The organism is Clostridium sp. ZBS2, assembly GCF_023845855.1.
GTDB classification, from domain to species: Bacteria; Bacillota; Clostridia; order Clostridiales; family Clostridiaceae; genus Clostridium; species Clostridium aquiflavi.
Map to the genome: position 1 here is coordinate 110,362 of NZ_JAMQIF010000008.1, position 57,249 is coordinate 167,610.

Below are 57,249 nucleotides of genomic sequence, written 5' to 3' on the forward strand. Positions count from 1 at the left end.
TGATAAAAAAGTAACTAAAACAGAGGGACAAATTACAATTAATGAAAATGAGAAGACTATTGAAAGTGGACTTCAAAGTAATGAGAATGGTGAAAATTATTCAAATTCACCCAATGAACCAAGCAATGAAAATTCACATAGTGAAAATCAACAACAAAAAAAGCTTAATAAAAAAAATAAAAAACCATTAATAGCAATAACATGCATCATAGCAACTGTGGTACTAATTATTGCAATAGCAAGTTTTTCTATAGTCAATAATCCTAAAGTGAAGGTGGTAAAAGCACTTAAAGCTACTAATGATGAATTAAATTCTAGAAAAACATTTTCTGAACAAGTAACAGGAGAAAAAGATTTCTTAAATGTATATGATAAGGGATTAAATCAAGAAATGGAAATGAATATGGTATCAAGCAATATAGAGGAATTACAAGAGGCTTATGGTACAGGATTTAAATTAACGTCCGCTATAGATAATGATAATAAAAAAGCTTTAATAAGTTTATCAGCAAAATATCAAGGTCAAGACACAGGAAGCTTTAATGTTTATACAGATAATCAAAAACTTATGGTTAAATTACCATCAATATATAGTAAATGGTTTATGTTTGATTGTGAAAATATTCAAAATCAATATAATAATTCTATTTTTGGACAACAAGGAAGAATGCCTAATGATGAAATAACATTAAAAATGTTTGAAGATGATGAAATACCAACATATAATGAACTTAAAGAGGTTTTAGTTAAAGGCTATTTAAAATCTCATGAAAATGATTTATCACAAATAGCTGATAGTATTATAGTTAAAAAGTTAGATAAGTCTAAAGAGATTATGATTAATGGAGTAAATCAAAAATGTAAGGGATATGATGTGTCCATTTCTAAAAATGAAATAGATAAGTTTTTATTAAGTATTTATGATTATTTTGAAAATGATACAGAGGCAAGAAATATATTAAATAGATATTTTAAAAACTTTAATAGTATATCTACTGTGAAAAATTCAGATGAAATGCTTGATTCATTTAAGAGTTTAGAAAAGTTTATATCTTATTTAAAAAATGATTTTTCAGTAAATGATATCTCTATGAAAGTTTATGTTGATAAAAAAGGTAGAGCTGTTAAGACTGATTTTGATACAGGTATAAATATGAAAGATGATACTTTAAAAATCAATTCATCAATTGAATATAAAGGAAAAGATAATATTGGTGATGACATTGATATATCTATGCTTTTTGATAATAATGGTGTACAAGCTAATGCAGATATGAATTTAAAAACAATAAATGAAGAATCTAGCACTCAAAATGTATTTTCAGGTAAAATTACTAGTCATGGAGAAACACTAGGTATTGATTTAAATACTAAATATGATACTGAGAGTAAAAAATTAAATGGAGAATTTAAGTTTGGTGCTAATGGGGAAGAGATGACTTTTGCTTATAATGGTAAATATGATTTTAATAAAGAAAATAAGTATTTAAAATTTGATTTTGATAAAATTAATTTTAATAAAAATATAGCAAATACTAATGAGTACATTACTCTTGATTTTTCATATGGAAGAATGCCTTTAAATAAACCTATTGAAGAACCAAATGAGGAAAAGGTAGAAATATTTAAAATAGATCAAAACAAATTAGTAGAAATTTTTCTTGAAATAGAACAAAATACTGATAAATTAAAACAAACTTTAAATTTATAATTATATTAGTGTACTAGCGTTAGAAGAAAGAAGTATATAAAAAAATATATTAGATCAAAAGAAAAATGGATTTGTGTAATGCAAATCCATTTTTCTTTTTTGTTTATTCCCATAAACCACTTTTATTTACATAATATCCATTTACTTTAGTATCTACTGCCATTGAACCATTTGATTTTAGGTAGTACCAATTACCGCTAACATCTTTAAACCAGCCTGTTTTCATTGAACCATCTGTATTTAAATAATACCAATCTCCATCAGTATCTTTAAACCAGCCAGTATTCATATATCCACTATTTGATAGGTGATACCATTTATTATTATCTTGTACCCAACCTTTTTGCATTATACCTTGATTATCCATATGATACCATTTACTATCTAATGTTTTAATCCAGCCTGTTGCGACTTGTCCATTTTCAACATATAGCAAATTATCATTTATTTTATTCCAATTATTATTTTTCAAAGATTGAATTTCCATATTTGATAATATGTATTGAGTTTGATTGTTAGCTTGTATTTCAACTGAATCATCTTGAATAGTATTTATAAATATTAATTTGTTTGTTACATTATCTAAATTATAAATATACTTTTCTTTACTGTTTAATTTACTAGCATCTATTTTAATTGAATTAATGTTAGCATTTTCTGCATTATTTGTACAAGAAATATAGATATATTCCTTGTTATCTGATTTTAAGTTAGCTATAGTTCCTTTTAAATCACCACTATTAATTTCATAAATTTCGTCTAAAGAGATTTCTTTATCAACAGTATTAATTTCAGTCAATATTTTAGCTACATTTTTTACTGTACTTACTATATTTAAATTTGATGAATCACTAATATTAATTTTATTGGTATTAATATTCTTATTTTCATTTGTTATAGCTATTTTGCTTTCAGATGATCTTGAACCTGAACTATTTTTTTCACTAGAACCGTTACCTCTTGAACTACCACTTGAACCGCCAGTTGATGAAGAATCATGGTTTATTTTATTAGGTTTTATTATATCTGGAACTTTTTCTTGTAAATTATCTATTGCTGTTTGCAAATAAAGTAATGCATTATCTACATCAATTTGAGTTATATCATCTCTATCTAATATATTTTTAGCTTCATTTAATGAATCTGAGAATGTATCCCAAGTATTATTTGTATAATTACCTTTAAGCTTATCTTTATTAGCATTATATAGTTTTTGCAGATTAAATTTATTAAGTTTTATAATCTCTTGATGTTTCTCTTTTAAATTATCTATTGCTGTTTGTAAACGAGCTACTGCATTATCTACATCAACTTGAGTTATATTATCTCTATCTAATATATTTTTAGCTTCATCTAATGAATTTAAGAATACAGCCCAAGTTCCATCTGTATAATTTCCATTCAATTTATCTTTGTTATCATTATATAGTGTTTGTAAATTAAACTTATTAAGTTTTATAACATCTTGAACTTTTTCTTCTGAATTATCTGTATCAACATCTTCAGTACTACTTAATTCGTATTCTTTGGTTGAATATTTAAGATTAGTATCATTTTTGCTTTGTCCAAATTTAATATTTAGTTTATTATCTTTTATGTAAAATTGTACAGAATATGATCCGCTTGTAAAGTTAAACTCAGACCTTAAATTTTTAAAAGTTTCTATTTGTTTATCATCTATATTAATTTTTTTAATTTCAAGTTCAGATAAATAATATATATCTTTATTGTGAGCAGTTAAATTTACCATATTAGCACTTGGGGTTATATTTCTACTAAATAAAATTTTATTACTACCATTTAAATTGCATTTCCATAAGTCAGCCCCATCTAAATAGTATAATTTATCTTTAATTCTTACCGCGTTTTTTTCACTAACGCTATTTCCACTTACTATTCTAAATAAATTGTCAAAGGTTGTATCAATACAATTTCCAGGTATTGTAGATGTCCATGTATGTATCTTACTCATTACACTATCTGAACAATTAAAATTTTTATACATAATTTTATTAGTTTCTGGAGTAGGGTCATCCCATGTTAAATCTGTTTGATAGTAATTTCCATCTATATTTACATAGTTCCATGCATGATCAGCATTTGTGACTATTCCAGCTTCAATACCATATTCATTTAATAAAAGCATATTAGCTTTTGAATATCCATCACAAACAGCTACTTGATTAACAAGTGCACCATATGATGTATGTGAAATATTTGGAATTGTATCTTTATCATAATTATCTTTATCATAAGTGCAGTTTTGTGTAATATAGTCGTGAGCAGCGTATTCTATTTCTAAGTTTGTTGAGCAGTTATCTAAATATTTTTGTTTAATAGCAGCTATTTTGCTATTTAGTTTTTCTCTCATTTTATCTATAACATCATTACTATATTCATAAGTCACTTGTATATCACAGGAATTTAATTCTCCAGAAGATTTAATTGTACACTTACCGAAATTTACAGAAGTTGGACTAGAATAGAAAATTTGTGGATTTTCATACATCACATCAAAGTATAAGTCGAGAATTTTATTTTGATTATTTTTTATATCATCTATATTAACAAGATCTTTTATATAAATATCAGTCTCATAATTTTCAATTCCACTTTTAATTCGTTCTTTAATTTCTTCCTTATTGCTTTCAAAAAGACTAAAATTAGAATATCTTTTTACACGTCTACTATTTTTAGGTACTTTAGATTTTAAATATTCATCTAAAGTTCGTTCACTATTTTCAATTGTTATAACTTCCTCTTCATTTTCTTCAACTATTTCATCTACTTTAGTATTTTCCACTGGAGTAATAAAAGCTGCTGCACCAGTAGTGACTTTACTTTGGTTCAAGTCTAAAGTATCTTTCTCTAATTCACTATTATAATTTTCTGTATTAATTGCATCATTAGTTTTTTCATCCTTAGCATAAGCACATGTATTAGTAATGCTTGTAGTAATTGCTATTGCTATTAAGCTTGAAATAATTTGATTTCTTTTTTTCATTTAATGTATTTCCCCTTCGTATTTGAATTGTTTCTATAATAATGTATTTTTGTTTTTTATATTTTTCTGTATATATATTTATCGAAAAATCAAAGGAACTCTTTACAAACAAAACCATATAATGTATTATAAATACATAAAGTCAAATTGATAATATCTAAAAGATATTATCAAAGAAAATAATCTCTTAAAAAATTAAGTTAAATAGTTTAGAGGTGAAAAAGTATGAATAAAGAAAAACTAGATATAGATGAGAAAATATTTTTGAAAAACTATGATGTTAATGAGTTTGAAAGACCTAGTGTCACAAACGATGTAATAATATTTACCACTGATGATGTGTTAGAAGAAAATTCACGCAAAGTTCCAAGAAAGGGTATGGAAGTGCTTTTAGTAAAAAGAGATGATCATCCGTCTAAAGGGAAATGGGCAATTCCAGGAGGTTTTGTAAAAATGGATGAAAGCTTAGAAGAAGGGGCTATAAGAAGACTGAGAGAAGAAACTGGAATAGATAATGTTTATATAGAACAATTATATACTTTTGGAGAAGTAGAGAGAGATCCAAGAACTAGGGTTATAAGTGTTGGAAATATAGCCTTAATAGCAAAAGAAAATATTAATTTTAATAAAACAAAAGATACTATGGAAACAAAATGGTTTTGGATAAAAAAAGATTTAATCGAATCTACTAAAGATGAAAAATATATAATAAATAAATATATTTTAGAACTTAAAGCTGAAGATTGTGAAAAAACAAAAATTTCTTATGAAATCACTGAAAAAATAGAAAAAGGTATATTAAGAAGAAAAGTTTTAACTTATAAGCTAATGAATACTTCAAATGAAGAATTAGCTTTTGATCATTACAAAATATTAGATTATGCTATTGATAGAATAAGAAATAAAATAGAATATACACCAATTGCATTAAATTTATTACCAAGATTATTTACAGTGAAAGAACTACAATTTGTATACGAAGCAATCATGGGAAGAGAAATCTTAAATTTTAGAAGAAAAATGGATGACATGATTATAGAAACTGATGAAAAAATAGAAGGTAAGCCTTTTAGACCAGCTAAGGTATTTAAGTTTAATGAAAATTTTGAACATAAATTTTAAATTATAATATAAATATTCACATAGAGAGGTGGATTTGGAAATGCTATATTTAAATGGAAAAAAGGTTGAGATGAGAAAATTCCCCAATGGAGAATCATTAATTAGTAGTGAAAACTTAATTATAAATGAAAAAGTTAATGAGATAAAATTAAAATTTGAAAGTGATGAAGATATAACTAAATTAATATTTATTAAAGGTCATTTAGACGAATTCAATTTAAGATGTAATTTAGTTATGGGATATATGCCATATAGCAGAATGGACAGAACTGAAGGTATGACAGTGTTTACATTAAAACATGTTTGTAAATTGATAAATTCATTAGATTTTGAGAATGTATATATTTATGAACCACATTCAGACGTAAGTGTTGCATTACTTGATAGGGTAAGAGTAATTAATATGTCTAAAGAATTAACAGAAAAAGTTTTAAATGAAGTTAAAGAAAATGAAGATGAGCCTATTTATTTAGTTTATCCAGATGCAGGAGCAGCTAAAAGGTATAGTAAGCAAATTGAATTTGGCAGAGTATTAACTGCAAATAAGGAAAGAGATTTTAAAAGTGGATATATTAAAAAGCTTGATATAAATGGAACTTTAGATAATAACAAGTTTAAAGCAATTATTGTAGATGATTTATGTTCAAAAGGAGGAACATTTACACTTACAGCAGGTAAACTTAGAGAAATGGGAGCTACAGAAATATATTTAGTTGTAACTCATTGTGAAGATACTATATTTAAGGGAGATATTTTAAAAACGGATTTAATTAAAAAGGTTTATACAACAAATAGTATTTTAAATAGAGAGCATGAAAAAATAGATGTAACTAAATTAATATAAAAGAATATAATTCCTAAGAATTTAAGAATTTAAGAATTTAAGAATTTAAGAATTTAAGAATTTAAGAATTTAAGAATTTAAGAAAATATGAGGTGTAATTAAAATGAGGAAGTGTGAAATTATGAGTCCGTTACTATTAACTGATTTTTATAAAACAATACACCATATGTGTTATGCAGAAGGATTGACAAAACTTGTGAGCTATTGGACGCCTAGAATGTCTAGAAAAGAAAATATGGATAAGGTTGTTATGTTTGGATTGCAATCTTTTTTGAAAAAATATATGATTGACTATTTTAATGAAAATTTTTTTAGTGTTTCTAAGGTGCAAATAGTAAATGAATATAAGAGAGTTATTTCAAAAACAATGGGGGAAATGGCAGCAGATACTACTCATATTGAAAAGCTTCATGATTTAGGATATTTGCCTATTCAAATTAAAGCTGTTTCAGAGGGGATAAGAGTTAACATAAAGACTCCAATGATTGAAATAACTAATACTCATGATGAGTTTGCATGGCTTGTAAATTATTTAGAGACATTTATGAGTTGTAATATATGGCAACCAATGACAAGCGCAACCATTGCTTATAGATATAGAGAAATTGTAGAAGAATATTTTAACTTAACAGTAGTGAATGGTGATGTAACTAAAGCTTGTGGAGATTTTAGTATGAGAGGTTTTAGTTCAATAGAAAGTGCACAAGTTAGTAGTGCTGGACACTTACTTTCTTTTACTGGAACAGCTACTATTTCTTCAATTCTTTATTTAGAAGATTATTATAATTGTAATATGGAAAATGAAATTATAGGTATTGGTACTCCATCAACAGAGCATAGTGTAATGTGTAGTTATGGTAGTGATGAACTTAAAGCTTATAAAAGATTAATTAATGAGGTATTTCCAAGTGGAATTTTAAGTATAGTTTCAGATACTTATGATTATTGGAATCTAATAACCAATATTCTTCCAATATTGAAAACTGATATTTTAAATAGGGATGGAAAAATTGTTATAAGAGGTGATAGTGGGGATCCTGTTAAGATAATTTGTGGAGATAAGGATGCTCCAAAAGACAGTCCAGAATATAAGGGAACTGTTGAACTTTTATATGAGATATTTGGTGGACAAGTAAATAAAAAAGGATATAAAGTTTTAAATTCTCATATAGGAACAATTTATGGAGATAGCATTACAGTAGAGCGATGCAAAGAAATATGTAAGCAGTTGATGAATAAAGGTTTTGCAGTAAATAATTGCACTTTTGGAATAGGGTCATACACTTATCAATACAACACTCGTGATACATTTGGATTTGCATTAAAAGCAACTCATGCAATTATAAATGGTAAGGAAAAATTTATATTTAAAGATCCTAAAACGGATAATGGAAACTTTAAAAAGTCACAAAAAGGTATGTGTTATGTTTATAAAAAAAATGATGATATTCTTTATAAAGATGAATTAACAATACAAGAACAGGAAAGCTACAAAGATAATTTACTACAAGTTGTATTTAAAGACGGAAATTTAATTAAAGAGTATTCATTAAAAGAAATAAGAGAAAGATTACATGGGAAATTTTAAGTATATATTAAAGAAAGAAGAGTGAAAATTGTGAGTAATTATGATATGAATAAGTTAATGGCTCCATTGTGGATTAAGTATCCTAATATACCAAATGGAAGTATTGGTTGGAGAATGGGGAATGGTGAATCATATAGTGAAAAATTTTATAGATGGTTTTCGAAGCTAAGTGAAGAAAAGAAAAATAAATACAATGAGTTGTTTGAAAAGCCTAAAATGTGGGAAATTTCTACTTCGTTTAAAAATATTAAATTTTGGACCAAGAACGGAAATCCAGAATATTCAAGGAAGCAATTAATAGAAGATTTTAGTAAAAGAAATAAAATTAAATATACTTTCTTTTGGGGACATCAACCTTCTAAGAATGGTGAGATTTCAACATCATGTTTTAGTCAATGGTATGAAAGTGATTTTAATATAGGACATATTAAATATTTTTGTATGGAGCAATATATGATGTCATATAAAGCAAAGCTTTTTAATGATAAGGAAATAGAAGAAAAAATAATGAATAGTAAGCACCCTAAAGAGATTAAAGCATTAGGAAGAAAAATCAAAAATTTTGATGAAGATACTTGGAATAAGTATAAATATTCAATAATTTTAAATGGAAATTATACTAAATTTACTCAAAATGAAGAGCTAAGGAAATTCTTATTAAACACAAAAGATAGAATTTTAGTAGAGGCAAGTCCTTATGATAACATATGGGGAATTGGCATGAGTAAAGATAATCCCAATGTTGAAGATCCTACAGCGTGGAAAGGTGAAAATCTTTTAGGGTTTGCTTTAACTGAAGTTAGGAATGAAATAAGTAGAGTATATAAAAATTATGATAAAATAGATTTTGATTTATAGTTTATACAATTTAAAATAGTAGATAACTTATTTTACATAAAGCTATCTACTATTTTTTAGTTAGAATTTTAAATGTTTTTAGAAGTTATTTATTTTGCTTAGTTTTTAGATTTTTATCTAAATTTTGTTTTAAGTTGTCTTTGATATTTTCTTGTTCTTTATCATCACTCACAACTTGTTTTTCTTTGTTGATTTTATCATCATTAGAGTTAAGTTTTTTAGTAGCTATTTGAGTTTTATATTGTATCCTTTTAGCAGCATTATTAATTTTATTGATTTCTTTAGATACACTATGCTCTAAAGATGATATGCTTTTAGTGATTTGAGCTAGACGTTTGTCGTTGTAATTATTTGGATTGGTATATCCATTTAAGTCGGTAACATGTTTAATATATCCCTTTTCAACTAACTGCCTATTTTTACTATCTTTAAGCATATGAATATTATCATTAGAATGACTGAACTTTATAAGTTCATTTAAACTTGCAGAGATTATTATATCATCTCTCACTTCATCTTCATTAGCTTTTAGCTCTTCTTCTTTAGCTTTTTTCTTTAACATCTCTTCTTGCTCTTTTTGAACTTCTTTTTCTTTTTCGTTCATGTTTAATTGTTGAATTTGAGCTTCTATATCTTGAAGGTTTTCATTTATTTCTTCAAGCTTATATTTCTTTTCTTTAGGATCCATAGGTGTTTCAATTAAAGATTGTTTTCTTTCTTTTAAATACTGTTTTTGCTTTTGAAGGTTTTTAATTAAGTCATTTTTATTGTTATCTTGTTTTTGTATACTAAGATTTGATGTTTTTTTATCATCATTATTTTTTTTCAAATCTTTGTTATAGTTATCATTAATTTCACCTATTCTTTTAAAACTATTAGATCTAACTATATTTATATTATTTGAATTTATATTTAAACTCATAATGGAAAATAATCCTCCTTTCATAAAATAATTCATACAATTCAATTATCGGATAATTTTTCAAAAGTTTTACATTATAAGAATATAAAGATAAAAATATCCTTAAAAAGAAATTTTTATAATAATTTACACATAATAATAATTATAAACAATGTGGGAGATTGGTAAAAATGAATTCAAGAATATGTTCCGGATATTATTCAGGAGATTCGCCTAATTTTTTAGTAGAATATAGGGGTGATTTTAAAGGCCAAATAGATAAAGTACCATATGCTTGTGGGGATGCATTAACTAATACTATAGGTGTTATATCAACACCATATGAATATTTAGATCAAATATTAATTGATGTCCCTTCAATTAAATTTATTGATTTTAGAAGTATGTCTGTATTGCAAGATATTTCACCAAGCTCAATTGATCAAATATTAACAATAAAGAAAAATCCATATTTAAATTTAACAGGAAAAGGTGTATTAATAGGCATTGTAGATACAGGAATTGATTATTTAAATAATGAATTTATTAGGGAAGATGAAACATCGAGAATAGTTGAAATATGGGATCAAAGTATAGAAAATGTTAAAGCTGAATCTGTGTATCTTGGTAACATTTATTCTAATGAAGAAATAAATAAAGCAATAAATGCCTATAAAAATAAAGAGGATCCATATGCTATTGTTCCATCAAAAGATGATATAGGTCATGGAACAGAAATGGCTGGGATAATTGGAGCTAGGGGGTATAATGGTAACTTTCAGGGAGTTGCAAATGATAGTGAATTTGTAGTTGTAAAACTCCTTGAATCTTTAAATTATCAAAAAAGCTTAAAAGAAAATAATGTTAAATATACACCGGTATATAATTCGGCTGAAATATTAGCAGGCATAGAATATTTAAAGAATTTTTCAATAAAAATAAATAAGCCAATGGTTATATATTTAGGGGTTGGTACAACCGAAGGAAGTCATGATGGTAATAATTTAATTTCAAGATATTTAACTTCTATAGCTAGCATAAGAGGGATAGCGTTAGTTGCAGGAGTTGGAAATGAAGGGGCAGCAGGAGGGCATGCATCAGGCCTTATTAAAAATGTAGGTGAAACAGATAGTATGGAATTAAATATACCTAGGCAAATGAAAAATTTTTCTTTTAATATATGGGTAAAAAGACCTAATAAAATGTCACTAAATGTAATTTCACCTACAGGAGAAGAGAGCAGTTTTATTCAAGCCAAAAGAAATAAAAGAGAAGAAATTAATTTTGTTTTTTCAAAAGCTAAATTAAAGCTTAACTACTATATGCCTGAACATTTTTCAGGGCATGAAGTTATTGAATTGATTTTTAATAATATAAATCCTGGTATATGGAAATTTATTTTAAGAGGAGACTATATAAGTGATGGTGTATATAATGCATGGCTTCAGCCTGAAGCAACATTACCAGAAAATACAAAGTTTTTAGAACCCGATCCATTTAGTACATTAACAATTCCAGCAACTGCTAGAAAAGTGGTTACAGTTGCATACCATGGATTAGTTAATGAGTCATTAGTTGCAACGTCAGGAAAAGGATTCAATACTAATAATTTAATTAATCCAGATATTGCTACAGTAGGAATAAATATTTTAACAACAAAAGCTCTAGGAGAAACTACTGTTGTATCGGGTAGTTCAGCTGCAACAGCTGTAATTGCAGGAGGATGTGCACTTTTATTGCAATGGGGAATAGTTGATGAAAATGATACTACTATGTATTCCACTAAAATCAGGAGTTATTTAATATATGGTGCTTATAGAAAACCAGAATATATATATCCAAATAGAGAAATTGGATATGGAAGTTTTGATATATTGGGGACATTTAATGTTATAAGTAGAAAATATATAAAAACTAGGGAGAATATGAATTTTAGAAATGACAACTTTATTAAATACCAAGTTGATAAACTATTCATAAGGATTCCAAAGGAGATGATACGAAATGCTAAGATATGAATCTAATATGCCTAGAAATCTTTTTAACAATACAGATTATAATCACTACATTGTACAATATCAAGGTAAAATCAATGATGAAGCATTGCAAAAGGAAGGATATTACATAGCAACAGTTAATGATAAATATGCTATAATTTCGACTCCAAAAGAAAAGAAAATTAATGTAAATGATCCTTTATTTTCTAATATTGTATATGTTAAAGGGACAGAAACTTATACACTTCAAGAAATTACACCTATAGAAGCTTCACAAGTAAGGAGTTTACAGATAGATTTACCTCTTCAATTAACTGGCAAAGAAGTAGTTGTTGGAATTATTGATACTGGAATTGATTATTTAAGCAGTGAGTTTATGACTTTACAAGGTGATACTAGAATAGAATGTATATGGGATCAAACAATAACATCAGATAAAGATGATGAAATTGAATTTATACCATATGGAGCCTTATATATAAAAGATAAGATAAATGAAGCGATAAATGCTTATAGGCAAGGGAAATCACCATATGACATTGTACCTAGCATTGATGAAGTTGGACATGGAACTAGTATGAGTGGAATAATTGGTGCCACAGGTAAAAATCCTGAACTTAAAGGAGTTGCACCTGATTGCAAATTTGTAGTTGTAAAATTAATAGAAGACTATTCAAATAAAGCTCAATTTAATGCACAAGTTCCTATTTTTAATATTACTGCAATATTTTCTGCTTTAGAATTCTTATATGAATATGCTTTAAGAAAAACTGAACCCATGGTTATATATCTTCCACTTGGAAGTAACTCTGGAAATCATAGAGGAAATGGTATTTTACAGGAATATATAGAATCAATTTCTAATAGTAGAGGCATAGTTGTAGTAACAGGTGCAGGAAATGAAAGATCTAGGGCGGGGCATGCTTCAGGTGTGATTGCTAAAGAAGGTGAAACAAGAACCATAGAATTAAATGTATCGCCAGATCAAAAATATTTGTGGGCAGAAATTTGGATTGACCCACCTAATATAATGACAGTAGATATAGTATCACCTTCAGGAGAAAATACTGGAATAGTACCTGCTATAATTAACCTTACTGAAGAGTACAATTTTGTTTTTGAAAAGACATCAATAAAAATTGAATTTTATATTCCAGAAGAAAATACAGGAGACGAGTTGATTCGTATACAATTTTATAATTTACAACCCGGAATATGGCAAATAAAATTAATAGCTAATTTAGTATTAGATGGAACCTATAACATATGGATACCTCAATATGGATTATCAATAGGGGACACTTCATTAAGCCCATCGGACCCTTTTGGTACATTTACTAATCCAGGTGGATCAACAGCTATAATCACAGTAGCTGCATATAATCAAAACAATAATAATATAGTAAATTATTCAGGAATGTCATTTTTAGATGATTATATTGATAGGGTTGATATTGCGGCAGGTGGAGTAAATGCGGTAACTGTAGCTCCTAATAATTCAATTACAACAGTAAATGGAACTAGTGTTTCCGCTGCTGTTGTTGCTGGAACTTGTGCTATATTATTTCAATGGGGAATTGTTGAAGGAAATGATCCTTATATGTATTCTCAAACAATAAAAACTTATTTAACAAGAGGAACTAAAAAAAGACCTGGAGATTCATATCCTAATCCTCAGTGGGGATACGGAATATTAGATGTACTTGGAATTTTTTCTAATATGACTTAATTGATGTATAAAATAATAACTTAATATTAAGGTGGGTTTCAAATTTAATTATTTGGAACTTCTTTTTTTATAATAGTTAAATGATATAATTTATATTAAGAATGGATAAAATTATATGTATATGATTATTAGAAATTTATAATGTATTAAATAAAACATTAATATAACAAATGGAGGACTTATGATGGACGAGCTATTAGATATATATAATAAGAATGGTAAAAAAATTGGAGTAGTAAAAAGAAGAGGTGAAACTTTGCAAAAGGATGAATTTAATTTTGCAATTGAATTATGGGTAGTAAATAGTAAAAATGAAATATTAATTCAAAAAAGAGCATCTTGTAGAAAAGTATTACCGAATATTTGGGGAATGACAACTGGATACATAAAAAGTGGAGAAGATACAAAGAGTGGATGTATTAGGGAAGCAAAAGAAGAAATTGATTTAAAGATGTCAAATGAAGATTTAATACTAATTTCTAATTTAACACATGGAAATACTATATGGGATGTGTTTGCAGTAAAACAAGATTATGATATATCAAGAGCAGTTTTACAAAAAGAAGAGGTTAGCGAGATTAAATGGGTATCTATTAATAAATTTAAAGAAATGATAAACACTGGTAAAGCCTTTAAATATCCAGAAATATATGATATTTTAAACAAAATACAAGAAATGCTAATGGTATAAAATAAAAATAGAATATTAAGCAATAAAAAGGTGTGTATAATAAATAAAAATTACTATATATACCTTTTTATTTTATAAATGTACTAGTTTGATTTTTTAAATATGGGTTCCCTTTTATATATACGAACAAATAATAAAACTGAAATTATAGCAGATATTATCTCTGCAATAGGGAATGAAATCCATACTCCCATAAGTCCCATTGATTTTGATAATATATATGAAATAGGCAATATAATTATAAGTTGACGCATTAATGATATAACTGAGCTATAAAGTCCATTTCCAATAGATTGAAATAATGTAGGAAATATAAAATTAAATGATGCTGCAATATAACTAATGCTTATTACACGTAATGCAACAGTTCCAAGAGAAAGCATTTCCTCAGATGCATTAAATAACATAAGTAATTTATCAGGAAATACAGCAAATAGTATATTACCAAGCATCATAATAATTATAGACACAATTAAGCTTGATTTTAAAGTAATAATTAAACGTTGTCTGTTATTAGCTCCATAATTATATCCCATTATAGGCATTGCACCTTGAGTTAACCCTTTTATCGGCATAAATACAAAGGTTTGTAATTTAAAATAAATACCGAATAATGATACTGCCAAATTAGAAAAGTTAACTAGTATAGCATTTAATCCCATAACTAAAATAGAATCTAATGATAACATTAATATTGAAGGAAATCCTACTGTATATATTTCCTTAACAAGAGGGAAACTAAATTTAAAATTGTTAGTCTTGACTTTAACGTGATGTTTTTTTAATACCAAAATGATAACAGCTAAGGACATAGCACTAATTTGTGAAATTACAGTAGCTATAGCAGCTCCTTTAATTCCTAATGCAGGAAATCCAAATAATCCAAATATCATAATTGGATCAAGTATTATATTCATAGCAGCACCAAATATTTGTAGCATCATTGGATAAAGCATTTCTCCAGTAGATTGTAATACTTTTTCTATTGCGATATGTATTAATGAACCAAAAGAAAAAATAATAACTATATATGAATAACTGCAGCCTAAGTTAAATATATTTTCTGAATTTGTAAATAAATTAAAAAAAGGTTTTATTGCAAGAATACTTAAAAGAATAAATCCTATCCAACTTATGAATGCAAGAATTAATCCATGAGTTACTGCATTATTTGCATCATCAAAACTTTCTTCCCCTAATTTACGAGATATATAAGAATTTATACCCACACCTGTACCAACAGCAACTGCTATAATAAAATTTTGGAGTGGAAAAGCAAGAGAAACAGCAGTTAATGCATCTTCGCTTATTCTAGCAACAAACATACTATCAACAATATTATAGAGAGCTTGTACAAACATTGAAATCATAGGTGGAAAAGACATTGACATCAATAGCGGAAATACAGGTTTTATTCCCATTTTATTTTTAGTTATTGTTTCCATTGTTTTCAGTCCTTTCTTAAATAAAAAACCCCACTTAATACTGTTTTGGTACCAAGAAACAGTAAAAAGTGGGGTATATAATTCAATATACTAGACCTATGAATTATATCATATTAAGTAAGTTCTTTCAAGTAAGAGCTTACTTGACTCAAACATATATTATGAAAAATGTATTCTAAACTTAACTATTTACATTTATTTGTATTTACATAATACATTTTTAATTAATTAAAACTTATAAATTTAGTAGTTCTATAAAGAAAATTTTAATTCTTAAATAAGTGTAATTTAAATAGCTAATTTGCATTATAATTCTATTAATAAAAGTGAATAATAAAAGTATAGTATTTGTTAAAAGAATGAAAAGATTTATAAAGTCTTTTTTATTTATTTATAATGAATTAATAAAAGATAGTATACTTTATATTAAGTTATATATCTTAGGAGGAATTTTATGAGTTTGTACATTGAAGAAGCACATTATGTGTTATTTAATAAAATTTTATGGTTTGAAAGTTTAGAAGAAGATATAATTAATTTAGCTGAAAATGAGGGCTTAAATATTGAACTTTTAATTAAAGAAATAAATGAAGAATATGGACCAAAACTTCCTAATCTTCCTTTAGAAGAAATGGTTGATATAAATGATGTCAGTAGATGGTTACAAGAAAAGATTACTTCAGCAGAAGAAAGAACTGCTGCATGGATTACAAGAATTATAAATAATAATAGTAACGCAAAAGATAAACTTGAAATTCTTTATAAAAATCAAGGAAAAAAAGCTGCTGAAGAACTATTAGAAAAACATGTAGATTTAAAAACAGCTCCACAGATATTTAAGGGTATATATAAGTATATACTAGATGGAATACCTAGTGATAAAGTAAATGAAATTATTTCATCAAATGAAAATAATATTGAATGGAAAATAAAAATTTGTGTTCATGAGACTATCTGGAATAAAGAGCATGGAGATGTTAATTATTTTTACCATTTAAGAAGTAAGTGGATAGAAGAATTTGTACATAGTGCAAATAAAGAATTTAAATATATAAAAAATAAAGATGGAATACAGTTAATTGTTAAAAAAGATATGTATGAGTAGTTATTAAATAATGTTGATAATTTAATAATATTTTATGACATAATTACGCATTAAGTTAAAACCTATTAATTAAAAAAACTCTTAATAGATATGAACATAATATTAAGAGTTTTTTAAGAAATAACTAATATCTTTATAAGTTATAGTTTATTATAATAAAAGTGTACTATATAAAGTAATACACTTAATACAAGGAGGTAAGTATATGAGAAAATCTAAAATAGTAGTAGCTTTAGGTGGATTTGTAGTTATGACAGCACTACTTTGCATAGGATCTAGTGATAAGATATACAGAAAGCAAGTACATTTTAATACCACAGATGAAATATTAAATCAATTAGAAAACAATAAAACTATAGTATTTAATGAAAAAAGTGACTGGGTGGCTAGCAAGCAATTTAGTGAGTGTCTTTCATTAAGAAAAAGAATTGCAGGATCAGCAATAGATTATGAAACTATTCGTAACATAGAAAAACAAGAATTAGATGAAGAAGAGATTAACTCAATAAAGAAGGAGTATATTGATGCTGCATCAAGATTATCTAATTATAAAATACAAGATAATATTAATGTTGTTAGGATTAAAGCGGATACACAGTACCCAAGGGCAAATTCCTTAAATAAACAGATGATAGATATGATATTAGTAGATGAAGGTGAAGGGAAAGTAATAGATTATATAAGTATTTGGGATATAGATGATAATGGAGAAATAATTAAGGAGAATCATAATGATAAAGGTTGATCCAAGGAGCAGTACTCCTATATATGAACAAGTTGAACTTAGAATTAAGGAATTAATTTTAAAGGGCGCTTTAAATGAAGGTGAAAAATTACCATCAGTTAGAGAATTATCATCGATATTAACTATAAATCCTAATACTATAAGTAAAGCTTACAGGGAATTAGAGAGAGAGGGTATTATAGAAACATTGAGGGGAAAGGGAACATTTATAACTAATAATATAAAATCAACTACTGACTCAAAAAAATTAGAGAAAATTAGAGAAGAATTAAAGAATTTAATTTTAGAGGCAAGTTATGTTTCAATAGACAAAGAGAAATTTTTAAATATAGTACAAGTAATATTTGATGAATTAGGAGGAAAAGATCGTGATTCAGGTAAGTAATTTATCTTTTAAGATAGATGATAAAGAAATTTTAAAAGATATTAATTTAAATATAAATGAAGGAAAAATATTTGGGATAATTGGTCCTAATGGAGTAGGTAAATCTACTTTGCTTAGATGTTTAAGTGGAATTTATAAGACAAGTGAAGGAGAAGTTAAATACAATGATGAAAATGTGTATAATAATCCAAAGGTTAAAGAAAATATTGGATTTGTAGCAGATGAAAATACCTTCTTTTATAATTTTAAAGTTAAGGAAGTTTTGAGATACTATAATTATGCATATAAAAATTTTGATATTGATAGATTTAATGAATTAAATGAAATATTTAAACTGCCATTAAATAAATTTGTGTTTCAATTTTCAAAGGGAATGAAAATGAGATTATCTTTGGCATTAGCATTTTCAATTAAAGCAAAATATTTGATTTTAGATGAACCAACATCTGGACTTGATCCAATAGTGAAAAATAAGCTTTTAAAGATATTTATAGATGAAGTTGCTAATAATAATGCTACTATTATAATAAGTTCTCATCACCTTGGAGAACTAGAAAGAATATGTGATGAAGTGGCTATATTGGATGAAGGAAAAGTTTCTTATAAAAATTCTATTGAAAATATGAAAAATAAAATAAAGAAAATACAAGTAGCATTTGATAAGCCAACATATGAAGAGGATTTAGAATTAAAAGGAGTATTTAAGATATCTAAAGTTGGACGAGTATTTACAATTATAACAGAACAATATGATGAAGAATTTATAAAAGCTTTAAATAAGTTTAATCCATTGTTTATGGAAGAAATAGATTTAAGCTTAGAAGATATCTTTATTTACAAAGTAGATAAGGAGGAGAACAATGAAAAGATATTTAAATAAGGCTTTAATTTATCAATGGTTTAATTCTGCTAAATTTGCAATAATTGCAGGCATTCTATTTTGGGGGGTATATGCTAATTCTTTAATTGGTAGTGTGTATAGAAGTGTAATGTATGGTGTTGAGAAATTGGATTCTAATAGTTTTAAAACGGCAGGATTAGAGCAATATTTTGTATTAGGATTAATATTTTTAGTAATATATGTTTTGACTTTTGGAAATAACAAAAGAAATACTGAGATATTTTTATCAAGTGGTCCATATACTAAGAAACAAATAAAATTTAATGAATTGTTTTGTTATATGATTACATTAGTATTTTTTATTCTGATATATTTATATATAGCAGCTACATTCTATATTAGGAATATGGATAGCTTTGTAATAATTAATGGATATTCAACTATAATTATGGTTGAAATTATAAGAATTGTATTATTTGGAATACTAGGAATAATAATAATGCTTACTATAGAAGCTATGTTTTCTAATAATATGGTTGGCATAATGTTTATGATTATAATACCATTTTCATTTGTATTTTCAATTATTAGAAAATTTGATAATTATTATTGTATGTGGATAAATAGAGTGAGTTTTAGAGAACGTACCATTGAAGAGTTAAATAGATTTAATTCATCTGGACTTTTTGATGGATATATATGTGCTAATGAAATTAGAATGAGAAATTTATTTATAGCATCATGCATACTTATAATGATCATAGTAGTTTCCTTGGTTATATTAAACTATATTCAAAGAAAAAATTCTTTAGAAACTAATGTGGGTTTTTTTGGATCTGCATGGAGCAAAAATTTGGTGATAGTATATATAGCAATTTCATCTGGTATAATTTTAAGCGATTTAATACTAGGAAATTATAAAGAACAATTTATTAGCTCATACTATTTAGTTGAAAAAATATCTATTAATGATTATTTAATAGGCTTTGGAGTAGATTTTGGCTTATCAGCTATAGTAGGAATTATAATATATATGATAATTAAAAAAATATCAAAAAAGTTAGCATAAAATTTATTAGAGAAGAGTCATATCAAAATTATTTGGTATGACTCTTTCTTTAATGTCTAGGAAAGTATAGGATTTCTAGGAATAACATCTAGTAACTAGTATGAAAAATTATTTTTAAACAATAGAACACAAAATTTAAAGTTTGAATAATATATACTAAACGAAAGAATAGGAGTTGGTAAACATGTCAAAGAAATCTTGTGATTGTTGTAAATGCGAATGCTGTTGCAAACCATGTTGTAAACCATGCTGTAACCCATGCTGTAACCCATGTTGCAATCCATGCTGTAACCCATGTTGCAATCCATGCTGCAATAATGGCGGCGGAGGCGGATTCGGCGGAGGCTTCGGTGGATTCGGATGGATCTGGATAATATTAATTCTATTTGGATTTGGCGGATTTGGCGGAGGCGGATTTGGCGGAGGCTGTGGAGGCTTTGGCGGAGGATGCTGGTAATTTCCGATTTTTAGACAAATAGAATAACAGTGACGCAGATTGCAAAGTCACTTTATTATGTGAATAGAGGCAATATAGCCTCTATTTGCATGTAATCTATTAAAATAATAAACCAGTTTCTTATGCTAATTTCTATTCTTCTTGAGAGGAAAGTATTAAGAAACTTAGGTTTATTATTTATAATTATAATTTTAATATCAATTAATATAAAAATTATGGTATATTTATTAATGCAATATAAAAAATTAATTTATATGTATTTAAGATAATTTCACTTAGTATAGATTTATTAAAAACTAAGTGTTACTTAAATAAATGTTTATTTTATGGAGTTGATTAGTATTATGGAAGAAAGATTACAAAAATATATGGCAAGTTGTGGCGTAGCTTCAAGAAGAAAATGCGAAGAGATAATATTAAATGGAGAAGTTAAAGTTAATGGAGTAGTTGTAACAGAACTTGGAACTAGAGTAAATTCTGTAGAAGATAGAGTTGAATACAAAGGTAGCTTAATAACTAAGGAAGAAAATAAAGTTTACATAATTCTTAATAAACCTGAAGGATATATAACTTCTGCAAAGGATGAAAAGGGACGTAAAACAGTTTTAGACTTAGTTAAAGTGAGTGAAAGAATATATCCTATTGGAAGATTAGATTATGATAGTTCAGGGCTTATTTTATTAACAAATGATGGAGACATATATAATAAAATAATTCACCCAAGAGAAGAACTAAATAAGAAATACATAGCAGTAGTTAAAGGTGAAGTGTCAAAAAAGGACATAGATACTTTTAATAAAGGAATCGATATTGGAGGCTATGTAACAGCACCAGCGAGTCTAGAGGTTTTAAGTTATGAAAATGGAAAATCTACAGTTGAAGTATGTATTCATGAAGGGAAAAATAGACAAATAAGAAAAATGTGTACAGCTATAAATCATGAAGTATTATCACTAAACAGAGTGTCAATAGGAGAAATACAATTAAAATATCTAAAAAAAGGTGCGTGGAGAGAATTAACTATTGAGGAGTTAAATTATATAAGAAACTTATAAAATCATGTTGTTTTAATAAATTTGCTGATATAAATGAATGATTTTCAGTAATAACTTGCAAATTAAGAGTTTTTATTCTTAATATTTCAATATTCCTTGAATATATGATTGTAAGATGATAGAATTTAAATGAATATTATTCAATATTGTGAACGATAGGGTGATAAAAAAACATGAATGATATAAATAATGATAATAATGAAAATACTAAAGATTTAATGAGACTCATTCAAATTAAATTTTCAAGATTAAGCAAAGGTCAAAAATTAATTGCAGAATACATATTAAAGAACTATGATAAAGCTGCATTTATGACGGCAGCAAGGCTTGGAACTTCAGTTGGGGTATCAGAATCAACTGTTGTAAGATTTGCAAATGAATTAGGATTCTCAGGATATCCTAAGTTACAAAAAGCATTACAAGAACTTATAAAAAACAAACTTACAACTGTTCAAAGAATAGAACTTCAAAATGACTACTATAGTGATGGAGATGCATTAAAGGGTGTACTTAAAGCTGATATGGAAAATATCAGAGCAACATTAGAGAAGATAAACCAAAATGTTTTTGAAAATGTTGTACAAAGTATATTTGAAGCAAAAAGGATATATATCATAGGTCTTAGAAGTTCAACTGCACTGGCAGAATTTTTAGGTTTTTATTTAAATGTAATTCTTCAAAATGTAAGAATTGTAAGCTATGGAATTTCAGATATTTTTGAACAAATGATAAATATAGGCGAAGATGACTTAGTTATTGGAATAGGATTTCCAAGATATGCTGCTAAAACTATAGACGTATTAGCTTTTGCACAAGACAGAAAAGCAAAAGTAGTAGCATTAACAGATAGTTTATTATCACCTTTAGCTTCTAAAGCAGATTATGCTTTAATTGCTCAAAGTAATATGGCATCATTTGTTGATTCATTAGTAGCTCCTTTATCTGTAATAAATGCATTGGTTATTGCAGTTGGAATGAGAGAAAAAGATCGTATTTCAACTACGTTTGGTAGTTTAGAACAAATATGGAAAGATTACAATGTGTATTCTTATAATAATAGAAATGTAGCTGATGATTAATAATTATTTGAAAAGCCTTAAGGAAATTATTAAACTTATTTCCTTAAGGTTTTTGTTTTATAAATTTTGATATTTTGAGACTTAATGGTAGTATATAATAATAAAAATACAATATCTTGTTGTATGGTACACGAGATATTTGAGAAAGGATTTTAAATATGAATTTTAACATTAATATTCCAGATGATGTTAGATTTATTCTTGAAACTCTAAAGAAAAATGGTCATGAAGCTTATATAGTTGGTGGATGTGTACGAGATAGTATACTTAATAATATTCCTAAAGACTGGGATATAACAACTAAAGCAAGACCCGAAGAAGTTATAAAATTGTTTGATAAAGTTATATTAACAGGGGTTAAACATGGCACAGTAACTGTACTTATAAATTCAGAAGGTTATGAAGTGACTACATATAGAATGGATGGAGAATATGAAGATAGTAGACATCCTAAAAAAGTAAATTTTGTATCAAATTTAAAAGAAGATTTAGCAAGAAGAGATTTCACAATTAATGCTATGGCATATAATAAAGTAGATGGATTAATAGATTATTTTGAAGGAGTAGGTGATTTAAAGAAAAAAGTTATAAAAACAGTAGGTAATTCAGAAAAAAGATTTTCTGAAGACGCGTTAAGAATGTTAAGAGCTATAAGATTTTCATCACAATTAAATTTTAGTATTTCAAATGAGACATTAAATTCAATAAAAAACTTAAGAGATAGTATAAAAAACATATCCAAAGAAAGAATTAGAGAAGAATTTAATAAGATACTTTTGAGTAATACAAAAGGTATTGATGTTTTAAGAGAAACGGGCCTAATTGAGTATATTGTTCCAGAAATAATTAAGTTTTATGACTTCAAAATTGATAATATATATTATAATGATAATTTATATGCTCATACAATTATGGCTACTGAAGCAATAGAAAAAAAACTATATTTAAAATTAACTATGTTATTTCATAATTTAATTAAAATAAACAATGAAGATATGGAGTATACTATTTTACAAGTTAAAAAGTTTTTAAAAGAATTTAAATATGATAATTATACAGTAAATAAAGTTACAACTTTGATAAGGTATATGAATAATTCTTTAAATACAAAATTAGAAATAAAACAAATATTAAATTTAATTAACTTAGATTTGTTTGAAGATTTGTTAAAAGTAAAAGAAGCTGAAATATTATCTCAAAATCCATCATATAAGGAAGAAAGGTTATCAAAGCTGTTATATATTAGAGAAAATCTTAAAGATGTAATTTTTAATAATGAATGTTTTAACTTAAAGAATTTAAATATAAATGGTGAGGATTTGATAAGTTTAGGTCTTGAAAAAGGAAAGAACATTGGTGAAATGTTAAATGAATTATTAGAATTAGTAATTATAAATCCAGACTTAAATAGTAAAGAAATCCTTATAGATATTGTAAAAGAAAAAATAAATTTATAAGGAAGATGTGAGGTTATTATGGAAAAAGCAATAAATTATATGGAAATATGGGTAAAAGAATGTATGGAAAAGTTATTAATTGAAAATGATATGTGCAAATGTGATAAATGCAAAAAAGATATTTTTGCACTTGCCCTTAATAATTTAAAACCATATTATGTATCAACAAATAAAGGTGAAATAATGGCTAAAATAAGTGGGATGTATCAGCAATTTGAGACTGATATAGTAATAGAGGTTTCTAAAGCAATAGAAACCGTAAAAAAATATCCTAAACATACAGATGAAACATTTTAGAGTGATATATAACTAATTAAAAATCCTATAAACTGACTTAAAATTATTTAGATATAATTTTAAGTCAGTTTTTTCTTTCGAAATTCTTAAGAATTTCAATGAGGGTTTTGTAATATTTTACTTTTATTATAAAGATAAGGCATATTTAAAAGCCTAAAGGGATTAGATTTTCTATCAACTAATAAAATATGGTAAAATTAACATGAATTTTAAATCATTAAGGAGGATCAAATGAAAAATTACAATATTTTAGTTGTTGATGATGATAAGGCAATAACTGAAGCAATAGAGGTATATTTAGTTAACGAAGGGTATAAAATTTTCAAAGCTTATGATGGTATACAAGCATTAGAAGTTATAGATCAGCAAGATATACATCTTGTTATATTAGATATAATGATGCCGAATATGAATGGGACTAGAACTACTATTAAGATAAGAGAAGAAAAACAGATTCCGATAATAATGCTTTCAGCTAAATCTGAAGATACTGATAAGATATTAGGTTTAAACTTAGGGGCAGATGATTATATAACTAAGCCATTTAATCCACTAGAACTTATAGCAAGAGTTAACTCTCAAATAAGAAGGTATACTAAGTTTTCTCCTTTAAAAGAAAATAACAATGTGATTACAGTAGGAGGGATAGAACTAAACAAGGAGAGTAAAGAAGTATTTGTAGATGGTGAAAATGTACGATTAACTCCATTAGAATTTAAGATTTTGACTCTTCTTATGGATAATCCAAATAGGGTTTTTTCCATTGAAGAAATTTATGAAAGAGTTTGGAATGAACCGGTCTTTAACAATGTGGATACAGTTACCGTTCATATAAGAAGGATAAGAGAAAAGATAGAAATAAATCCTAAAGAACCAAGATATTTAAAGGTGGTGTGGGGAATTGGATACAAAATTGAAAAATAACAAAAAAATCAGACATACTAATTTATTGATTTTACTCTTATGTATTATGATTTTACCTATTTTTATGAGCTCATCCAATAAATTTATTAGAGCTCAAAATAATACGAAGGTTGAACAATTTTTAGTAGATGTTATGAATGATGTATGTTTCTCAGCAAGGGACATGAATTATTATGTTAATGAATCAGATGGAAGTCTAAAAGAAGAAGCTATACAAAATCAAATAAAATACTTAGAGAATGTTGATAGAGGTAGTTTGAATGATGTTACAAATGAAATTAAAAATTTTATGAGTGATAATGAAGAAAACAATAATTTACCTGAAAGTGATGAGGAAAAGCTTAAATTTCTAGAACACAATGAATATTATAATGAAATGGTAGATAGACGCAATAAATTAGAGGAAAAGCTTAAACAAGGTGATGAAGCATATAGAGAAGAGGGTATAAAAAGTATACAAGATTACTTAGAAGACAAATATCAATATCTTGCAGAGTATAGAAATGTAGAATATTATATAGAAAAGAATGAAGAAGAAGAACCTATAACAAATATTAAAGGTAAATCAAAAAATGATATTATAAATGAAACTCAAAGCAATTATAAGTATTATATTATGTTTTTAAATATTAATTATAAAGTTCCAGAAGAAATTAATGTTTCAAACAGTTTAAAAGAATCCATTAATGGAACACATAATTATTATGGAATACAGAATCTTTATAATAATAAACAAGTTATTGTTAGGATATCGAACCCATTAAAAAGTGGTGATGAAATAGCCAATGCAATTAATGAAAAAAATAAAGAAAATTTTAAGGGATATGCTTTTCTAATTTTAACTTTATTAGATGTTTTTATAATAATTCTTTTAATAAGGAAGTATAAACAAAAATTATGTTTGATATTAAAGAATAATTTTATAATAAGACTTTACAAGAATTTATTTATTGAAATAAGGTGTTTAGTTTTTGCATTACTTATAATATGTTTAAGATTTTTATATGATGCAGTATATTGGAACAATATGGTATACTGGGGTAATTTATATACCTTTATTATAGTAGAGATTATATCAATATATTTAGTGGTATCAGACATAAGAAATCTATATTTATTAAATAAAGAAATAAATATAAAAAATTATATTTATGAAAAATCATTACTTTATAAAATACTTTTAAAAATGAAAGAGCTAATAAAAGAAAGCTTTTTAATAAAATCAACTTCTTCAAGACTTATAATTTCAATAATAGTATTTATTACTTATGTTATCGTAGTGTTTATACAAGCATATTGGATGGGGTATATTGAATGGTGGCCTTACATGGAGCCATATGAGGTTATGAGATTAATACCTAGCATCATTTTTACCATATGTATAATAATATATTTTCTTTCCGTTGCAAGGAATATCAATAGAATAAAAATTGGTACAGATAATATCTTAAAGGGAAATTATAATAATAAAATTGATGTAAAAGGAGCAGTAATTCTTAAGGATATAGCAAACAATGTTATGAATATAGAAGATGGGTTAGACAAGGCTATAGATAAGGCAGTTAAGAGTGAAAAAATGAAGGGAGAATTAATTACTAATGTATCCCATGATTTAAAGACTCCACTAACTTCTATAATTAATTATATAGATTTATTAGATAGAGAGAATATTTCAGAAGAAGATAAAAAAAGGTATTTAGAAATTCTTAAGGAAAGATCACTAAGACTAAAGGTTTTAATTGAAGATTTATTTGAAGCTTCAAAAGCAGCATCTGGAACTTTAGAGTTAGATATGGAGAACTTAGATCCGGTAGCCCTTATTAGACAAACTATAGGAGAATTTGAAAATGAAATAGAAAAATCTAATTTACAATTTATAAAGAATATACCTGAAGGAAAACTTTCTATATACGCTGATGGAAAAAAGACTTTTAGGGTATTCCAAAATTTAATATCTAATATACTTAAGTATTCTATGAAGAACTCTAGAGTATATATTGAAGTATTTGAAGAGAATGAATATATATCAATAGTATTTAAAAATATATCAGAATATCAAGTTGATTTTACTGAAGAAGAAATACTAGAGAGATTTAAAAGAGGTGATAGTTCAAGAACAACTGAAGGATCAGGTCTTGGATTATCAATAGCAAAAAGTTTAGTTGAATTACAAGGTGGACAGTTTACTATTAGTATTGATGGAGATTTATTTAAGGTAGTAGTTAATTTGAAAAAAGCTTAAAACTTATAAGGTTAGTATTATTTAAAATATTAATTTTATATAGGTCTGTAGATTTAGGAATTTGATATATAAAAAGACTATCTCAAAAAATATATTTGTATATTTGAGATAGTCTTTTCTTCTTGTATTATATATTAATGGAACATTGATATTGTAGTATAAGGTGGAATTAGACTTTGATTTTTATAATCTTTATTTTCAGACAGTCTGTTGAAAATATGATAATATATAACTATATGATGAAAAAGTAAGAAATAAATGATTGTTTTAAGAGTATGGTGTATATAATTTATATAAATTAAATAATAGGAGATAAAGATAATAATGGAAGATAAGATAATACTAACAATATGTATTGCATTATTAATAATTATAATTTTACTTATATTTGCAGGAAACTATTTTTATAATTTTTCACTTAATCCCAATATATCAAAAGATAAAGTATTTGATAGCAATAAAAACTTTGGAAGTGAAGTAGTAAAGAAAGATGAAACTAGCGGAGAGGATAGAGAAGAAGATAGAGAATGGATATTAAATACATCAAAGTATAATGATATATATATAAAGTCATTTGATGATTTAAATCTTCATGGATATCAAATCTTGTATACTAATAATTCACAAAAGTGGGTTGTTATGGTTCATGGATATACTGGTGAGGGTATGAGAATGGGAAGTAGAGCAAAGGCATTTTATGAAATGGGTTATAATATAGTAATACCAGATTTGAGAGGTCATGGTAAAAGTGAGGGGAATTATATTGGTATGGGATGGCACGATAGAAAAGATATTATTGAATGGATTAATTATATAGTAAATAAAGATAAAGAATCTGAAATTTTATTATATGGTATTTCTATGGGTGCAAGTACTGTTATGATGACATCAGGTGAAAATCTTCCAAGTAATGTTAAGGCTATCATAGAAGATTGTGGTTACACATCAGCTTGGGATGAATTTTCATATCAATTAAAAAGTATGTTTAAATTACCTAAATTTCCAATAATGTATGCAGCAAGCGTTATTACTAAAATGAAATCAGGATATTTTTTAAAAGAAGCTTCAGCTATAAAACAAGTTAGTAAATCAAAGACCCCCATATTATTTATTCATGGAGAGGAAGATAAATTTGTACCATATTTTATGCTAGATAAGGTATATAATGCAGCGAAATGTGAAAAAGAAATATTAATAGTAAAAGAAGCAGGGCATTGTAAGGCTCATAAAGTTAATCCAGATTTATATTGGAATACTATAAAGAAATTTGTTGATAAGTATATTAACTCTGTGTAAACTATATAAAAATAAAATTAGCAATTATAAAAGTGATATCTAGATTTTTATAATACTAGATATCACTTTTATCTCATTAACAACTTTTATATTAAATTTTAAATTTAGATATTTGGTTATTTAATTCTTCTACACTTTCTTTGGATTTCAGTACTTCTTCCATAATTGTATTAGATTTTTCATTTATATTTGATACTTTTTCAGCAATATTTGAAGTTCCGTCTGCTCCTTCATTTGAAGCCATAGATACATGTCCAATTGTTTCTGTTACTTGTTGGAGTGAAGCTAAAAGTTCCTGAGAAGTAGAGCTGAATTCTAGTACAAGATTACTTACAAATTCTGCATCTGTACTATATTGATCTGCTATATTTAACATTGTATTATAATCACTTTGTACATCTTCAGAAACAAAATTTAATAATTCATTAGAACTAGATGATAAATCATCAACTGATACTACAACTTTTTGAGTTATATTTTGTATTTCAATAACTGTATTTTTACATTCTTCTGCAAGTGTTCTTATCTCATCTGCAACCACTGCAAAACCACGTCCAGCTTCTCCAGCACGTGCAGCTTCAATTGCAGCGTTTAATGCTAAAAGATTTGTTTGAGTTGATATCTGCATTATTGATTCTGATAATACAGTAATTTGTTGTACTACTTGTGAATTTTCTATTGCTGTTTGTAATTTATATTTAGTTTGTGAAAAGATATTTATACTTTTTTCTTGTGAATTATTAACATTGAGTTTAGTAGTTATTGCCCTTTTATTTATTTCAGAAGCTTCTATAGCACCTTCTTGAGCTTTTTTTGATATAGAGTCAACAGCTTTTTCTATCTCATCTGCTGTTGCATTAATTTCTTGTGCTGATGCAGCAGTTTCTTCCATTCCTGCTGATAATTCTTCTGTAGTTGAGGATACATCTTCTATATTTTCATTTAAATTATTTATATTTTCTGAAATAGTGTTTACTATAGTTTTAATACTGTCAGATTCACCTTTTACATTTCCAATCAAAAGTTTCAATGAGTTTTGCATACCAGTTATTGCATTTGAAATTTCACCTATTTCATCTTTTCTTCTCATGAACTTCTCAGGAAGAGTAATTGTGAAATCCCCTGTGGATACACGCTTTAAATGATTTACAGCAGTAGTTAATGGAACTGAGATAGATCTTGAAATTGTAAAAGTTACTACATAACCAAGGCATACGATAATAAAAAATATTACTCCAAATAATTTTTTAGAAAGATTAAAATCTTCATTATTTTGATTATTTAGACTATTTGCTAATTGAGAATTATATATAGCAATTTCTTTTAAGTTTGTTTGAAATTCAGATTGATTATTTTCAACAGTTTTAAATTCCTCAAGAGCTTCATTCTGTTTTCCATCCATTGCTAGTTTAACTGCAGAATTCATTCCTTTTGTGAAATTTTTAAGATTACTTTCAACAATAGGAATTCTATCTAGTGCATATTGTTCATTAGCTATTTGTTTAAATTTTGTCCAATTTGTGTTAAAAGTTTCTTGTCTAGTTTGAATGTCCTTTAATTTTTCGTTCTGCGTATCTTTGTCTTCTATATTTAATAGTATGTAATATAAATCTGATTCTATAGCTCTAGCTTGATTTCTGTTATCATTTAACCATTCAATACTTAATAAGTTTTGTTTATACATTTCTGCCATGCTTTTATTTGACTTCGCAATATAATAATATCCGATTCCACTCATAATACTAATTAATATTAATGCTATTAATGATAGAATTATTAGTTTAAATCTTATCTTAAGATTATTCATTATATTCTGAACCCCCTTTTTATATTTTCGACATAATTATACAACACATGCAAGGTTTTGCATATATATTACAAAAAATTAAATCTGTATAAATTTAGTGATAATTTATTAAAAGATATGTGCAAAGATTTAACTAACTTATTAGTTAAAGAAAATTCTTTATATTGCTTTCAATAAATTCTAGAGCATTATGGCATTTGTTATTAAAATTAACCATTGTTCCATGACTTAAATTTATTTAAAAACGGAATAGTTACAAAGTGTTTAAATTAGATAAATTATGGATAAAATGTTTAATAATTGATTAAACATTATGATTACAAATAATGTTTATCTAGTGTAAATTAGAATAATATTATAATAGTAGAGGTATTTTTTATGAATTACGATAAAATTATTTATAGACCACCAATAGAATCAAATACTTTATTATTACAAGTAACATCAGGATGTTCGCATAATAGCTGTGCATATTGTAACATGTATAAAAATATAAAATTTCAAAAAGAGGACTTGAATCAAATAGAAGAGGACTTAAAAGAAGCAAGTAGATTACATAAAGATGATTCAAGAATTTATTTATTAAACGGAGATCCATTTATTTTAAATACAGAAGAATTAAAAAACATAGCTATTTTAATAAGAAAGTATTTACCTAAATGTAAGACAATAGCTATGTATGCTTCAATAAAAAGCATTAAATTAAAGACTATAGATGAATTAAAAGAATTACGCAAGCTTGGAATCAATGATTTATATATTGGTTTAGAAAGTGGAAATGATGAGGTTCTTTTAAATATTAATAAAGGAAATGCTTCAAAAGACGCTTTAGAGCAATTAAGAAAATTAGATGAAGCAGGAATAGGATATTATTGTATGGTTATGACTGGTGTTGCTGGAGCAGGTAAAGGAATAAGAAATGCTACTGATACAGCAAAATTATTAAATAAAGTAAATAGTAAGGGGATTTTTCCATTATCTTTAATATTAATGTCAGGAACAAAGTTAAATTCAGATTGCTTGCTTGGAAAATTCAAAGAAGCAACAGAATTGGAAAGATTAGTAGAATTAAGAACTTTGATAAAAAACTTAAATGTTAATGAAAATACATTGTTTAGTTCAAAACATGAATCAAATTTTATACAAATGTCTGGAAAATTACCAAGAGATAAAGAAGAATTTATTAAAAGATTAGATATAATACTTGAAAATTATGATGAAATGAGATTAAAATTTGAATTTAACAGAAATTTAAGAAGTTTATAATATTCGTACCATTTATATTAAATCTGAATACTATAAGAGTATGAAATGATAACTTAAGTAGGAGGATTTTAAATGAATGGTTATCAGCTGATAATGAAAGTTCAACAAAAAATGCAGGATCCAGTATTTGCTCAAAGATTTTATAAAACAGTTGGAGATCTTAAGGGAGTACCTGGACTTCAACAAGAAGTACTTAGAATTGCTCAAATACAAGATGAAAGAAAAAGAGAAAAAGCATTAGACAAATTACCTAGCAAGGTAAAAAAAGCGGTTCAAGATTTATTATCAATGATAGAAAATTAATAAGGTCATAGTAACAAAAATATTTAACTAAATTTAAGCTGATTAGAATTTATTCAATTATAATTTTCAAAAATTAAATATTAAGCTAAGAAGCATCTAAAATAATTTATATGTTTAGATGCTTTTTTAGTGTATTTTTTAGTAAATTCTAATTTGGTTTGCAAATAAATATCAATTTTATATCTAATTTTTTGGAAATATGGCGAATATGTAGTATAATAGCCAATATACTAATAGAAACCAAAGAAAAATTAGGAGAATAAAAATGAATTATAAAACTCATATAAATGGAGGTATTCTAGCGAGTTTTTATATAACTTCACAAATGCACAATATTGAATTATTACCAGTAACTATATTTGTTGGCGGTTCTATATTAGGAAGTCTTTTACCGGATATTGATCATAAAAGTAGTTATATTGGAAACAAAGCAAAGCCGGTATCTAGAGTTATAAATAAATTAGCAGGTCATAGAAAGCTTTTTCATTCACCGTTATTATATTTAATATTATATTTAATAGTGACATATCCAGTTAAAGATACACTTCAACTGATTTTTATTAATGGGTTATTCTTAGGAATAGTTTCTCATTTAATTTTAGATAGTTGTACAATTGGGGGATTACCTTGGTTTTATCCCTTAAGTAAAAAGAAAATATCATTAGGTAAAATAAAAACTAATAGTCAATTGGAATTTACTTTTTGTGGAATAATAATATTTATTAATATAGTAATATTATTAGATTTATTAAGAATAACATCAATATTTACATTTACACAACATTAAGTTGAGGTAATATATTTATTCGTGAAATTTATATATGATGAATTGTCAAGTTAAGTGTAATATCTTGTGTAAAAATAATGAGAAATAAAATAGATTGATAAATAAACAATTAAATAAAGTGTTTATTGAGTTGATAGCAGATAGTAAAAGACTGTTAGAATTTGCAATAGACATTAAGAATTTTAGAGGAGAATGCTGTTATGAATGGAACAAATAGATGTGATATAAAAATAGGTTCTAAGGTATTAGTTGTCAAGAAAGAGGATCAACGTACAGGAAAGTTAACTGAAGGAATAGTTAAGAGAATTCTTACTAATTCTTCTAATCATCATAGAGGAATTAAAGTTATGCTTGAAGATAATGTAGTCGGAAGAGTTCAAAAGATTCTTTAAATTTAAGTAGGTTTAAGTGAGTAAGAATATTATCACATGAGCTCGTGGTTTATAAAAATCTGTATTATCTATTGGATAGTGAATAAGATAAAATAATAATTTATAAATTTTATAAAGAAACATTATGAAAGATATATACTAAAGTTTATAGATCATAATATCACATATAACTTTATGATATAATTAAATTATACAACACAAAAATAGAGCTCTATTAAAATTTATATTATAAATTAGATTTTAATAGAGTTCTTTTGAGAGAGGAAGAAAATAATGAGTAAAATTCTTGTATTAGCTGAAAAACCATCAGTAGGAAGAGATTTAGCTAAGGTATTAAAATGTAATCAAAATAAAGGTTCTTATATAGAAGGAAATAATTATGTAGTAACTTGGGCATTAGGTCATTTAGTTACATTACTAGATCCAGAAGGATATGGAGATAAATATAAAAAATGGAGTATGGAAACTCTTCCAATGCTTCCTAAAAATATGAAGTTATGTGTTATAAAGAAAACTTCTAAGCAATTTTATGAAGTGAAAAAACAAATGCTTAGAAATGATATAACTGAGATAGTAATTGCAACAGATTCAGGAAGAGAAGGAGAATTAGTTGCTAGATGGATTATAGACAAGGTTGGAGTTAAAAAGCCAATAAAAAGACTATGGATTTCATCTCAAACGGATAAAGCAATTTTAGATGGTTTTAGAAATTTAAAACCAGGTTCTGCTTATGAAAATTTATATAGAGCAGCCCAAGGAAGAGCAGAAGCAGATTGGATTGTAGGACTTAATGTTACTAGAGCTTTAACTTGCAAATATAATGCTCAATTATCAGCTGGAAGAGTTCAATCACCAACACTTGCTATGATAGTTCAAAGAGAAGAGGACATCAAAAATTTTAAGCCTAAGGATTATTATACTATAATAGCTAAAAATAATAATTTAGCTATGGAGTGGTCATCTAATGATAATAATAATAGAATATATGACAATGAGATAGCAAAGAAATTAATAGCAGGATTAAAGGGTAAAGAAGGCGAAGTTTCAGAAATAAGCGAAAGCAATAAAAAACAATATTCACCTGCTTTATATGATTTAACTGAACTTCAAAGAGATGCAAATAGAATATTTGGATATTCAGCTAAACAAACTTTATCTATAATGCAAAGACTTTATGAAAACTATAAAATATTAACTTATCCAAGAACAGATTCAAGATATATAACAAGAGATATAGTTCCAACGCTTAAAGAAAGATTAAAAGCTATATCTGTTGGAAATTATTCATCATCTGCTAATCAAATATTAAAAGGAACTATACATGGTAGTAAAAGCTTTGTTGATGATTCAAAGGTAAGTGATCACCACGCTATAATACCAACAGAACAAAAGGTATCACTTGGAATGCTTAGCAAGGAAGAAAAAAATATTTATGATTTAGTTATAAAGAGATTTTTAAGTGTGTTATTACCACCTTTTGAATATATTCAGACTTCAATTAAAGTTAAGATTGGAAATGAAAGTTTTAAAGCTAAAGGTAAAGTCATAAAATCTAAAGGTTGGAAGATGGTTTATGATAAAAATGATGATCTTGAAGAAACAAGTGAAGAGGGTGTATTAAAAGAACAAGTACTTCCTAATTTATCAAAAGGTGATAAGTTAAAGATAAATTCTATAGAAATAAAGAATCATCAAACTAAACCACCAGCAAGATTTAATGAAGGTACACTTTTATCAGCTATGGAAAATCCTCAAAAATATATTCAGCTAGATAAGGAGTCAGCAAAGACTTTAGGTCAAACTGGAGGATTGGGTACTGTTGCTACAAGAGCAGACATAATAGAAAAGTTATTTAATTCTTTCGTAATAGAAAAAAGAGGTAAAGATTTATATCCAACATCAAAAGGAAAGCAACTTATTGATTTAGTACCAAAAGATTTAAAATCACCTCTTCTTACAGCTAAGTGGGAAAAGACACTAGATGATATAAGTAAGGGGAAAGAAGATGTTCATAATTTTATTTCTAACATGAGAAACTATGCAACAGCTTTAGTTCAAGATGTTAAATTCAGTAATGATAAATACATTCACGATAATATGACTGGTAAAAAATGTCCTGTATGTGGAAAATACATGCTAGAAGTTAAGGGCAAAAATGGCGTAATGAATGTATGCCAAGATAGAGAATGCGGTCACAGAGAAGGTGTATCTAAAATAACAAATGCTAGATGTCCTGAATGTAAGAAGAAATTAGAACTTAGAGGACATGGTGAAGGTCAAATATATGTTTGTCCAAATACAAATTGTAATTTTAGAGAAAAAGCATCACAATTCAAAAAGAGATTTGATAAAAAAGGCAAAGTAGATAAAAGAGAAGTTAATAATTATATGAAAAAAATGAAGAAGGAAGCAGAAGAATTTAATGATAATCCATTTGCTGCACTTTTAAAAGATTTTAAATAAATGCTCTGTTTTAGTAGAGTGTTGATATATACAATGCCACTTTACCTATTGTATATATCAACACATATTTAAAATAGAACTTTAAGCATGAAAAATAGTCTATTATATGTTGAATATAATAGGCTCTTTTTTGTTTAGAAAATTCTAAAAATAAAAGAATATTTAAATTTAAGAATTTAAGAATTTAAGAACTTAAGAATTTGATTGCAAAATGTGGGATTACCAGATTAAATTTTTAATAATAAACATGCTGAAATAATATATTTATAAAGTAAGACTTATAATAATTAAAAATACATTTGCAATATTTTAAGTATATAAGAATATTTTATATTATTAGGAATAATGTTTAACAATCTTCTTGAAAAATTCTGGAGGAAAGTATATTGGAAGATAAGAGCAATATAAAAATAAGATATTTGCATTCTAATACTAATAAAGAGTTGAAAAATAGATATACTGATGAATACAAAATTTATACTCCTAAAATTGCAAAAAAATATAAGAAGACTTTTAAAATTTTACTTAAACTTACTAAAAATAGAGATAAGACTTTATATATAATGTATGACAAGGTTAAAAAATGGTATGAAGCAGAAAATATAAACATGAGCATGGAAAAGATATATGTTAAAACAAAGCTAGGTTCTTATTTAAGTGGAGGCTGCGGAATAGAGGCATCTCTTTTAACTAACTTAACGGCAAGTGCTGTTTTTGCTTATACTAGTCTGTATATAAAAAAACTTGGAACTATATCAATACTATGCTATATGTTAATGATATCTTTCTATGGACTTATTGTACTAATCAAAGAAGATGATGAAGTAGAAATGTATAATTTATTTTTAGAAGTACTAAATGAATTAGGAACAAGCAGTGAATAAAATTTTTTTTTCTACACAATATATTAGTGTAGAAGGGAAGTGTTTAAGATGTATACACCTAAAAGATCTTGTAGTGAAGAAGAAAAAAATGTTAATCGTTATAATGGGGAAGGATATCACGACCTTGGAATGGTTACAGAAAATCAAATGTCAAATATAGCGTCTAATCCTTTAACTGAACATTATCATGTTAAAGGATTTAATGATAGTACAGGAGAAAAGTATACACATACCAAGTAAAATTAAGTAGTAAATGGTGTGAATTTCCAGAATAAAAAAGCATAAAAACTTAATTTTTACACAAGCTATATGTGTAGGAAGGAAGTGTTTGTTATGAGTAATGAAAACGGAAGTTGTGGTCATCATGATAACAGTAACCTTAAGACTTGTAATGGATGTTCATGCCATGAAAAGGAAACACCATTGACTAAAGAAACAGTGAATGATACATCAGGAAAAAGCGCCACTTGTAATAACTGGTCATCAGTACCTAAAAATTATGATATTAAAGAACCATTTGAAAAACATGAAAAAACTGCTACAAATAATCAATGGTGTTCTTGTTCAAAGTAATAAGAAAACATCTATATTACAAACATAAGTTTTAAACTTAATTCCTTTCAAAAATAATGAAGCTAAATCACACTAAATATCAAGAATATAGTTATATGTAAGTATAATAATTATAAATATTTATTTATAATACTTGATGCAAAAAGTGATTTAGTAAATTATTTGGAGAGTTCCAGATATAATAAATTTATTATGTCTGGAACTTTTTTATTGTATAAGAAAAGTATAGAATTATTAAAGCTTATAAAGCTAATAATATTTAAGATTAGGAATAGATTTAGTGAAGAATTGTATTATGATATAATTTTATTAGATTTATTAAAAAACACATATTTAAATTATTTAAATACTAGGAGTTAATAGTATATTATGGAACAATTAAAAAGCATTTTAGATAATGTTATATATCTAGATATTGAAACAACAGGATTAGACGAAAACAACTGTGAAATAATCGAAATTGGTGCAGTTAAAATAAAAAATTCAAGTGTAACTACATATGAGGTACTAATAAGACCTAAGGGAAATGTTCCTGTAAGCATTTATAAACTTTGTCAGGGGTTAAAAGAGGAAGAGCTGATGAACTCAAAGTACTTAGAAGATATAAAGAAGGAGTTGTTAGTTTTTTTAGAAGATTTGCCACTTATCTGCCATAATAGAGGCTTTGAAAGAAAATTTCTCTCTTATCATATTCCTGAGATAAAAAATGAAATATTTGATTCTATGGAACTTTCAGCAATACTTGAACCTTGGAGAAAAGAGTATAATTTAGATTCTTTAATAAAGAGTATCACTATTTTAGATAAAGATGAATTTCATAGAGGTCTTGAAGATTCAATTGATACTTTAAAAGTGGTAAACTCACTTTTATGTAGAGAGTGGATTAGAGAAGAAAGTAAAAAGAAAAATAAATCACTATATAATATTATAGATAAAGACTATGAATTTTTAAAACATTGGGAATGGAAAGAATATTTATTGAAGCCAATATTATTTAATATAGAGGATTATCCTTATGTAAGTTATGAAGAAAATAAAAGGCAAGATGTTAAGCTAAAAAGACTACCAATAGATTATGAAAAGTATGAAGATCTATTAGTTAATGAAGAAATATGGAATAATGGCGGTGATTTTGGCTACCAATATAGGGAAGATCAAAAGAACTTTTCAAATAAGATAAGAGAAAATATAGAAAATGAAAAAAGAATATTTATAGAAGCACCAACTGGAAGTGGAAAAACATTTGCATATCTTCTTATAGCAGCAACTAAAGCTTATTTAAACAAAAAGAATAAGAAAATAGAAGATGCAAGTTATTTTATATCTACAAATACCAAAGAACTTCAAAATCAACTTATTGAAAAAGATATACCAATGATACTTAAAAAACTTGGATTAGACAAAAAATTGAACTATGGAGCTATGAAAGGAAAAGCAAATTATATTTGCATAGATAGATTAAATAAATGTGATGCACTTAATGAAAGCAAAGAAAGTAGTTTAACTCAATTGTTTTTAAGAAGATTATGTGATGGTGGTAAACATGGAGATATAGAAAATATAAGCTATTGGGCATATATTCATTTTGAAATTGATAAATATTTAAAAGCAATAAATTGTGATAATGAATCTTGTGATTTGGATAGATGCATTAAACCATGTTATTTAAAAAATAGGTATAATGAACTTCCTAGTGAAAATATAACTGTTATTAATCATTCATTATTATCATGTTATCCATATTCTGAAAAGAAAAAGATAAACCACTTAATAATTGATGAGGCTCATAATTTAATGGATAAATGCTATGATTTCTTTTGTGAAGAGTTTATTTCTAATGAATTCATAGAGTTATTAAATCAAATAGAAAAAGGACATCCAAGTATTTATACTCAACTTAGGACATTAAATGCAGAATATGGGTATAGAGAAAATATAGATTTAAATAAATTGAGATTTTTAGTTGAAGAGATTAATAGTAATATAATTATACTGTTAAATGAGTTTAGAAGTATAGAATTAGCGAATGGTAAGTATAATTTTACTACTGAATTCTTTTTACCTAAAGATGAATTAAAAGATATAATGAAGGACTTAAGATTACCAATATCTAATATAAAAGAAAGTATATATGGAATATATAAGGTTTTAAATGATTATATAAGAAATATCACATTAGAAGATGAAACAAACGGAGATAAAGAGCTTAGAAGTTTGAATGATTATGTAGGCAAATTAAAAGATAACTTTAATATAATAGATAAATTTTTAGAAGAAAGTACATTTTACGCAAAAGAATTAGAAATAGATATGGAATATAAAGGATTTACATTTAGAAATATACCTTTAAACGTTGGTGAATTAGTAAATGAACATATGCTTAAAGAAGTAAAAAGTACAACTTTCTTATCAGCAACTTTAAGAATAGAAAATTCTTTTAAAAAGATAAAGAAACATTTAGGTCAAGAAAATTCTGATGAGTTTATAATTCCATCCACATTTAATTTAAAACAAAGAACAAAAATATTTGCTTTAAATGATATAGGTTCTTATGATAGTCCAAATTACACTAAGAATATGGCATATTTTATATTTAATACTGCTAAAAAGTTAAATGGACATATACTTGTTTTATTTAATAGTAACAATAGAAAACAAGAAGTTTTTGATGAATTGCAATTATTAACTAGTGGAACAAAGATAGAAGTTCATGTAAATAGAAAAGCTATTTCATCTCTAAATGATAAAAATAGAAGTGTTATAGTATTAGGGGGAAAGGGATTCTTTGAAGGAATAGACATAGCTGGAGAGGGACTTACATGTGTGATGTTAGATAAATTACCCAATTATAGTATAGATTACCCAATATTAAAAGCTATAACAACATATCAAAGTAAGAGATACCAAGAAGTTAATTATCCTCAACTATGTATAAAAATGAAACAGATATATGGAAGATTGATTAGAAGTGATTTAGATTATGGATATTTTGTTATATTAGATCCAGGGAAGAATTCTAATACAATAAGAAATATAGAAAGAGATCTTAGCGGTCCGGAAATTGAAATTCTTAATTCAGATAGAGTATTAGATAAAATTGATTATGACTATAAGTTTTGGAAAAAGTATAATTTAAATATTTTGTTAAGAGATATGAGAAAGAAAAATAAAAACATTGAAATTGAATTCAATAATGAAGCGAGAAAGCATAAAATTTTTTGGGAACTTTTAGGTACCAAAGATGAGCAAAGTTATTTTCGTAACATAGATTTTAATTTAAAGGCTAAATTGTAGACAATAAGGTATGATGAAAGTAAATATTGAAAGATGTATTTCACAATATTTTCACTATATTATAGATGATTTTTAGGCAATTCCAATACCAGTAAGTTTGTAGAAATATAAATTTACGTATCAAGGTGTCTTAACATTATGTACATATTGTAGTAACATTATGTATTAAGATGCTAAACATAGTTAGGGAATGTTTGAGTCTATATGATAATAGGAGTGAATAACATGAATAAAAATACAACAGATAAAATAACTACAGACTTAGGTAAAGATCCAATAGGAAAATTACTTTTTAGTTTGGCTCTTCCAGCTATTGTTGCTCAGCTTGTAAATATTTTGTATAACATAGTAGATAGAATATTTATAGGTAGAATTGCTAATGGAGACATAGCCATGGCAGGAGTCGGAGTTGCATTCCCAATAATTCTTATAATATCTGCATTTAGTGCATTAATAGGAATGGGTGGAGCGCCAATTGCAGCTATTAAAATGGGAGAAAAAGATAATGATGGTGCTGAAAAAATATTAAGTAATAGTTTTTCTACTTTAATAATATTAGGAATAGCTTTAACAATAGGATTTTTTATATTCAAAGAACCATTGCTTTGGGCATTTGGAGCTAGTGAAGCTACAATAGGATTTGCTAATGATTATTTAGGGATATATCTTGTAGGAACTATAGCAGTTCAAATAGCTCTTGGAATGAATTCATTTATTAATACTCAAGGATTTGCTAAAGTAGGTATGACTACTGTAATGATAGGAGCTGTTATAAACATAGTTCTTGATCCTATTTTAATTTTTGGATTTGATATGGGAGTGAAAGGGGCAGCTTTAGCTACAATACTATCTCAAACAGTATCAGCAGCATGGGTGTTGTATTTCTTATTTGGTAAAAAGAGTATACTTAAGATAAGAAATAAATATTTAATTCCAAATGCAAAAATAGTATTATCAATAATGGCCCTTGGAGTATCTCCATTTATAATGCAAGCTACTGAAAGTTTAGTTTTAATATCTCAAAATAACCAACTTTCACTTTATGGTGGGGATTTAGCAGTTGGAGCTATGACTATAATGAGTAGTATTATGCAAATAATACTATTACCACTTATGGGACTATCTCAAGGTGCTCAACCAATTATAAGTTATAACTATGGAGCAAAAAATGTTAATAGAGTTAAAAAAACATTTAAATTGCTTCTTATAAGTTGTTTATCTTATACCGTTATTATGTGGGTGCTTATAATGGTATCTCCACAAGGATTTGTAAAGTTATTTAACAGTGATCCTAAATTAATAGAAATGACATCATGGAGTATGAGAATATTTTTTGCTGGAATTATAATTTTTGGTGCACAAATAGCGTGCCAACAAACATTTCTTGCTTTAGGTCAAGCTAAAATATCACTTATATTAGCTCTGCTTAGAAAAGTTATTTTATTAATACCGCTTATTTTTATATTACCTATGTTTTTTGAAGATAAATTAAGAGGGGTACTAATGGCAGAACCAGTTGCAGATATACTAGCAGCAATATCAACTATAATTTGTTTTATAATTTTTTCAAAGAAATTATTTAAAATTAAGGAATAGAGAATTTTAAAAAGCATAAGGAATTGAATTGATTTATAGTTTTAATTAATTCAATTCTTTTTTTCTTTATATGGAAAATAAAAGTAAATATGTAAATATTATATGAATACAAAAAATATTAAATAATGCCTAATAAGACACAGATAATGCAATAATCATATACATTTGTTTGTAAGCATACTGCTAAATTTAAGTTTTTCACAAGTTATAGGATAATTAAACTTTAACTAATAGGAATAGTAATAAATCAAAATTGACAAAATAAATGTACATAAGGAAAAGAAAGCTAGGTGTAAATAAATATGAAAAAAGTATCCAAGAGATATTTACTTGTGTTAAATCTAACTGTTATGTTTGCATTTAATATGGCACATCCCGTTACTCCAAGGTTAATTACAGAATTATCATTACCTTCTTTTATGTTTGGTATATTTTTTGCTTTTATGTCTATTGCAACATTTATTTCATCTCCAGTTTGGGGAAAGCTATCCGATGAAAATGGAAGAAAAAGATATTTAATATATGGTGTTTGTGGATATGGAATAAGTCAAATTGGTTTTGGTTTTTCAAAAAATACAATATTCATATTAATCTTTAGATTATTAGCAGGTGCCTTTGCAGCAAGTTATATAACAGTTTCAATGGCATATATAACAGATATAACCAATAACAAGAATCGGATAAAATATTTGTCATATTATTCAGCTTTTGGTTACGTAGGAAGTTCTTTGGGATCACTTATGGGAGGTGTAATAGGAAGCAATAAATATAAATTAACATTTTTATTTCAATTTGTTGTATGTTTGATAATAACCTTGTTAATAAATTTTTTTATAGGAGAGAGCATAAGGACACCATCTTTGACTATAAACAAAAAACTTAAAATATATGAAGGTGAAAAAATTAAAATAAATCTAAAATCTGTACTAGGAATTATGATAATAGCAGTTGCATTAACTTCTTTTTCAACAACAAGCTATAATTCAACAATAAATTATTATGTTGAAGCAGTTTTAAAGTTATCACCTAGTGTAATTGGTATAGTGATGTTTGTATCAGGAATGATAGGTCTTATAATGAATTTTTTTGTAAATCCTCATTTAGCACAAAAATTTAATGAAAAGAATCTCTTTAAAGCAGTTGTAGTTTTTTCAGGAATATCTCTTATAATAGCATCATTAATAGAAAATTTAATTATTGCAATAATTTTTGTGATAATTTTTTTATCATTTATTTCTTTAATAATACCTATACAACAAAGTATAATATCTAAGGAAGCTAACAAAAATTATGGTATGATAATGGGAATGCAAAATTCGTCTAAAGCATTAGGAATGGTAGCAGGATCTTTATTTTCAGGATTTATATTTAATGTTGGAAGTAAGTTACCTTTTATAATAGCTGGATTAATATTAATAATTACATATTTTATATTAATTTATACAAAAAATTTTAAAGACGATGAATTTCCAAATTGCAAGAATTTTTGATAAAAAATGATTAGTTTTATTAAAAACTATTGTATTATATTGAGAACGTCTTAATAAACTATAATTTATTTGAATAAATAAAGTTTATATGTTATAATTTCAACATTCATACGAAAGGCTCGTATATTTTCGATATAATGGTTGAAAAGTTTCTACCTGCTATCCGTAAATTAGCAGACTACGAGGTATTGTTAAAATTCTTGATTAATTATTATCTAGAAATGCAACACCTCAAATTTTATAATTTGAGGTGTTTTTTTGTTAGATTTATTTAAGCATATATTAGTTATTTACGCGTCTTTAGGTATGATTATTTTTACTAAGAGGGGGATAAATAACATGCAATTAGAATTAGAGCAAACGAAAAGGCCTAAAATGAGACAAGATAATTTGTTGAAAAATCAAGAAGATGTACAATTACTTTATGGTATTGATGACAAACCTAATTTAACTACTCAAATATTATTGGCATTTCAAAATATATTTGCAGCATTTGGAGGAATTATAGTTGTCCCATTGGTTATTTCAAGTGCATTAGGATTTGACACTGCAACATCAACTGCTCTTATGAGTGCAACGATTTTAGCTGCTGGAATAGCTACAGTTATTCAATCTAGAGGAGTTGGGCCTGTAGGATCAAGAGTAGCATGTATAATGGGAACAGATTTTACCTTTGTTTCACCATCTATAGCTGTTGGAAGTGTTTTTGGAATTCCAGGTATTATAGGTGCAACAATTTTGGGCTCATTTGTAGAAATAATTTTAAGTTTTATAATTAGACCACTAATGAAATTATTTCCACCATTAGTTACAGGAACAGTTGTATGTTTAATAGGTCTTACATTACTTCCAGTATCTATGGATTGGGCAGCTGGTGGAGTAGGTTCATCAAGCTATGGTAGTATAATGAATATTTCAATTGCTATGTTAGTAATGGTTGTAACGTTGCTTTTAAATAGATACGGAAAAGGATTAGTTAGTAGTGCTTCAATTTTAATTGGTATGATAATGGGATATATAATATGTATACTACTTGGAATGATTGATTTTACCATTGTAAAAGAAGCAAATTTCGTATCATTTCCTAAAATATTTTCATATGGTGTAACTATTGATTGGAAAGTAGTAATACCTTTTATTCCTGCATATTTTGTTACTACAATAGAAACAGTTGGGTGCTTAAAAGCAATAGGTGAAGTTTCTAAAATAGATATGGACGATAAAAAAGTTGGAGCTGGTGTGTTAGCTGACGGAATTGGAAGTATGTTAGCAGGAGTTGTTGGAACATTTCCTAATACTTCTTTTAGTCAAAATGTAGGATTAATTCCTTTAACCAAAGTAGCTAGTAAGTATGTTGCAATGATGGCTGGAATTATATTGATTATATTAGGCTTTTTTCCTAAGTTTGCAGCTTTAATAAATATAATACCATCACCAGTTTTAGGCGGTGTAGGAATAGTTATGTTTGGTACTGTTGCAGCATCTGGAATTAAGACTTTAAGTAGAGTAAAGTTAAATAATAGAAATTTATTAATAATAGCAACATCAATAGGTCTTGGAGTTGGAATTACATTCCGTCCAGATTTTATAAGTCAATTACCAGAAGGATTAAAAATGATATTCTCATCTGGTATTTCAACTGGAACTATTGTAGCTTTAGTTTTAAACTTAATATTAAAAGATGAAAAAAGTGAGGTAAAATAAAAATGGAAAATTTACATAAGCGTATATTAGAAGAAGGACAGGCACTTTCAAATGAAGTGTTAAAAGTAGATTCATTTTTAAATCATCAAGTAGATGCTGATTTAATGTATGAAATGGGCACATATTTTAAAAATTACTTTAAAGATCATAATGTAACTAAAATATTTACAATTGAAAGTTCAGGAATTGCACCAACTGTCATGACAGCTATGCAAATGAATTTACCAATGGTAATATTAAAAAAACAAGCATCTAAAATATTAAATGGTGATGTTTATCAAACAACAGTACATTCATTTACAAAAGGTACAGATTATGAACTTACACTTCAAAAGAAGTATATAAATGAAGATGATAATATATTAATTATAGATGATTTTTTAGCTAATGGAGAAGCAGCACTTGGAGCGGCAAGATTAGTAGAAGGTGCTGGAGCTAAAGTTGCTGGAATTGGGATTGTAATAGAAAAATCATTCCAACCAGGTCCAAAACTTTTAGAAGAAAAAGGATATGATTTATATTCTTTAGCTAGAATAGAAAAGCTTGAAAAAGGAATCATAAAAATTAAAAAATAATGCTTTTAAAATTATATATGCATAACTAAAACTAGAATCGTAGTTAGATTAGTATTAATTATGAATTCTAGTTTTTGTTATTACTTTATTCTTTTGAAAATTTTATTACTAATTAATTTTTGTATAACTAAAACACATAGCATAATTTACTTTATTATAGAACACTTGGTAAATTTATATATTTTATGTTAGTATTGTACATGGAGTTTTTTAGATATTTGTAGTTATTTATATAGACAAAAGGGGGGAGAAATAGTGACAATAACAAAACAGTTAATAAACATAGTAGAAGATAAAGTATTTCTTCGTAAAACAATAGCCATTGCTATTCCAGTAACTATACAAGCTTTACTTAATACAACATTAAATCTTATAGATACTATGATGATAGGGCAATTAGGGGAAACCACCATTGCAGCTGTAGGACTTGCTAACAAAGTCTTTTTTGTATTTACATTATTATTATTTGGAATTGTAAGTGGATCATCAATATTAACAGCTCAATATTGGGGTAAAAAAGATATTAAAAATATAAGAAAAGTACTGGGAATATCTTTAATTATAGGTTTACTTGGAGCAATAATATTCGTTATTCCAAGTTTAATATGCCCTAATTTAGTTATGAGAATTTTTACACCAAATGAATCAACAATAGGTATAGGAGTTGCGTACTTATCAATTGTTGCATTAAGTTATCCATTAACAGCAATTACTAATGCTTATATTTCTTTATTAAGAGCTGTAAATGAAGTAAAAGCACCAGTTGTAATAAGTTTATTTTCAATTTTAATTAATGCAGTTTTAAATTATACATTAATATTTGGACACTTTGGTTTTCAAGCATTAGGGGTGCAAGGCGCTGCTATTGGAACTTTAATTGCTAGGATAGTTGAATGTATTAGTGTATTAAGTGTGGTTTACTTAAAAAATGGACCAGCTGCTGCAAGATTAAAGGAATTAGTTGATTTTAATAAAGAGTTTATAAAAATGTTCTTTATTACAGTATCTCCAGTTATTGCAAATGAGTTTATGTGGGGACTCGGAGTAACTATATATTCACTTGTATATGGAAGAATGGGTGATGGAGCAGTTGCAGCTATCACTATAACTCAAACAGTTGAACAAATAGCAGTAGTAATATTCCAAGGTATTAGTGCAGCAACAGCTGTTATTTTGGGAAATGAATTAGGCGCAAATAAACTTAAAAAAGCAGATATACATGCAAAATATCTTCTTATATTGCAATTTATAGCTACTTTATTTATAGGAATTATATGCTTTTTAACAAGATGGCCATTAATACATTTGTTTACGGTGACAGAATCAGTAGCAGTAGATATAAGCAAATGTCTAATAGTATTTGTATTATATTTACCTTTTAAAATGTTTAATTTAGTTAATATTACTGGAGTTCTTAGAAGTGGAGGAGATACTAAAGCAGGACTTATTTTAGATTCTACTGGAGTATGGCTTATAGGAATTCCTTTAGCTTATTTAGGCGGAATATTTTTATCATTACCTATTTATTGGGTTTATGTACTAGTATTAGCAGAAGAAATTTATAAATTTGTTTTAAGCTTTAAAAGATATAAAAAAAAGAAATGGTTAAAAAATATTGTTGAAATATAATGGTTTAGATACTACTTATTAAAATTAAGGCTATGTTTAAAAATAGTATTAATATTATAGTATAAGCCTAGTGGACAGAGGGATTTACTTTAGGAACTTTAGAAATAGATATTAGCCTGGTTAAAAAATAGCTGAGAGTATTTTGTTACACTTAGCTATTTTTGTATTTAAAATGCTAGGGGTTAAATCAGTATTTAGAAAATTATTATAAGTAAGTACAAAATAATACTTTCAATATATTAATTTAGTAATAAGTATATTTTTCTATTATAGAAAGAAAATAATGTTATTGATATAATTTTTAAGGAGAATAGATAATTAAAAAAATTATAAGTATAATTATGTCTACAGTATTAATATCTAGTTTAATTGCATTTAGTAATGAATTTCTTAAGAACAATGCTATAAATAATTTAAATGATGAAGAAGTGTTTTTTGATTTTTAGATATAGATGATATTTATGAAAAAATAAGGCTTAAAAATACAAATTAAACAGAATTAGATGATTAATTGTTATAATGTAAATATTAAAGATATTATGATTTTACATAATAATACGAACTTTATAACTAAAAAATTATTTGTAAGATTGAATAAATATTGATAAAAATTTATAATATATTATCAATATTTTAAAAATAAAAATATTGATAATTGTTGGTGTTTAAGATTTTTATTATTTATTGGAGTAAAATTAATAATGATAGAATTAAAAGAAAAATAATAACGAATATTAAGTGATAATTTTAGGCAAATGTGCTATAATTTTTATAATATTATCAATTAAATTAATTAAATCAATCAAATGTACTGTAATTATAATAATAAGAAGAAACAAAGGAGTGTATTAATTGGGGAAGAAATTTAAAAGAGTATTAGTTGCCAATAGAGGAGAAATTGCAATAAGAATATTTAGAGCATGTCATGAACTTGGAATAAGAACTGTTGCTATATACTCAGAAGAAGATAAACGTGCTCTTTTCAGAACTAAAGCGCATGAAGCATACCAAATAGGCAAAAATAAGGGGCCGGTAGAAGCATACTTAAATATTGACGAGATTATAAAGCTCGCATTAAAGAAGAATGTAGATGCTATACATCCAGGGTATGGATTCTTATCTGAAAACCCTGAATTTGCAAGAAGATGTGAAGAAGTAGGGATAGAATTTATAGGTCCAAAATCTGAAATGATGGATCAATTAGGCGACAAGATAAAATCAAAAATAGTTGCTAAAAATGTTGGAGTTCCTGTAATACCAGGAGTAGAAAAACCAATAAATTGTGAAAAAGAGGCAATGGAGATTGCTGGTATGTGCGGTTATCCAGTTATGATAAAAGCTGCTGCTGGTGGCGGTGGAAGAGGTATGAGAATAGTAAGGCATGAAAATGAGCTCGTTGATGCATTTTTAAGTGCCAAAAATGAAGCTAAAAAGGCATTTGGTATAGATGATATGTTTATTGAAAAATACATAGAAGGACCAAAGCATATAGAAATTCAAATTTTAGGAGATAAATATGGAAATGTAGTTCATCTTTATGAAAGAGATTGCTCTATTCAAAGAAGACATCAAAAAGTTATTGAAATTAGTCCAGCTTTATCTTTAACTCAAGAAAAAAGAGAAGAAATATGTGCTGATGCATTAAAAATAGCTAAAGCTGTTGATTATAGAAATGCAGGGACTTTAGAATTTTTAGTAGATATGCACGGAAATCATTATTTTATAGAAATGAATCCAAGAATTCAAGTAGAACATACAATAACAGAAATGACTACAGGAATAGACTTGGTTCAAAGTCAAATTTTAATAGCGCAAGGTTATGCATTAAATTCTAAAGAAATTGGGATATATTCTCAAGAAGATATAAAACCAAGAGGTTACGCTATTCAATGTAGAATAACTACTGAAGATCCATCAAATAATTTTGCACCTGATACAGGAAAGATAGATGTTTATAGAACTAGTTCAGGATTTGGTATAAGACTAGATGGAGGAAATGGCTTTGGTGGTGCAGTCATAAGTCCTTATTATGATAGTTTATTAGTGAAAACAACAGCGTATTCAAGAACTTTTGAAGATGCTGTTAGAAAATCAATACGTGCAATAAAAGAGTCAACAATTACAGGCATAAAAACAAATGTAGACTTTTTAATAAATGTATTAAATAATGAAACATTTAAAAAAGGTGAGTGTGATACTAACTTTATATCAGAAAACCCACAATTGTTTGATATATCACCACAAAACGATAGCGAATATAAATTACTTAATTTTATTGGTGAAAAGTTAGTAAATGAAACAAAAGGAATTAAGAAAGAATATGATGTTCCTGTAATTCCTATAGTAAATTCTTTAGATGGTTTATCAGGAACTAAGCAAATATTAGATGCAGAAGGTCCTGATGGGGTAGTCAAATGGATAAAAAATCAAAATAAATTATTGCTTACGGACACTACAATGAGAGATGCTCAACAATCATTAATGGCTACTCGTGTTAGAAGTAAGGATATGAAAAATATAGCTAAGGCAACAGCTGTATATGGAAATGACTTGTTCTCACTTGAAATGTGGGGTGGAGCTACTTTTGATACTGCATATAGATTTTTAAAAGAATCTCCATGGAGAAGACTTGACTCATTAAGAAAAAGAATTCCTAATGTTATGTTCCAAATGCTTATTAGAGGTGCTAATGGGGTTGGATATAAAAACTATCCAGATAATGTTATAAGAGAATTTATAAAAGAATCAGCAAACAGTGGAATAGATATATTTAGAATATTTGATTCACTAAATTGGTTAAAAGGAATAGAAGTATCTTTAGAAGAAGTACTAAAAGCTAATAAAATAGCAGAAGTTGCACTATGTTATACAGGTGATATTTTAGATGAGAATAGAGATAAGTATAGTCTAAAATACTATGTAGATAAAGCTAAAGAAATTGAAAAAATGGGTGCACATATACTTGCAATAAAAGATATGTCTGCATTGCTTAAACCTTATGCAGCTAAGAAACTTATAACTGCATTAAAAAATGAAGTTTCAATTCCAATTCACCTTCATACACATGATACTACAGGTAATGGTGTTGCAACTGTATTAATGGCAGCAGATGCTGGAGTTGATATTATTGATACAACTTTTAATAGTATGTCAGGACTTACAAGTCAACCAGCTTTAAATTCAATAGTTGCAGCTCTTAATAATACTGGAAGAGATACGGGAATTGATATACGTGGAATTCAAAAATTATCTGATTATTGGGATGCAGTAAGACCTGTATATGATCAATTTGAATCTGATTTAAAATCAGGTAGTGCGGAGATTTATAAATTTGAAATTCCAGGAGGACAATATTCAAATTTAAAGCCACAAGTTGAAAGTTTTGGACTGGGACATAGATTTAATGAAGTGAAGAAGATGTATAAAAAAGTAAATGATTTACTTGGAGACATAATAAAGGTTACACCATCTTCAAAAATGGTTGGTGATATGGCTATATTTATGGTACAAAACAATTTAACTCCTGAAAACATATATGAAAAAGCAAAGAATATGGCTTTCCCAGATTCTGTGGTTTCATATTTTAAAGGAATGATGGGTCAACCAGAAGGCGGATTTCCTGAAGAATTACAAAAACTTGTTTTAAAGGGAGAACAACCTATTACAGTTAGACCAGGAGAACTATTACCACCAGAAGATTTTGATAAAATCGAAAAATACTTAAAAGAAAAATATAAATTTAAACCATGCAAAAGAGATATACTAAGTTATGCTTTATATCCAGATGTATTTGAAGACTTTATAAAGTCAGTATTAAAATATGGTGATGTAAGTCTTATGGGAAGTGATGTATTTTTCCATGGCTTATCTGAAGGTGAAACAAGTGAAATTGAAGTTGCTGAAGGTAAGACTATGATAGTTCAATTAATTGAAATTGGAAAATTAGATAAAGAGGGATATAGAACTGTTGACTTTGAAATAAATGGTAATAGAAGAGAAATAAAAATAAAAGATAGAACTGAGAGAGCTACAAGTGCATTGAGCTTAGATAATCCAACTAAAATGGCAGATTCATCAAATAAGCTTGAAATTGGTGCAAGTATTCCAGGAAATATAATAAATGTACTTGTTAAAGAAGGGCAAGAAGTTAAAGAAGGCGAAGGTTTAGTTGTGATAGAAGCAATGAAAATGGAAACAAATATAGTTGCTAGTTGTGATGGAATTGTAGAATATGTTTTTGCTAAAGAGGGAGAACAAGTAAAAACAGGTGAATTATTAGTAAAACTAAAATAAATTAGTAAAACTAAAATATATGAATAACGAAAAAACAACTTGATTATTTAATTTAATAATCGAGTTGTTTTTTGTTTTGTTTTGTATATTTGATAACAGTGTATTCATTTAAACATTTTAAATATGATTTTTCTATATTATACATTTAGTTTTAAATTTATAATATTTTTTTCGGTTAGTAAATATGTATAACGTTTAATATATCTATTTGAAAAAATAATATAGAAAAAATTATTAAATATGAATAATGAAATATAAAAAAATAAGTTTTTAAATAAAAATAGTTGTTGAATGTTATAATTATTTTTGGTAATATATCATAAATTATAATAAGCAAATTTATAATACTAGCTACCGTAAATAAAAGAAATGGGGATGCTTATTATGTTATTTAAAAATATTACAATGATTGATGAAAATTTTAATACTATTGAAGGAACTAATATTTTAGTAGAGGATAATAAAATAGTATATATTGGAGAAAATATTCAGGAAAACTATGTTGGTGAAGTGTATGATGGTAAAAATAAGGTTGCAATGCCAGGATTTTTCAACACACATTGCCATGTACCAATGACGTTACTTAGAGGATATGGCGAAGGTTTACCTTTACAAAGATGGTTAACTGAAAGAATTTTTCCATTTGAGGCTTTACTTACAGATGAAGACTGTTATTGGGGTACTTTACTTGGAATATCTGAAATGATAAAAAGTGGGGTAGTATCTTTTACTGATATGTATTCTCATCTTGAATCTTTAGTACAAGCTATTGATGAAACAGGAATAAAAGCAAATATTTCAAGTTCATACTTAAAAAATGATGATAATAATGATTATTTTAAACATAATTCATATAAAGAAACAGAATTTATAAGAAATTATGCTAAAAGTTCTAAAAATGCAGCTATTAAAGGTGATGTATCTATACACGCTGAATATACTTCATCAGAAGAGTTAGTAAAACAAATTTCTGAGTATTGCAATTCTACAGAAATGAATATGCATATACATCTTTCAGAAACAATACTTGAGCAACAAGCTTGCAAAGAAAGACATGGGGGATTAACTCCAGCTGAATATTTTTGTAAATGTGGAACTTTTAATAGTAAAACAACAGCAGCTCATTGTGTTTTTCTTGAAGGTAATGATTTTAATATTCTTAAAGAAAATAATGTTACAGTATCACATTGTCCAACTAGTAATTTAAAACTTGGTAGTGGAATAGCGCCAGTGAAGACTATGCTAGAACATGGAATTAATGTGAGTATTGGAACTGATGGTGCAGCAAGTAATAATAATCTTAATATGCTTGAAGAAGTTAATCTTGCAGCTTTATTACATAAGGGTGCTAATAATGATCCATTATTCTTAAGTTCAAAAGAAATACTAAAAATATCATGTTTGAATGGTGCAATGTCACAAGGAAGAGATGATTGTGGTTGTATTAAAGTAGGAAATAGAGCGGATATTGTTGTTTATGATTTCAATAGTCCTCATATGCAACCAGTGCATGATGTTTTAGCAAATATATTTTATTCTTCACAAGCAAGTGATATTTGTTTATCTATGATAGATGGAAAAGTTGTATATAAAAACGGAATATTTACAACTATTGATATAGAAAAAGTTTATTATAATGTTAATAGAATTAAGAATGAAAAAATTTCTAAGTTAAAATAGAAATTTTATATATTAATAAAGTTTTGGCGAGAAAAATTTTAGATTTAAAGTAAGTTTTTCTCGCTATTTTCTTTATATATAGGTGTATTTTAAAAAGAATTATTTACATTAAATATATTAAAAAAAAGTTAATATAATGTTGACTTTATATTTTTACTATGATATTATATTGTTTAAATAATACGGTAGCGAAATTTATAATTTGCATTTTAATTGAATAATAAACAATCATTAATTAAATAATATTTTAACTTATATAAGTTCATAATAGGTTGAACGTTTCTACCAACTACCATAATAGTTGATTATAAGTTAATCCTTTTACGGGATTGCTATATTCAAATTTTTATGAGTGTTGGTTTTTTTGTACATAAAAATAGAATAAATTGATAAAATATAGTAAATTCTCGTACAAATACTTTATTTTAAAATTGAAAGTGGTTACAAAAAATAGAATTTATATTACTTGACAAATAAAAAATATTTATCTATAATTGTAAATAATTTAATATATACATAGCATAACGAAGATTTATATTTTATATATTTCGGAGTATGAGATTTAAAGAAAAGCTTTGAAAAGAAAAAGTAGAAATTAGTTAAGCCAAACAGAAAGTTGCCGGATGATGAGAGGAACTTGGAATTCTAATTTTGAATACATCTTAGAGCTTCAAACTGAACAGATTTAAAATCTAATTAGGTGAGACGTATCCTTGCACACGTTATAGTGCTAAAGTATATCCATAAAATATGGCGTACTTGAAGAGGTTAATTATGTGAGTAATTAATAAATTAAGGTGGTAACACGAGATATACTCTCGTCCTTTATAAAATAAAGGATGAGAGTTTTTTTTGTTATCATATTTTATCGTGTATATTTAGAAATGCGAATGTGAGAGAAGTTATACACAACTAAAACTAGCCTTAATAATTTTTATTAGCTTTTATAAATCTTATAGAACTTGCTTATATTAAAAATTTTAAATATAAGGAGTTATGATATATGAAAAAGACAATTGATGAACAAATTAAAATTATAGCAAAGGGAGCAGCAGATATTATAAGCATAGAAGAATTAAAAGAAAAGCTTATCAAATCTGAAAAGGAAAATAAACCCTTAACAATTAAATTAGGTTTAGATCCAAGTGCACCAGACATACATCTAGGGCACGCAGTTGTTTTAAGAAAAATAAAACAACTGCAAGATTTAGGACATAGAGCTGTTATTTTAATTGGAGATTTTACAGGAAAAATTGGAGATCCAACAGGTAAGTCAAAAACAAGAAAGCCATTAACACAAGAACAAGTTTTAGAAAATGCAATGACATATCAAAAACAAATTCTAAAAGTTTTGGATAAGGAAAAGACAGAAATTAGATTTAATAGTGAATGGTTATCTAAGTTAACATTTGAGGAAGTATTAAAGCTAGCAGCAACTACTACAGTTGCAAGGATGCTTGAAAGAGATGATTTTAAAAATCGTTATAGTACTAATGCACCTATTGGTATCCATGAATTTTTTTATCCTTTAATGCAAGGATATGATTCAATTGTATTAAAAGCTGATATAGAGCTTGGAGGAACAGATCAAACTTTTAATATTCTTATGGGAAGAACTTTACAAAAAGGCATGGAAATGGAACAACAAATAGCAATATTTATGCCGATTTTAGAAGGATTAGATGGAGTGGAAAAGATGAGTAAAAGTCTTGGAAACTACATAGGAGTAGATGAAAAAGCAGAAGTAATGTTTAAAAAGATTATGGAAGTACCAGATAGTCTTATTATAAAATACTTTGAATTAGCAACGGATGAACATCCAGATAGAATAGATGAAATAAAAAGGGAGATTGAAAATGGAAAAAATCCTAGAGATGTAAAATTAGAACTTGCTAAAATTATTACAGGCTTATATCATTCAAAAGAAGAAACAAAGTCTGCTATTAAATACTATGAGCAAGTATTTAAAAATGGAAATTTACCAAGTGAAGTGCCAGAAATAAAAGTACCTATAGATATTTTTAAGTTAAAAGAAATAAGTAAGATTTTTGTAGAAGAAGGAGTTGTTCCCTCAAATAAAGAGTTTAGAAGACTAGTAGAACAAGGTGGAGTGCAAGTAAATACTGAAAAGGTACTAGATTTTGATAATATTAAAATAAATGATAATGATATCCTAAAAATAGGTAAAAAGAAATTTATTAAGATAAAAAAGCTATAAGTATTTTACAATATTCAGATTTGCGGTTAATATAGTAGTATATAATAAATTTAACAATGGAGGAAATGCTATGTACAATAAAATAATGGAATCAGTAAATTACATTAATGAAAACGTAAGAAGAAACCCTAAAATTGCAGTAATACTTGGATCTGGATTAGGAGATTTAGTTAATGTTGTAGAAGATATAGAAAGTATATCTTATGAAGAAATACCTAATTTCCCAGTTTCTACAGTTAAAGGCCATGAAGGAAAATTAGCTTTTGGAAAAATCAATGGTGTTGAAGTATTATTAATGCAAGGAAGATTTCACTATTATGAAGGCTATAATATGAAAGAAGTTACATACCCAATATATGTAATGAAACAATTAGGAATAGAAAAAATAATAGTAACAAATGCTTGTGGTGGAATAAATACAAACTTTGAACCAGGAACATTAATGATAATAAATGACTTTATAAACTTATTTGGAACAAATCCATTAATTGGAGTTAATGATGAAAGATTAGGAACTAGATTCCCAGATATGTCAGAGCCATATAAAATAGAACTTATGAATAAAGCTAAAAAAGTTGCTGATGAGTTAGGAATAAAATATGATGAAGGTGTTTATGCTGGATTTATGGGACCATACTATGAAACAGCTGCTGAAGTTAGAATGATAGGAAAACATGGCGCTGATGCAGTAGGTATGTCAACGGTACCAGAAACAATTGTTGCTAACTATTTAGGAATGGATGTATTAGGAATAGCTTGTATTACTAATATGGCAACAGGAATACAAAAAGTTAAACATTCACATGAAAGAGTAGTAGAAACAGCTCAAAAAGCATCAGCTAACTTATGTAAATGGGTATCAAAAGTTATAGAAGTTATATAACTTAAATATAAAAAAAGATAGGGGATTTGTATTTAGTGAAAAATATATTTTTCTATGAAACAGTTCTTGGGAATATAGGAATAGCGGATAATGGAAGCGCTATCACAAATTTATATTTTAATAGAGATAGTGTTGCTGAAGATATGATTTTAATTGAAACTGATCTTATAAAAAAAGCTTTCGCTGAGCTAGAAGAATATTTTTGCAAAAATAGAAAGCAGTTTGAAATTCCGTTAGAGCCATATGGTACTGATTTTATGAAATCTGTATGGAATGAATTGCAAGATATTCCATACGGAAAAACTTGTACTTATGGAGATATAGCTGAAAAAATAGGAAATCCTAAGGCATCAAGGGCTGTTGGTCTTGCTAATAATAAGAATCCAATTCCTATCTTTATAGCATGTCATAGAGTTATTGGGAAAAATGGTAAGCTAGTTGGGTATTCAGGTGGTTTAGATATAAAAGAAAAGCTTTTATATTTGGAATGTTCAAATAATAAGACTGTGTTTTAGTAAAATGTTTGATATATGCATAAGTAAAGTGGACTGAGTAATTGAACTTAGGAAT

At 26.5% G+C, this 57,249-nt stretch carries 44 protein-coding genes, 2 riboswitches and 1 other annotated feature (1 of these 47 only partly in view); of the genes, 40 read left to right on the forward strand and 4 right to left on the reverse strand.

Annotated elements, in window-relative coordinates; translation table 11 throughout:
* Positions 1-1,711 carry the 3' portion of a hypothetical protein gene (locus tag NG918_RS06050; RefSeq protein WP_252225312.1) on the forward strand. It extends 62 nt beyond the left edge of the window, so the window shows 1,711 of its 1,773 coding nt (coding positions 63-1,773); its start codon lies beyond the left edge, outside the window; it ends in the stop codon at positions 1,709-1,711.
* A 103-nt stretch (positions 1,712-1,814) separates the two neighbouring features.
* Here the strand turns inward: NG918_RS06050 and NG918_RS06055 are convergent, their stop codons facing one another.
* Positions 1,815-4,715, reverse strand: coding sequence for a transglutaminase domain-containing protein (locus NG918_RS06055; RefSeq protein ID WP_252225314.1), 2,901 nt, complete (start codon positions 4,713-4,715; stop codon positions 1,815-1,817).
* Positions 4,716-4,940: 225 nt separating this feature from the next.
* Here NG918_RS06055 and NG918_RS06060 point away from each other — a divergent pair, with 225 nt between their 5' ends.
* From NG918_RS06060 to ybiA, 4 genes are all read left to right on the forward strand, one after another.
* The gene (locus tag NG918_RS06060) at positions 4,941-5,837 is read left to right on the forward strand and encodes an NUDIX hydrolase (protein WP_252225316.1); all 897 of its coding nucleotides are present in this window, start codon (positions 4,941-4,943) and stop codon (positions 5,835-5,837) included.
* 40 nt (positions 5,838-5,877) lie between these two features.
* Positions 5,878-6,681 (forward strand): phosphoribosyltransferase family protein, encoded by an 804-nt coding sequence (locus tag NG918_RS06065; RefSeq protein WP_252212400.1) that lies wholly within the window; start codon positions 5,878-5,880, stop codon positions 6,679-6,681.
* Positions 6,682-6,799: 118 nt separating this feature from the next.
* A complete protein-coding gene (locus NG918_RS06070; protein WP_252225388.1) occupies positions 6,800-8,269 on the forward strand; it encodes a nicotinate phosphoribosyltransferase in 1,470 nt (489 codons plus the stop codon).
* Positions 8,270-8,299: 30 nt separating this feature from the next.
* Positions 8,300-9,127: a riboflavin biosynthesis intermediates N-glycosidase gene (ybiA, locus tag NG918_RS06075; protein WP_252225319.1), complete on the forward strand. Its 828-nt coding sequence runs from the start codon at positions 8,300-8,302 to the stop codon at positions 9,125-9,127.
* Between the two features lie 85 nt (positions 9,128-9,212).
* On the opposite strand, the gene NG918_RS06080 is transcribed toward ybiA, so the two are convergent.
* Positions 9,213-10,049, reverse strand: coding sequence for a FlxA-like family protein (locus tag NG918_RS06080; protein ID WP_252225321.1), 837 nt, complete (start codon positions 10,047-10,049; stop codon positions 9,213-9,215).
* Between the two features lie 170 nt (positions 10,050-10,219).
* Between NG918_RS06080 and NG918_RS06085 the strand changes: the two genes are divergently transcribed.
* The 3 genes from NG918_RS06085 (at position 10,220) to NG918_RS06095 (ending at position 14,445) form a co-directional block, all read left to right on the forward strand.
* Positions 10,220-12,046: a S8 family peptidase gene (locus tag NG918_RS06085; protein ID WP_252225323.1), complete on the forward strand. Its 1,827-nt coding sequence runs from the start codon at positions 10,220-10,222 to the stop codon at positions 12,044-12,046.
* The gene (locus NG918_RS06090) at positions 12,033-13,754 is read left to right on the forward strand and encodes a S8 family peptidase (protein WP_252212396.1); all 1,722 of its coding nucleotides are present in this window, start codon (positions 12,033-12,035) and stop codon (positions 13,752-13,754) included. The genes NG918_RS06085 and NG918_RS06090 overlap by 14 nt, the downstream gene beginning before the upstream one ends.
* A gap of 184 nt (positions 13,755-13,938) precedes the next feature.
* A complete protein-coding gene (locus NG918_RS06095; RefSeq protein WP_252212395.1) occupies positions 13,939-14,445 on the forward strand; it encodes an NUDIX hydrolase in 507 nt (168 codons plus the stop codon).
* Between the two features lie 83 nt (positions 14,446-14,528).
* Here the strand turns inward: NG918_RS06095 and NG918_RS06100 are convergent, their stop codons facing one another.
* A complete protein-coding gene (locus NG918_RS06100) occupies positions 14,529-15,890 on the reverse strand; it encodes an MATE family efflux transporter (protein ID WP_252212394.1) in 1,362 nt (453 codons plus the stop codon).
* Positions 15,891-16,344: 454 nt separating this feature from the next.
* Between NG918_RS06100 and NG918_RS06105 the strand changes: the two genes are divergently transcribed.
* The 13 genes from NG918_RS06105 (at position 16,345) to NG918_RS06165 (ending at position 28,842) form a co-directional block, all read left to right on the forward strand.
* Entirely contained in the window at positions 16,345-16,995 is a 651-nt protein-coding gene (locus NG918_RS06105; protein WP_252212393.1) for a hypothetical protein, read from the forward strand.
* Between the two features lie 205 nt (positions 16,996-17,200).
* Positions 17,201-17,740 (forward strand): hypothetical protein, encoded by a 540-nt coding sequence (locus NG918_RS06110; RefSeq protein ID WP_252225326.1) that lies wholly within the window; start codon positions 17,201-17,203, stop codon positions 17,738-17,740.
* Positions 17,727-18,125, forward strand: a complete 399-nt coding sequence (locus NG918_RS06115) for a GntR family transcriptional regulator (protein ID WP_252212391.1) — start codon at positions 17,727-17,729, stop codon at positions 18,123-18,125. The genes NG918_RS06110 and NG918_RS06115 overlap by 14 nt, the downstream gene beginning before the upstream one ends.
* Positions 18,109-19,005, forward strand: coding sequence for an ABC transporter ATP-binding protein (locus NG918_RS06120; protein ID WP_252225329.1), 897 nt, complete (start codon positions 18,109-18,111; stop codon positions 19,003-19,005). Before NG918_RS06115 ends, NG918_RS06120 begins: the two co-directional genes overlap by 17 nt.
* Complete coding sequence (locus tag NG918_RS06125; protein WP_252225331.1) at positions 18,986-20,035, forward strand: hypothetical protein; 1,050 nt, start codon at positions 18,986-18,988, stop codon at positions 20,033-20,035. Before NG918_RS06120 ends, NG918_RS06125 begins: the two co-directional genes overlap by 20 nt.
* Positions 20,036-20,219: 184 nt before the next feature.
* Positions 20,220-20,492 (forward strand): hypothetical protein, encoded by a 273-nt coding sequence (locus NG918_RS06130; RefSeq protein WP_252212388.1) that lies wholly within the window; start codon positions 20,220-20,222, stop codon positions 20,490-20,492.
* Between the two features lie 344 nt (positions 20,493-20,836).
* Positions 20,837-21,547 (forward strand): pseudouridine synthase, encoded by a 711-nt coding sequence (locus tag NG918_RS06135; protein WP_252225333.1) that lies wholly within the window; start codon positions 20,837-20,839, stop codon positions 21,545-21,547.
* Positions 21,548-21,720: 173 nt separating this feature from the next.
* Positions 21,721-22,626: a MurR/RpiR family transcriptional regulator gene (locus NG918_RS06140; RefSeq protein ID WP_252212386.1), complete on the forward strand. Its 906-nt coding sequence runs from the start codon at positions 21,721-21,723 to the stop codon at positions 22,624-22,626.
* A gap of 158 nt (positions 22,627-22,784) precedes the next feature.
* Entirely contained in the window at positions 22,785-24,083 is a 1,299-nt protein-coding gene (locus NG918_RS06145; protein ID WP_252225336.1) for a CCA tRNA nucleotidyltransferase, read from the forward strand.
* Positions 24,084-24,101: 18 nt separating this feature from the next.
* On the forward strand, positions 24,102-24,380 hold the full coding sequence (locus tag NG918_RS06150) for a late competence development ComFB family protein (RefSeq protein ID WP_252212382.1): 279 nt from the start codon (positions 24,102-24,104) through the stop codon (positions 24,378-24,380).
* 231 nt (positions 24,381-24,611) lie between these two features.
* Positions 24,612-25,304, forward strand: coding sequence for a response regulator transcription factor (locus tag NG918_RS06155; protein ID WP_252225339.1), 693 nt, complete (start codon positions 24,612-24,614; stop codon positions 25,302-25,304).
* On the forward strand, positions 25,282-27,546 hold the full coding sequence (locus NG918_RS06160; protein WP_252225341.1) for a sensor histidine kinase: 2,265 nt from the start codon (positions 25,282-25,284) through the stop codon (positions 27,544-27,546). Before NG918_RS06155 ends, NG918_RS06160 begins: the two co-directional genes overlap by 23 nt.
* A gap of 324 nt (positions 27,547-27,870) precedes the next feature.
* Entirely contained in the window at positions 27,871-28,842 is a 972-nt protein-coding gene (locus NG918_RS06165) for an alpha/beta hydrolase (protein WP_252212379.1), read from the forward strand.
* 91 nt (positions 28,843-28,933) lie between these two features.
* Here the strand turns inward: NG918_RS06165 and NG918_RS06170 are convergent, their stop codons facing one another.
* Entirely contained in the window at positions 28,934-30,649 is a 1,716-nt protein-coding gene (locus NG918_RS06170; protein ID WP_252225343.1) for a methyl-accepting chemotaxis protein, read from the reverse strand.
* A gap of 378 nt (positions 30,650-31,027) precedes the next feature.
* On the opposite strand from NG918_RS06170, the gene NG918_RS06175 reads away from it, so the two are divergent.
* The 19 genes from NG918_RS06175 (at position 31,028) to NG918_RS06265 (ending at position 57,194) form a co-directional block, all read left to right on the forward strand.
* Positions 31,028-31,915, forward strand: coding sequence for a radical SAM protein (locus NG918_RS06175; protein ID WP_252212377.1), 888 nt, complete (start codon positions 31,028-31,030; stop codon positions 31,913-31,915).
* A gap of 72 nt (positions 31,916-31,987) precedes the next feature.
* On the forward strand, positions 31,988-32,218 hold the full coding sequence (locus tag NG918_RS06180; protein ID WP_012424825.1) for a hypothetical protein: 231 nt from the start codon (positions 31,988-31,990) through the stop codon (positions 32,216-32,218).
* Positions 32,219-32,483: 265 nt separating this feature from the next.
* Positions 32,484-33,005: a metal-dependent hydrolase gene (locus tag NG918_RS06185; protein WP_252212376.1), complete on the forward strand. Its 522-nt coding sequence runs from the start codon at positions 32,484-32,486 to the stop codon at positions 33,003-33,005.
* Between the two features lie 200 nt (positions 33,006-33,205).
* Positions 33,206-33,397, forward strand: a complete 192-nt coding sequence (locus tag NG918_RS06190; protein WP_252212375.1) for a YwbE family protein — start codon at positions 33,206-33,208, stop codon at positions 33,395-33,397.
* A gap of 273 nt (positions 33,398-33,670) precedes the next feature.
* A complete protein-coding gene (locus NG918_RS06195; protein ID WP_252225346.1) occupies positions 33,671-35,860 on the forward strand; it encodes a DNA topoisomerase III in 2,190 nt (729 codons plus the stop codon).
* A 386-nt stretch (positions 35,861-36,246) separates the two neighbouring features.
* The gene (locus NG918_RS06200) at positions 36,247-36,744 is read left to right on the forward strand and encodes a hypothetical protein (RefSeq protein ID WP_252212373.1); all 498 of its coding nucleotides are present in this window, start codon (positions 36,247-36,249) and stop codon (positions 36,742-36,744) included.
* Positions 36,745-36,792: 48 nt separating this feature from the next.
* On the forward strand, positions 36,793-36,984 hold the full coding sequence (locus NG918_RS06205; protein ID WP_252212372.1) for a hypothetical protein: 192 nt from the start codon (positions 36,793-36,795) through the stop codon (positions 36,982-36,984).
* A 93-nt stretch (positions 36,985-37,077) separates the two neighbouring features.
* A complete protein-coding gene (locus tag NG918_RS06210; RefSeq protein WP_252212371.1) occupies positions 37,078-37,317 on the forward strand; it encodes a hypothetical protein in 240 nt (79 codons plus the stop codon).
* 369 nt (positions 37,318-37,686) lie between these two features.
* Positions 37,687-40,611: a helicase C-terminal domain-containing protein gene (locus NG918_RS06215; RefSeq protein WP_252225349.1), complete on the forward strand. Its 2,925-nt coding sequence runs from the start codon at positions 37,687-37,689 to the stop codon at positions 40,609-40,611.
* Positions 40,612-40,836: 225 nt separating this feature from the next.
* Entirely contained in the window at positions 40,837-42,207 is a 1,371-nt protein-coding gene (locus NG918_RS06220; RefSeq protein ID WP_252212369.1) for an MATE family efflux transporter, read from the forward strand.
* Between the two features lie 302 nt (positions 42,208-42,509).
* Complete coding sequence (locus NG918_RS06225) at positions 42,510-43,697, forward strand: MFS transporter (RefSeq protein ID WP_252212368.1); 1,188 nt, start codon at positions 42,510-42,512, stop codon at positions 43,695-43,697.
* Positions 43,698-43,796: 99 nt separating this feature from the next.
* A riboswitch (purine riboswitch) is annotated at positions 43,797-43,898 on the forward strand.
* Positions 43,899-44,036: 138 nt separating this feature from the next.
* Entirely contained in the window at positions 44,037-45,401 is a 1,365-nt protein-coding gene (locus tag NG918_RS06230) for a uracil-xanthine permease family protein (protein ID WP_434062234.1), read from the forward strand.
* A gap of 2 nt (positions 45,402-45,403) precedes the next feature.
* On the forward strand, positions 45,404-45,976 hold the full coding sequence (locus NG918_RS06235; RefSeq protein ID WP_252225352.1) for a xanthine phosphoribosyltransferase: 573 nt from the start codon (positions 45,404-45,406) through the stop codon (positions 45,974-45,976).
* 255 nt (positions 45,977-46,231) lie between these two features.
* Positions 46,232-47,605: an MATE family efflux transporter gene (locus NG918_RS06240; RefSeq protein WP_252212366.1), complete on the forward strand. Its 1,374-nt coding sequence runs from the start codon at positions 46,232-46,234 to the stop codon at positions 47,603-47,605.
* Between the two features lie 852 nt (positions 47,606-48,457).
* Positions 48,458-51,898 carry a pyruvate carboxylase gene (locus NG918_RS06245; protein ID WP_252225354.1) on the forward strand — a complete coding sequence of 1,147 codons (3,441 nt, stop codon included), beginning with the start codon at positions 48,458-48,460 and terminating at the stop codon, positions 51,896-51,898.
* A gap of 384 nt (positions 51,899-52,282) precedes the next feature.
* The gene (locus tag NG918_RS06250; protein WP_252225356.1) at positions 52,283-53,578 is read left to right on the forward strand and encodes an amidohydrolase; all 1,296 of its coding nucleotides are present in this window, start codon (positions 52,283-52,285) and stop codon (positions 53,576-53,578) included.
* Between the two features lie 232 nt (positions 53,579-53,810).
* A riboswitch (purine riboswitch) is annotated at positions 53,811-53,906 on the forward strand.
* Between the two features lie 238 nt (positions 53,907-54,144).
* Positions 54,145-54,407: a binding site (T-box leader), on the forward strand.
* Between the two features lie 174 nt (positions 54,408-54,581).
* Positions 54,582-55,796 (forward strand): tyrosine--tRNA ligase, encoded by a 1,215-nt coding sequence (gene tyrS / locus NG918_RS06255; RefSeq protein ID WP_252225359.1) that lies wholly within the window; start codon positions 54,582-54,584, stop codon positions 55,794-55,796.
* 70 nt (positions 55,797-55,866) lie between these two features.
* Positions 55,867-56,679, forward strand: coding sequence for a purine-nucleoside phosphorylase (locus NG918_RS06260; protein WP_252225362.1), 813 nt, complete (start codon positions 55,867-55,869; stop codon positions 56,677-56,679).
* 35 nt (positions 56,680-56,714) lie between these two features.
* Positions 56,715-57,194, forward strand: a complete 480-nt coding sequence (locus NG918_RS06265; protein ID WP_252225363.1) for a methylated-DNA--[protein]-cysteine S-methyltransferase — start codon at positions 56,715-56,717, stop codon at positions 57,192-57,194.
* The last annotated feature ends 55 nt before the right edge of the window (positions 57,195-57,249 follow it).

Excerpts from the sequence above, each read along its gene's own strand:
- NG918_RS06055 (WP_252225314.1), bottom strand. The coding sequence starts at position 4,715 with ATGAAAAAAAGAAATCAAATTATTTCAAGCTTAATAGCAATAGCAATT.
- NG918_RS06060 (WP_252225316.1), top strand. The coding sequence starts at position 4,941 with ATGAATAAAGAAAAACTAGATATAGATGAGAAAATATTTTTGAAAAAC.
- NG918_RS06065 (WP_252212400.1), top strand. The coding sequence starts at position 5,878 with ATGCTATATTTAAATGGAAAAAAGGTTGAGATGAGAAAATTCCCCAAT.
- NG918_RS06080 (WP_252225321.1), bottom strand. The coding sequence starts at position 10,049 with ATGAGTTTAAATATAAATTCAAATAATATAAATATAGTTAGATCTAAT.
- NG918_RS06085 (WP_252225323.1), top strand. The coding sequence starts at position 10,220 with ATGAATTCAAGAATATGTTCCGGATATTATTCAGGAGATTCGCCTAAT.
- NG918_RS06090 (WP_252212396.1), top strand. The coding sequence starts at position 12,033 with ATGCTAAGATATGAATCTAATATGCCTAGAAATCTTTTTAACAATACA.
- NG918_RS06095 (WP_252212395.1), top strand. The coding sequence starts at position 13,939 with ATGGACGAGCTATTAGATATATATAATAAGAATGGTAAAAAAATTGGA.
- NG918_RS06100 (WP_252212394.1), bottom strand. The coding sequence starts at position 15,890 with ATGGAAACAATAACTAAAAATAAAATGGGAATAAAACCTGTATTTCCG.
- NG918_RS06105 (WP_252212393.1), top strand. The coding sequence starts at position 16,345 with ATGAGTTTGTACATTGAAGAAGCACATTATGTGTTATTTAATAAAATT.
- NG918_RS06110 (WP_252225326.1), top strand. The coding sequence starts at position 17,201 with ATGAGAAAATCTAAAATAGTAGTAGCTTTAGGTGGATTTGTAGTTATG.
- NG918_RS06115 (WP_252212391.1), top strand. The coding sequence starts at position 17,727 with ATGATAAAGGTTGATCCAAGGAGCAGTACTCCTATATATGAACAAGTT.
- NG918_RS06125 (WP_252225331.1), top strand. The coding sequence starts at position 18,986 with ATGAAAAGATATTTAAATAAGGCTTTAATTTATCAATGGTTTAATTCT.
- NG918_RS06130 (WP_252212388.1), top strand. The coding sequence starts at position 20,220 with ATGTCAAAGAAATCTTGTGATTGTTGTAAATGCGAATGCTGTTGCAAA.
- NG918_RS06135 (WP_252225333.1), top strand. The coding sequence starts at position 20,837 with ATGGAAGAAAGATTACAAAAATATATGGCAAGTTGTGGCGTAGCTTCA.
- NG918_RS06140 (WP_252212386.1), top strand. The coding sequence starts at position 21,721 with ATGAATGATATAAATAATGATAATAATGAAAATACTAAAGATTTAATG.
- NG918_RS06145 (WP_252225336.1), top strand. The coding sequence starts at position 22,785 with ATGAATTTTAACATTAATATTCCAGATGATGTTAGATTTATTCTTGAA.
- NG918_RS06150 (WP_252212382.1), top strand. The coding sequence starts at position 24,102 with ATGGAAAAAGCAATAAATTATATGGAAATATGGGTAAAAGAATGTATG.
- NG918_RS06155 (WP_252225339.1), top strand. The coding sequence starts at position 24,612 with ATGAAAAATTACAATATTTTAGTTGTTGATGATGATAAGGCAATAACT.
- NG918_RS06165 (WP_252212379.1), top strand. The coding sequence starts at position 27,871 with ATGGAAGATAAGATAATACTAACAATATGTATTGCATTATTAATAATT.
- NG918_RS06170 (WP_252225343.1), bottom strand. The coding sequence starts at position 30,649 with ATGAATAATCTTAAGATAAGATTTAAACTAATAATTCTATCATTAATA.
- NG918_RS06175 (WP_252212377.1), top strand. The coding sequence starts at position 31,028 with ATGAATTACGATAAAATTATTTATAGACCACCAATAGAATCAAATACT.
- NG918_RS06180 (WP_012424825.1), top strand. The coding sequence starts at position 31,988 with ATGAATGGTTATCAGCTGATAATGAAAGTTCAACAAAAAATGCAGGAT.
- NG918_RS06185 (WP_252212376.1), top strand. The coding sequence starts at position 32,484 with ATGAATTATAAAACTCATATAAATGGAGGTATTCTAGCGAGTTTTTAT.
- NG918_RS06190 (WP_252212375.1), top strand. The coding sequence starts at position 33,206 with ATGAATGGAACAAATAGATGTGATATAAAAATAGGTTCTAAGGTATTA.
- NG918_RS06195 (WP_252225346.1), top strand. The coding sequence starts at position 33,671 with ATGAGTAAAATTCTTGTATTAGCTGAAAAACCATCAGTAGGAAGAGAT.
- NG918_RS06205 (WP_252212372.1), top strand. The coding sequence starts at position 36,793 with ATGTATACACCTAAAAGATCTTGTAGTGAAGAAGAAAAAAATGTTAAT.
- NG918_RS06210 (WP_252212371.1), top strand. The coding sequence starts at position 37,078 with ATGAGTAATGAAAACGGAAGTTGTGGTCATCATGATAACAGTAACCTT.
- NG918_RS06215 (WP_252225349.1), top strand. The coding sequence starts at position 37,687 with ATGGAACAATTAAAAAGCATTTTAGATAATGTTATATATCTAGATATT.
- NG918_RS06220 (WP_252212369.1), top strand. The coding sequence starts at position 40,837 with ATGAATAAAAATACAACAGATAAAATAACTACAGACTTAGGTAAAGAT.
- NG918_RS06225 (WP_252212368.1), top strand. The coding sequence starts at position 42,510 with ATGAAAAAAGTATCCAAGAGATATTTACTTGTGTTAAATCTAACTGTT.
- NG918_RS06230 (WP_434062234.1), top strand. The coding sequence starts at position 44,037 with ATGCAATTAGAATTAGAGCAAACGAAAAGGCCTAAAATGAGACAAGAT.
- NG918_RS06235 (WP_252225352.1), top strand. The coding sequence starts at position 45,404 with ATGGAAAATTTACATAAGCGTATATTAGAAGAAGGACAGGCACTTTCA.
- NG918_RS06250 (WP_252225356.1), top strand. The coding sequence starts at position 52,283 with ATGTTATTTAAAAATATTACAATGATTGATGAAAATTTTAATACTATT.
- tyrS (WP_252225359.1), top strand. The coding sequence starts at position 54,582 with ATGAAAAAGACAATTGATGAACAAATTAAAATTATAGCAAAGGGAGCA.
- NG918_RS06260 (WP_252225362.1), top strand. The coding sequence starts at position 55,867 with ATGTACAATAAAATAATGGAATCAGTAAATTACATTAATGAAAACGTA.